We start from the raw sequence: 57,671 nt of genomic DNA, 5'->3' as shown, positions 1-57,671 counted from the left end.
GTTTGTTGTCAGTCTTTATATGGTTATGCGGACCAGTGTTTCATTGAGTTATTATGTGATCGGAGCTCTACCGTTTTTACTACTTTCAGTGGTTGCGATTGCGAAATTTTCTGAACCGTTATCAAAAAAACAACAGAAAAATTTGGATAAGATCAATAGTATTTTACGTGAAAATCTTTCAGGATTACGTGTTATCCGGGCATTCGTTAATGAAAAATTTGAAGAAAAACGATTTGCGAAAGTTAATGATAACTATACAAAAAGCTCGAAAAGCTTGTTTCGTTTAATGGCTGTTGCACAGCCTGGATTCTACTTCCTGTTTAACATTGTAATGGTCTTGATTATTTGGAGCGGAGCGGTTCAAATCGATGCTGGTTCTCTTCAAGTGGGGGATCTGATTGCATTTATTGAATATATTTTCCATGCATTATTCTCCTTCATGCTGTTTGCAAGTGTCTTTATGATGTATCCACGGGCAGCTGTTTCAGCAGGGCGTATCCAAGAAGCATTAGATGCCTCACCGTCGATCAAAGAAGATCCAAATGGTGTATCTGAAACAAAAACCAAAGGATATATTGAGTTTAAGAATGTGACATTTGCTTACCCTGGACATTCACAAGAACCCGTGATCCGTAATGTGAGTTTTACTGCTTCGCCAGGAGAGACAGTCGCATTCATCGGTAGTACAGGTAGCGGGAAGTCAACGTTGATTCAATTGATTCCTCGATTTTACGATGTAAGTGATGGGGAAATCCTTATTGATGGCGTAGATGTCAGGGACTATCGCTTGAGTAAATTAAGAGATAAAATTGGCTTTATTCCTCAAAAAGCATTGTTATTTACTGGGACGATCGCAGATAATTTAAGATATGGAAAAGAAGATGCTACGCAAGAGGAGATGGAGCGAGCAGCTGAAATCGCACAAGCAACGGACTTCATTTCGAAGAAAACGGATGGGTATGATGAACTTCTTTCCGAAGGTGGAGCTAATTTCTCTGGAGGACAAAAGCAGCGTTTAGCGATTGCCAGAGCTATTATTCGACGTCCGGAAATCTATATTTTTGATGACAGCTTCTCGGCACTTGATTATCAAACGGATGCAAAACTTCGGGCTCGCTTGAAAAAAGAAACGACCGAATCAACGGTGTTAATCGTGGCGCAGCGAGTGGGTACGATCATGCATGCTGATAAAATCATCGTCTTGAATGAGGGAGAAGTCGTAGGTATCGGGACACACCGTGAATTATTAGAAAACTGTCCAATCTATTATGATATCGCAGCTTCGCAATTATCGAAGGAGGAATTAGCATGAAACAAACATTATCTTCCTTAAAACGATTAGCTCGATACATCAAACCTTATCAGTTAACATTTTTCTTTGTGCTGTTGTTTACTGTTTTGACGGTGATTTTCAACGTTGCTTTACCCTACGTTGTCGGATTGCCAACTACTGAGATCAGTCACAATATTGCAAACAACGAAGCGATTAATTTTTCTTATATTTTCAATTGTTTGATTTGGATCACGATCGTGGGCGTTGGTTATTGTGTTTCGCAATTACTTTCAGGTGTTTTGATGACGAATGTCGTGCAAAGTGCAATGCAAGATTTGCGAAGAGATATTGAAGAAAAAATCAATCGATTGCCTGTTTCTTATTTTGATAAAAATCAACAAGGAAATATCTTATCTCGGGTGACGAATGACGTAGACGCAGTCAGTGGAGCGTTACAGCAAGCGTTTATCGGTGTGGTGAATGCTATTTTAGGGATCACACTGGCAGCAGCGATGATGTTTTATATCCAGCCATTGATGGCGTTGATCTCGATGATCATGATTCCTGCATCTATCTGGATTTCAAAACGTGTGATCAATGCTTCGCAAAAATATTTCCAAGAAATGCAAAATTCGTTAGGGGATTTAAATGGTTATGTCCAAGAAAATATGACTGGTTTTAGTGTGTTAAAAGTTTATGGACGTGAGAAAAAAACGTTTGAAGGATTCAAACAAGTCAATCATCGATTGAAACATTATGGATTTAGAGCAGCCTTTATATCTGGATTGATGATGCCCTTAGTTCAGTTGACCGCATATGCTACTTATATCGGTATGGCTGTATTGGGAAGTTTTTACGTCATTACGGGTGTCATCGTTGTGGGGCAATTACAAGCATTTATCCAATATATTTGGCAAATCAGCCAGCCAATGGGGAATATCACACAGTTATCTTCTGTATTGCAAAGTGCATCTGCGGCTACCAGACGTGTCTTTGAGATTTTAGATGAACCAGAAGAAAAAGAAAATAAAGTGGATGTCACTTTACCAGAAACAGTAGCAGGAAATGTTTCATTTGAACATGTTGATTTTGCTTATGACCCTAAAAAACCGTTGATTCAAGATTTGAACTTTGAAGTAAAAGCTGGTCAAACAGTTGCGGTAGTCGGACCAACCGGTGCAGGGAAAACCACTCTGATTAATTTATTGATGCGTTTTTATGATGTGAGTCATGGGGCAATAAAAATCGATGGTATTGATACTAAAACGATGAGTCGTAGTGATGTCCGCTCATTATTTGGGATGGTTCTTCAAGATGCTTGGCTCTATGAAGGGACAATCGCTGATAATATTCGTTTTGGTAAATTAGATGCGACGGATTATGAAGTCGTTGATGCAGCAAAAACAGCTAACGTTGATCATTTTATTCGGACAATGCCTGATGGGTACGAAATGGAAATCAACGCTGAAGGTGACAATGTTTCGTTAGGGCAAAAGCAATTATTGACTATTGCCAGAGCCGTGGTTTCTGATCCTAAAATCTTGATACTTGATGAAGCTACTAGTTCTGTCGATACTCGTTTAGAAGCATTGATCCAAAAAGCAATGGATCGTGTAATGGAAGGACGAACAAGTTTTGTTATTGCTCATCGCCTTTCAACGATTCGTGATGCGGATTTGATCTTAGTGATGGATCAAGGACAAATTATCGAAAAAGGAACGCATGAAGGGCTGTTAGCTCAAGGCGGATTCTATGAAAAACTGTACAATAGCCAATTTGCTGAAGATGTTGCTGATGCTTGATACCGATTAAAACAAGAGGTTGTGAAAGAAGCGGGTAGCTCCGATGACAATAAGAAAGAATTTTAGAATAGAGAGACTGAGGAAAAACTTTCCTCAGTCTCTTTTAGTATCTCTAAAAATCGAATAAACAGTGAGATAAAAGTAGCATCAAGAAATAAGAAGCACCAAGTAGGTAACGATCAACAGCAAAAAACGAGTGTTTATGCTTCTTGTTAGTTTTCAGAAATCCCTTCTTATTTATTAAAGCTAAACATTTTTGTCTCACCTCTTTTTTTATTTGTTGGACTACTATACAAAATAAAAATAATAGGATCTGAGCGTTACGATAATTTTGTAGTAGAAAAAAGATCAAGGGAGGCGAAATAGCATTCAAAAATGCTTCTACTACTGGATGCTTGCTAGTAAATGAATTTTACGCGTAATTGTTTACTAAAAGAATGAAAAGAGATGGTGAAATGCAGATAAAACGGAAAAGGATAGTGTATAAAAAATAACTATATAAATGGGAGTGTTATTTATTATGAACAAAAAGACCTTTTATAAAAAAGTATGTGCAGGAACTATTGGATTAATTGGGGTAAGTGTTGTTGGATTGTCAGTAAATGCAGAAACTAGTAATGTTTTAGTCAATAAAAATATTGCTATCTCCCAAAATGTGGATCAAAATAATTTTGATTTGAAAGACATCGTCGCATTTAATGGAAGTGCCGTCCAACTTGATTCCCATACAGCTCGTCTTACTCAATCGAAACAATTTCAAAAAGGAACAATATCTGGAATCGTCTCCCTTGATATGAACTATGATTTCTTGTTGGATATGGATGTCAATTTAGGTGATAATGTAAATGGTGCTGATGGGGTAGGTGTGGCTTTCCACCAAGGAGCAATTGGCGACATTGGAGCTAATGGTGGTGGTCTAGGTATCAGAGGCCTGAAAAAGGGAATTGGATTTGAATTGGATACCTATTCTAAAGCGCCAGATAGAGATGATGCGGATACTTCTTTCAACCATGCTCAAATGGTTGGTGCTCATGGAGGCTTTGTTTCAACAGATGCCAACAGCGGATTTTTAACCGCTTTAGCTCCTATGCAACAAATTAAATTCACGCCAAATACTTTTAAAAAATTAACGTTAAAATGGAATAGCAAGCAACAACTTATTACTGCAGATTATGATGGGCAACATTGGGAATTGAAAAATCCAAACATCGATAAATCAAAGAAATATACTTTTACGATTGGAGCTGCAACAGGAGAACACTTCAATACGCATACTGTCAGAATCAATCAATTTGCAGCAGTTTTTGAAAAACCAGAGTTACATGCAAATGATATTGAAATTTTGCACGATGAGTTATTTGATCCATTTGACAAACGAATCAATCTAAGTGCTTATGATCGTGTTGACGGAGACATCACAGACAAAATCAAAGTGGTAGAAAACAACGTTGACTCCTCTATTCCTGGAAAATACCAAGTCACTTATGAAGTGAAAAATAGTGTAAATGAAGTGGCTAGAAAAACGATTAATGTAACGGTGAAAATCAATGATAATTGGCCTGACGGACAAACTGCTGGATGGAAAATGTTCTCAGGAGATGACATTGAACTAGTGAAAGACCCTGTGAATGCTTTAGTTGGTGACTATACTTTCTTCGCTGATCAGCATGCTAGTGTATATAAAATCTTTAACGGTAGTGAAGCTTTAGAAGAAAATGCTACTTATCGGGTAACTGTTTATGTGAAACCAGTGGTCGATATGTTGAGTGACCATTATGTAAAAGTGGCATTGAAGGAAGATACTTCGTCTAAAGATAGTCGTGAACTCCTTAACACCACATTGATGAGAGATGGGGTTTTAGAAGAAAAAGGATACTATCGACTTACAACTACTTTTAAAGTAAATAAAGGAGAAACAAGCCCACTAATCAATGTGGAAAACTATAAAGCTGGCTATATCGGCTCAATTAATATTTCTAAAGTAAATGGATAAAATTTAGCTACCAGTTTAGATAGCATATAGATAAAAGGAAAGAGCTTGGAACACGAAAGATTGTTCTGAGCTCTTTAGTTGTGTAAAAACGAGAGGTTGAGACAAAAGTGTTCAGCATCAAGAAATAAGAAGGAATTTCCGAAAATTGACAAGAAACACAAAAACTCGTTTTTGATGTTGATTGTTACCTACTTGGTGATTCTCAAATTTTTGGTAAATTTCGGCAAATTTTCCGAAGATGCTACTTTTGTATCACCGTGAATCAGAGGTCGTGAAAACATCGGGTAGCTCTGATGACAATAAGAAAGAATTTTTTGAAACAGCTTCTCATGTTTTGAAAAAATTCAGGCTTATTGTTGAGGAGTTGCTTCTTGAACGCCGTTTATTCGTTTTTAGAGATACTAGAAGAGACTGAGACAACTTTTGTCTCAGTCCCTAGAGAGTAGGCGTGCTTGAAGGGACTATGAAATAATAGCTGCCAGTCTTTTTGAAGGAGAAATCCATCTTCTGCTATAATTGGAAATAAGCCAAAAAAGGAGATGTGTAAAAATGAGTCAAAAATTTATTGCACCGAATGCAACTGTTGTTGGCGATGTAGAGCTCGCAGAATCGGTCACAGTTTGGTATCAAGCGGTGATTCGTGGGGATAGCAATACGGTTAAAGTTGGAGCAAGAACGAATATTCAAGATGGTACTGTTATTCATGTGGACCATGATGCACCAGTTGAAATTGCTGAAAATGTAACGGTAGGACATCAATGTATGCTTCATGGTTGCACCATCGAAAAGGGCGCGTTGATTGGTATGGGATCAACTATTTTGAACCATGCAGTGATCGGTGAAAATAGTTTGATTGGTGCTGGTTCTTTAGTGACCGAAGGCAAGGTCATTCCGCCCAACGTATTAGCGTTTGGTCGGCCAGCTAAAGTCATTCGTCCTTTAACGGAAGAAGAGATTGAAAAGAATCGCCAAAATATTCAACATTACGTTGAACTTGGAGAACAATATAACGAAGGAAAGTTTAAAGAACAGCATTGAAAAAACGAGCTTTCGTTCCAACTGAAAAAAGGACGATGAGCCGCTCAATCGAGCAGTCCCATCGTCCTTTTAGTTTACAAATGATATTAGTTTAATCCAGCACTGTTTTCCATCACTTCATCAATCAAACCGTATGCTTTTGCTTGTTCAGCAGTCATGTAATTATCACGGTCGGTATCTTTTTCGATCACTTCAAGAGGTTGACCAGTACGTTCTGCTAAAATTTTGTTCAAGCGTTCTCGTGTTTGTAAAATGTGACGAGCTGCGATTTCGATTTCTGTCGCTTGACCTTGTGCGCCGCCAAGTGGTTGATGGATCATGATTTCAGCATTTGGTAAAGCAAAACGTTTGCCTTTTTTACCTGCTGTCAGTAAGAAACTACCCATAGAAGCAGCCATACCCATCACAATGGTTTGGACATCTGCTTTAACAAAATTCATCGTATCATAAATCGCCATTCCAGCAGTAACAGAACCGCCAGGAGAGTTGATATAAAGATAAATGTCTTTTTCAGAATCTTGTGCATCTAGGAAAAGCAATTGGGCAATGATCGAGTTTGCAAGATCATCTGTCACTTGACCACTTAACATGATAATGCGGTCTTTTAATAAGCGTGAATAAATATCATAAGCTCGTTCGCCACGAGAGGATTGTTCAATAACTGTAGGGATTAAATTCATAATTTGGTTCCTCCTTAAGTTCTTTACAAATAGTGTAACACAAATTCATTTCTTCTACCTAAAAAGTAGTATACATTCTTGGTCAATAAAGGTCAAATAAAAAAATTTTAGAAAATAGTCTGTGCTTGCACGTTTATGTTATGATGAAATAGAAGAATACAGCAAGGAGGAACACTAATTGGTAGTTGGCATCGTAGGCTTAATTGGCGTTTTATTAGGAGCTATTTTAGTATATATCGGGATGGTTGTTCAGATGCGCCATCTTGAAAACAAAGAGCAACGAAGACGGGAGTTAGAATTAAAAGTCAAAGAGATTGAGACTTTGAATCAACTAAATAAAAAAATCAATGAAATCTTGCAAAAAAGAGCAACACTGTTAGATGAATATGTCAGCTTTGATGCATTTGATGATTGTTATATCACTATTGATGATTTTGCTTATTTACAGTCATTTGCTGCACAAAATAATTTTTATCTTCCAAATTACATCTTAGAGGAGTTGTTTAAAAACATTGCGCACCGTAAAGTCGTTCTTTCTCCTGACGAAACGATGAAAATAGGCGGTTATGCTTATAAAGGTGGACGTGTGATCTTAGAAAACTTCACGGATAACCTGACGGAAATGATCAATGAAAAAAAAGCGCAATTAAAAAGTGTCACGCGACAACCCATTGGCTTTTTCTCAAATGATAATGTGTGGAGCTAATTGTTTTTTGAGTTGAGATCGAAGAGGATCAAAAAACTTTTATAATTTGTAAAGGCAAGGTTGTGACAGAATTGTCTAGCTTTTAGAAATAAGCCGAAGAATCCAAAAGTAGTTCCTTATATTTTTGGTTTTTTCGGCTTATTTTCGATAGAGGGAACACTATGAATGAGAGAGGACTTTTTTATAGCTTTTCATATTTTAGAAAATCATCGCTTATTGCTGAGGAGTTCTTTATTGAATACCGTTTACTCATTTTTTAGAATGACAAGTCAACCTCATTCTTAGACATTCGAAGTATTACGACTTTTTCACAGCCTTTTTCCTATGGTACAATCAAAGAGACTGAAAGTGGTGATGAAATGGTTCAGATTTTTGCGCATCGTGGAAGTAGTGATACCCATCCAGAGAATACATTGCCTGCGTTTGCCGAAGCGGTTCGAATAGGTGCAGATGGGATTGAACTAGATGTTCATTTGACGAAAGATGAGCAGATCGTGGTGATTCATGATGAGGAAGTGGATCGGACGACGGATGGCAAAGGATTGGTACGGGAAAAAACATTAGCAGAGATAAAAAAGTTGAATGCAGGAAAGTGGTTCAATACAGAGTTTCAGGCAACAAAAGTGCCAACTTTGAAAGAGGTCTTGCATCTTTTTTGGGAAATGAATTATCGTGGAACGGTAATGATCGAGATCAAAACAGATAAATATGAGTATGCTGGCATCGAAGAAAAAGTAGTTCAACAATTAAAAGCAGTGGAATGGCCTTTTCGACATGCGTACTGCAGTTTTAACTTTCATACATTGGAACGAGTAGTAAAAATTGATCCTCAGGCACATCTGGATCTTCTTTTAAGTACGTCACAAAAGAAAGTACAGTTAGCTGAAGATACTCCTTGGATAGAAGGGATTCATCCTAGAGGTGACTGGTACTTGGAGCATTTGCCATCCATGGAGATATTCCCCAAATCGATCAGATGCTGGACCATCAACGACGACCAGCAGATGACACGATGTTTCGATCAACAACTAGATGCAATAATCACAGACTTTCCCCAAAAAGCATTTTGGATAAAACAAACAATGAAAAAGTAGGATGATAATGGAAAAAGTATTAGTAATCGTTGGACCTACAGCGGTAGGGAAAACAGCGCTTAGCGTGGAATTGGCTAAAAAATTTAACGGTGAAATTATTAGTGGAGATTCACTGCAAGTTTACAAGAAATTAGATATCGGAACAGCTAAAATAAAGACGTCAGAAATGGAAGGTATTCCCCATCATTTGATTGATGTCATCGAACCGAATGAAACTTATTCCGTAGCAGATTTTCAAAAAGCTGGACGAAAATTGATCACAGAAATCACAGAACGTGGTCGTTTGCCGATGATCGTTGGCGGAACAGGGTTGTATATTCAATCTTTACTTTATGATTTTCAATTGGGTGCAAAAGAGGAAAGCGTCACAGCGGTACGAAAAAAATATGAAGAATTAGCTGAAACACTCAGTAAAAAAGAACTTTGGGAGTATTTGAAAACAAAAGATCCGCTAGCAGCGGAAAAAATTCATTGGAACAACCAACGAAAAGTGATTCGAGCTTTAGAAGTATTTGAAGTGACTGGCTACAGTATCACAACACCGCAAGAGGAACCCGCACGTCTTTATGATTATTGTATGATTGGTCTTAATACCGAGAGAGCCTTGTTATACCAGCGCATCAATCAACGTGTAGATAGTATGTTAGAGGAAGGCTTATTAGAAGAAGCACGTTTTGTGTATGAACTTGGTGAAGTCCAAGCGAGTCAAGGTATTGGATACAAAGAATTTTATCCGTATTTTAAGGGAGAAGAATCTTTAGAAAACGTTGTGGAGCAGTTGAAGATGAACTCGAGACGGTATGCAAAGCGACAATTAACATGGTTTCGTAATCGTCTTGATGCACATTGGTTTGACTTATTAGCAGAGTCCAGTAGTATGGAGCAAATTGATCAATTGATCAGAACGTGGTTGGAGGAAAAAGATGACAAATAAAAAAGAAAAAGTGATCATCGTAGGCGTTGAGACAGAACAGAATCAACGATACTTCACAGAGTCGATGGCAGAATTAAGCAAGCTGACCAATACAGCTTCTGGGGAAGTTGTATTTACATTGACGCAAAAACGACCGCAAGTCGATCGTCAAACCATTATCGGTAAAGGTAAATTACAAGAATTGATCCAACAAGCGGATGCTCATGAAGCGGATCTGATTATCTTTAACCATGAAATGACCCCTCGGCAGAGTCAGCTAGTCTCAGAAGCAGTAGGAATCCCTATCATTGACCGAGTCCAGTTGATTTTAGATATTTTTGCCATGAGAGCCCGTTCGAAAGAAGGAAAGTTGCAAGTAGAGCTAGCTCAATTAGAATACCTTTTACCACGCTTAGCTGGACAAGGAAAGTCATTGTCTCGATTAGGTGGTGGAATCGGAACGAGAGGACCTGGGGAAACCAAGTTGGAAACGGATCGACGTCATATCCGTAATAAAATATTAGGGGTAAAACGTGAGTTGAAGGCTGTAGAAGCGCATCGAGCGAGAAACCGCCAAAAAAGACAGTCTAGTGAAATCTTTCAAATTGGTTTGATTGGGTATACCAATGCGGGGAAGTCAACCATTCTTAATTTGCTTACGCAAGCGGATACGTATTCTAAAGATCAGTTATTTGCTACTTTGGATCCCTTAACAAAGAAATGGCGATTTGCAGAAGGATTTGAGATTACTGTTACTGATACGGTTGGATTTATTCAAGATCTTCCGACACAATTAATTGATGCGTTCCATTCAACATTGGAAGAAAGTCAATCCATGGATCTATTGTTACATGTAGTTGATGCAAGTTCGCCAGATCGTATTTTGCAGGAGCAGACTGTATTACAGTTGATGGCGGAACTAAAGATGGAAGAGATGCCTGTATTAACAGTCTATAACAAAGCGGATCAAATTGATCCAGCCTTATTTACTCCCTCACTCTTTCCGAATGTATTGATATCGGCGCAAAGTACCGATGGGAAAGAAAAGCTAGTACAAGCGATCAAACAGCAGTTGTTGGAATTGATGGGGCCATACACGCTCTTTGTACCCAGTCAGGATGGGCAAACGTTAAGTGCTTTACGAAGACAAACCCTCGTTTTGAAAGAGCATTTTGTAGAAGAAAAAAATGGATATGAAGTAAAAGGATTTGCAAAGTCAACTTCTAAATGGCTGAATAGTTAAATGGTCGTTGTCTCTTTCTTATCAGAGTGACCTATGTATTTTCTCTTTTTTTAAAAGTTAGAAAACTTGAGCAATGAATCGTTGCTCAAGTTTTTTTGTAAAAAAACCAACTCTCATGTTAGAAAACCTGACATAAGCGGTTGACAGTAGTTTTTTTGATTGGTATACTTTACCCAACTTGTTAAACGAAAGGGGACGTCTGATGGGAGAAAAGGAATTGCGCCGTTCAATGTCTGTATTTCCAATTGGTACAGTAATGAAACTGACTGATTTATCCGCACGACAAATTCGTTATTATGAAGAACAAGATTTTGTTCATCCTGAAAGAAGCGAAGGAAATCGTCGAATGTATTCATTAAACGATATTGACTTGTTGTTAGAGATCAAAGATTATCTTTCTGATGGATTAAATATGGCTGGTATCAAACGAGTTTACGAAATGGCTCAAGCCAAAAAACAGGAAGAAAAGAGCAAAAAACCGCTAACTGATCATGACGTTCGACAAATTTTTCGTGATGAGATATTGGCGCAAGGTGGGCTAAGTAAAACTGGGCATTATCAGTCGCAAGGAATGCAACGACAATTCTTTGACTGAATAATATAAAGAAAAAGAAAGAGGGATACCATGGTAAAGAAACAAATAACTGGTGATGAAATTAAACGAATCATTGAAGAAGAGAACGTTCGATTTTTAAGATTAATGTTCACAGATATCTTAGGAACGATCAAAAATGTCGAAGTACCCGTTAGTCAAATCGATAAAGTACTTGAAAACAAAATGATGTTTGATGGTTCTTCGATCGAAGGTTTTGTTCGGATTGAAGAAAGCGATATGTATTTGTATCCTGATCTTTCAACATGGATGATCTTCCCTTGGGAAAGTGATCATGGCAAAGTAGCTCGTTTGATTTGTGATATCTATAACCCAGATGGCACACCTTTTGCAGGTGATCCACGCGGGAATTTGAAACGTGCATTAAAAGATATGCGCAACCTTGGATTTACCTCTTTCAACTTAGGTCCAGAACCAGAATTCTTCTTATTTAAGTTAGATGAAGATGGTGGAATCACGACCACGTTAAACGATAAAGGTGGATATTTTGATTTTGCACCAACAGATTTAGGTGAGAACTGTCGTCGTGATATTGTTTTAGAATTAGAAAGCCTTGGGTTTGAAGTAGAAGCTTCTCACCACGAAGTAGCTCCTGGGCAACATGAGATTGATTTTAAATATGCAGACGTTGTGGATGCTTGTGACAATATTCAAACATTCAAACTAGTCGTTAAAACAATTGCTCGTAAACATGGGTTACACGCAACGTTCATGCCTAAACCATTATTCGGGATCAATGGTTCGGGGATGCACTGTAATATGTCCTTGTTCAATGATGAAGGAAATGTCTTTTATGACAAAGATGGCGATTTAGAACTTAGCCAAACAGCGTATCATTTCCTAGGTGGGCTATTGAAACATGCTCGTGCCTATACAGCGGTTTGCAATCCGACCGTCAACTCATATAAACGTTTAGTTCCTGGCTATGAAGCACCAGTATATGTGGCATGGAGCGGTCGCAATCGTTCACCATTAGTCCGTGTTCCAGAATCACGTGGCTTATCCACACGTTTGGAATTGCGTTCAGTTGATCCATCTGCTAACCCATATTTAGCAATGGCTGTTTTATTACAAGCTGGATTAGATGGTGTCCGTAATGAAATCACACCACCAGCAGCGGTGGACCGAAATATTTATGTGATGAACGAAGAAGAACGAGAAGAAGCCCACATTCAAGATCTTCCTTCAACGATCCATAATGCAATCAAAGAATTAAGAAAAGACAAAGTAATGATCGATGCATTGGGACAACATATCTTTTCGAACTTTGTCGAAGCAAAACGCTTAGAATGGGCAGCCTTTAGACAAACTGTTTCAGAATGGGAAAGAGAACAATACTTGGAATTATATTGATTATCGCTTCCCCATTAGAATACGAATAATTGGAGTTGAAGATATCAATCTCACTTCACTTTAAAAACGAGTGAATGGTTTTTAAGCATTAGCTCCTTGAAGTAAGTCTGAATTTTTCAAAACATGAGAATCTGTTTCGAGGGTTTCATCCTTAATACTCAGGGCAAACCGCTCTTTTCACAGCCTTCTTTTGCATGATAACAGGACAATAAGCCAAAATTTTACGAAAAATAAGTACGACTGAAGAGAAAGTTAGTTTGTTTCACTGATTTCTTAGTCGCTGAAGACTTATTTTAGGAAATTTTGGCTTATTTTGTTCGCGCATTGTTTGGTGAGTAACTTATGTGGTGGGACAACAAAAAACTCCTGAAGAATACACTTCAGGAGTACGAGAATGAGAAACGGATGATGTTAAGTTATTCTGAATCACAAATAACTGGTTGGATTGTGTAACGAAATCATTCTCTACGAGTAGTATACAGCTATTTCTGATTGAAATTTTTTTTAAAATTTTAATGGAAAAAAAATTATTTGCAAAATATGAATAACACACCTATTCTATAGTATAAAAAAATTTTTTTCATTTTTTTTGTGTAGAATTTTTCTAAGAATATTCTTGTTTTACAGTGATTATTGCACTCCTGGTTGATACGCACAAGTAAAAAATGAGTTCATTGAAGATTGTATATGATGATAAATAATTGAATTTTTTTAATTTGAGCATACCTATTTCTTCTGGGGGGAAAATTAGGTATGCTAAAATTAAAGTTATTGCCTTATTATTATATTATAAAGGAGGCATAAATTTATGAATAAAGTTGAATTAGATCAAATAATCAAAGATATGAATGAAGGATTAGAGGAAGATGAAGAAGAAATATTTTTATTAGACCTACGTACTTATTCTAAAGATGAAATCAATTACGTAGTAGATCGTCTTAATCTGGATGATCATACTCGTGAACAGGTTAGAACATCACAAATTAATTCAATGAAAAAACATCAAGTGCGAAAAAAAAATTTATTAAGAGACGAAAAACTTAGAGCTGTTCATAAAAATTTAAACAAACAAAGTGAGGAAGTCAATTCATTCTCTGATCGCTCAAAGATGATAGATACAGTTGTTGCATCTATCAATCAATTGATTCATGATCCGGAAATTAATGTTATTCAACCAATAGACGATATTGATATAAGTGAGGCATTAGACGTCTTCTTTGAAAAAACCTATTTTACACCAGATGAAATAAATTCTACTATTGATAAGCTAGAACTAGCAAATAAAGAAAATCTTCGTGAAACAATTAGAAAAAGGGAGATTGAAGAAGAACCTCGACGTAAAATCAAGTTTTTAAAAGAAGAACGAATACAAAAAATTAACGAAATGGTGCAACAGTCGATGACATCAAGGACGTTCACAGAGGTTGCAGAGAGTCTTAAAAAAATGTATTCAGAGTTACCTTACAAAGTTAATGAGGCTGATTTAAGTGAGGATATAGAATTTGTAATAGAAAATTTTAAGATGAAACCTAATGATATTGGTTCTTTCGTGGACTTGTTTGACCTCAGTCCTGATACTCGTAATAAAATTAAAGAATCACAAAAGAAAAGAATTGAGGAGATGAAGGCAATAAGGGATACTGAACTTTCAATAAAAATAGAAAGGTTGAGAATGCGCCGTCCTTTTACCCTGATACAGGATATCACTTCAGTACTTCGTGAGCAAATGAATGACCCAGTTATTCCACTTGCACAACACGAGGTTGTATCTATATTAGAAGAGAATTTAGATATACCACATAGTACAACAATAGAAGGTACTTCAAGACGTGTTTTGCCTCTTAGGCAGAATGAATATAGGGAAATTATACATAATCTTGGTTTGAGCGTGGAAAACGTAAATGAACGTTGGCAATTTAACCGCCATGCTGTAGAACTGCTGACTAACTATGCTGAATTCAATATGTTACAGTATCCACAAACAGATCTTGTGCATGGCAATCCACAGGAACTTTCAAACCTTGAATTATATAAAAGAGAATTTAGAGAGTTGGTTAATGAAAGTGTAGGCAAGGTGGGAACTAAAGCTGAAGATAAATTAGGTTTTCAAGCTGAATTTTCTAATTTGACCCCCGGACAACAGGAACAGGTAATGAAAAAAGTGGAGGATTTTAAGAAAAGAAGACAAGAAAACTGGAAACAATTAGATGTAGAAAAATTGTCACCGTTAAAAAATAGGACAGAAAAATTCAATGCTGCAGGAACGAGAAGTACAAACACATCTGAAAAACAAGGACAAAAATCTTCTAGAGATCATCAAAGATAGTCTAGTGAATGAGTAAAGAAGTCGTATGGCTAATCGTTCTTACTAAAAGAATGAGTGTACTATTTTTCGTGCAGTTTTTTATTAGAGAGTGAACTACCTGTTTTCATTTATCAATGACGTTGGATTATTCTTATGACTAACGACATCTGCAACGTTAAATTAGAGGCTTGACTTTCTTCAAATTTGCTTGTAGTATACTCATTGGGCACCCTTTTAAAGGGTCAGAAGTTCACAGAAATTTTGCTCCCTATTCTAACTAGAATAGGGAGCTTTGTTCATTTTCTGGGACTTTTCCTGCAGATAAAAGAAGAAGGAGTTTTTGAACTTATGACAAAATACATTTTTGTAACGGGCGGCGTAGTTTCATCGATTGGTAAAGGAATCGTTGCAGCTTCTTTAGGTCGTTTGTTGAAAAATCGTGGCTTAAAAGTAACCATCCAAAAATTTGATCCCTACATCAACGTAGACCCGGGAACGATGAGTCCGTACCAACACGGAGAAGTTTTTGTAACAGACGACGGAGCAGAAACTGATTTGGATCTAGGCCATTATGAACGTTTTATCGATATCAATTTGAACAAATACTCCAATGTTACTACAGGGAAAATTTATTCAGAAGTACTTCGTAAAGAACGAAAAGGGGAATACTTAGGAGCAACTGTTCAAGTCATCCCTCATATCACAAATGAAATCAAAGAGAAAATCATGCGTGCAGCAAAAATGACTGATTCAGACGTGATCATCACTGAAGTTGGCGGAACAGTCGGCGATATCGAATCTTTACCATTTTTAGAAGCACTACGCCAAATGAAGGCGGATGTTGGTGCTGATAACGTGATGTATATCCACACAACATTGATTCCTTATCTAAAAGCTGCGGGAGAAATGAAAACTAAACCAACTCAACATAGTGTAAAAGAATTACGTGGTTTAGGAATCCAACCTAATATCTTGGTGGTTCGAACAGAGCAACCTGTTTCACAAAATGTGAAAAATAAATTAGCACAATTTTGTGACGTAGAACCCGAAGCGGTCATTGAATCACCAGATGTGGACACTCTTTACTCTATTCCGTTGCTTTTACAAAAACAAGGCATGGATCGCATCGTTTGTGAACATTTGAAACTAGAAACGCCAGAAGCTGATATGGAAGAATGGAAACAATTAGAAGAAAAAGTATTGAATCTGAAGAAAAAAGTCCGAATTGCTTTAGTAGGTAAATATGTAGAATTACCAGATGCTTATATCTCAGTTGTTGAAGCGTTGAAACATTCAGGCTTTGCTTTTGATGCGGATATCGAACTTGACTGGATCAAGGCTCAAGATTTAACTAAAGAAAATGTTGCAGAATATTTGAAAGATGCAGATGGCATCTTAGTACCTGGTGGTTTTGGCGATCGTGGGGTCGAAGGAAAAATCGAAGCCATCCGTTACGCTCGTGAAAATGATGTGCCTTTCTTAGGTATTTGTTTAGGCATGCAAATGGCGTGTGTGGAGTTTGCTCGTAATGTGGTTGGTTTGGAAGATGCTGCTTCAGCAGAAACTACACCAGAAACAACGAACAATATCATTGATTTGATGGCAGACCAAGAAAATATCGAAAACTTAGGTGGAACGTTACGTCTAGGTCTTTACCCATGTAAAATTAAAAAAGGAACGAAAACAGCCGAAGCTTATGACGGAGCCGATGTAGTACAAGAACGTCACCGTCATCGTTATGAATTCAACAATAAATACCGTCAATTATTTGAAGAAAAAGGATTAGTATTCTCAGGTGTTTCTCCTGATAATCGTTTAGTGGAAATCGTGGAATTAACAGAGAAAAAATTCTTTGTTGGTTGTCAATTCCATCCAGAATTGATCTCAAGACCAAATCGCCCACAAAAATTGATCAAAGGATTTGTCGGAGCTGCTTTGTCTGAACGTGAAGGAAAATAAGCGGGACAAATACGCTTTTAATGTTTCAGATGAATTTAGAGAAAACAGTTATAAATAAATTGTTATTGTTTGAACAATAAAAAACGATAAACTAGCCATTTTTGACTAAATCAGCCAACTGAAAACCTTATTTTTTGCAAAAAAGTTCTTGAAAATTTTCATTTTCATTGATTTTAGTAGAAAACTCTGAAAATGTTTGGTAAAATAGGTTCGTTGGTTAAGGATAGTCTTAACAAATTTAGTTTTACAAAACTTAGGAGGAATTTATTATGCCAGTAGTATCAGGAGCTGAATTTTTAAAAGCTGCTCGTAAAGGCGGTTACGCTGTCGGCGGATTCAATACAAATAACTTAGAATGGACTCAAGCAATCCTTGAAGCAGCTGAAGCAAAACAAGCACCAGTACTTATCCAAACTTCAATGGGTGCGGCTAAATACATGGGCGGCTACAAAGTTGCTAAAGATATTATTTGTGACTTAGTTGAATCAATGAACATCACTGTTCCTGTTGCCATCCACTTAGACCATGGTGACTATGATGCAGCTATGGAATGTATCGAAGTAGGCTATACTTCAGTTATGTTTGACGGTTCTCACTTACCATTTGAAGAAAACTTGAAATTAGCGAAAGAAGTTGTAGAAAAAGCTCACGCTAAAGGAATTTCTGTTGAATGTGAAGTTGGTTCAATCGGCGGAGAAGAAGATGGAATCATCGGTAACGGTGAATTAGCAGATATCGAAGAATGCAAACAAATGGTTGCTACAGGAATCGACTACCTAGCATGTGGTATCGGTAACATCCATGGTCAATATCCAGAAAACTGGAATGGTTTAGCATTTGATCATTTACAAGCAATCGCTGATGCTGTAGGTCCAGATATGCCTTTAGTATTACATGGTGGATCAGGTATTCCTCAAGAACAAATCCAAAAAGCAATTTCAATGGGTGTTTCTAAAGTAAACGTAAATACTGAATTCCAATTATCATTTGCTAAAGCTACTCGTGAATATATCGAAGCTGGTAAAGATAAAGAAGGAAAAGGTTTTGACCCTCGTAAATTGTTAGCACCAGGTAAAGCTGCAATCATTAAAGATGCAGAAGAACACATTGATTGGTTCGGTTCAGCTAACAAAGCTTAATTAATCGATTAAGAATGCCGTGAAACAGGTTCAACCTGTTTTGCGGTTTTTTTTTCGCAAATTGATAATCGTTCACTTTGATAAACATTTGTCCATCTTTTTTCAGAATAGACCTTTGATTTTTGAGGAAATAAAAAAGAATGGGAACTCGTTTCTTTATTTCATCTATGATAAAATACAAGCATGTGTAATAAAATTGAACAATAACAAGGTGGAAATCAATGAAAAAAATCATAATTGAAGGAAATCGTCCGTTAACTGGTGAAGTAACGATCAGTGGGGCTAAAAATAGTGCAGTGGCTTTGATTCCTGCAGCGATTTTAGCAGATTCTCCGGTTATTTTAGAAGGCGTACCTGATATTCAGGATGTTCATTCACTAATCGAAATTTTAGAAATCATGGGAGCAAAAATCCATTTTTCACAAAATATTTTAGAAATTGATCCCCGCGGTATCGTCTCTGTGCCCATGCCAAGTGGTAAGATCAATAGTCTACGGGCTTCCTATTATTTTATGGGGGCACTGCTTGGAAAATTTGGTGAGGCAGTGGTTGGTTTGCCAGGTGGTTGCTACTTAGGACCACGACCAATTGATTTACATGTCAAGGGTTTCGAAGCATTAGGTGCTTCAGTCAATAATGAACATGGTGCAATGTATTTACGGACCGACCAACAGGGATTACAGGGAAATCGGATTTTCATGGATGTCGTTTCAGTCGGTGCAACGATCAATGTGATGCTGGCTGCTATTAAAGCGAAAGGTCAGACAGTAATCGAAAATGCCGCTCGTGAACCAGAGATCATCGATGTTGCTACTTTGTTAAATAATATGGGTGCCAAAGTGCGAGGAGCAGGGACGGATGTGATCCGGATCGAAGGTGTAGACAAACTCCATGGTTGTCGCCATTTCATGATCCCTGATCGAATCGAAGCAGGGACTTATCTAGCGCTTGCTGCAGCAGCAGGAAATGGTGTTAAGATCAAAAATGTGATTTACGAACATTTAGAAAGTTTTATTGCTAAACTTCAAGAAATGGGCGTAAACATGACGATTAGAGAAGATGAGATTGAAGTGTTTCCGTCTAAAGAGTTAAAAGCGGTGAATGTGATGACTTATCCATATCCTGGGTTTGCAACAGACTTACAACAACCATTGACTCCCCTCTTATTAATGACCAAAGGAACAGCTGAAATCACAGATACGATCTATGCTAAACGTGTGAATCATGTGCCTGAATTAGCACGTATGGGTGCTGATATATCAGTGGAAGGGAATTTGATCATTACAAATGGACCAAATAAACTTCATGGAACAGAGGTAGTCGCTTCTGACCTTCGAGCAGGTGCTTGTTTAGTTATTGCAGGTCTCATGGCTGAAGGAACAACTACTATTTATAACGTAGAATATATTTTACGTGGTTATGATCATATTATTGAAAAATTGACGGCATTAGGTGCTGAAATCCAAATGGTGGAGGAAGTGGAAGCTGAATGAGTGATTATTTAACGATGGCGGAACTGGAAAATAAGACATTAAAAGAGGTCTACAGTTACGCAAAAGAATTTAAGATTCCTTATTATAGCAAAATGAATAAAAAAGAATTATCTTTAGCTGTGATTCGGGCGCAAGCAGAAAAACAAGGGTTTTATTATATGGAAGGAATCTTAGATATCGTTGGACAAGATGGGTATGGTTTTTTACGACCAATCAATTATGGGCCAAGTGTAGAAGATATCTATATCTCTGCTTCACAAATAAGACGGTTTAGTTTGCGAAATGGAGATAAAGTAGCAGGAAAGGCTCGCCCACCTAAAGAGTCAGAACGTTATTATGGGTTGATGCACGTGGAAAGTGTAAATGGAAAAGACCCAGAAGAAGCAAAAGAACGTCCGCATTTTCCAGCATTGACACCTCTGTATCCTCAAGAACAGCTTAGGTTAGAAACAACCTCTCAAAGACTAGCAACAAGAATGATCGATATCTTCTCACCAGTAGGTTTTGGTCAACGTGGCTTGATCGTAGCACCTCCTAAAGCCGGAAAAACTTCTGTGTTAAAGGAAATCGCCAATGGAATCACTGAAAATCATCCAGAAGTAGAACTGATCGTTCTTCTGATCGATGAACGCCCAGAAGAAGTCACGGATTTGGAACGAAGCGTCAAAGGTGATGTCGTTTCATCTACTTTCGATTTACAACCACAAAATCATACAAGGGTATCTGAGTTGGTCCTGGAAAGAGCGATGCGTTTAGTCGAAGATAAACGAGATGTCGTGATCTTGATGGACAGTATTACCCGATTAGCTAGAGCTTACAATTTAGTCGTACCGCCAAGTGGTCGTACATTGAGTGGGGGAATCGATCCAGCCGCACTATATAAACCAAAAAAATTCTTCGGAGCAGCTAGAAATATCGAAGAAGGTGGAAGCTTGACGATCTTAGCAACTGCCTTAGTCGATACGGGTAGCCGAATGGATGATGTGATCTATGAAGAGTTTAAAGGAACAGGGAATTTAGAACTTCAACTGTCTCGTGAACTATCTGAGCGTCGTATCTTCCCTGCCATTGATATCAAGAAATCTGGTACGAGAAAAGAAGAGCTTCTAATGCCAGAAGATCAATTAGAAGAAATTTGGAAGTTACGAAAGAATATGGTCGGCGATTCATTGGAATACACCGAACAATTGATCCGTTTTTTAAGAAAAACCAAAAACAATCAACAATTTTTCAAAGAATTCCAAGATGTCTCGTTCGGTAAAAAAAATCAGACAAGAAATCTAAAAAGATAATTGCAACGTTGTTAGAAACATGTTAAGATGTTACTGTTGTATATCGACAAATCAACTCTGGTTCAGCAAATGGGTCAGGGCAAAGGAGCGAAAACGCATGAAAGAAAACATCCATCCAGATTACCATCCAGTAGTGTTCTTGGATTCAACAACTGGCTTTAAATTCTTGTCAGGTTCAACAAAAACTTCACAAGAAACAGTTGAATGGGAAGACGGTAATACATACCCAGTCATCCGTGTCGAAGTTACTTCTGACTCACATCCATTCTATACTGGACGTCAAAAATTCACACAAGCAGACGGACGTGTGGACCGTTTCAACAAAAAATACGGTCTCAAAGACGCAAACGCTGCAGAATAATCAAAACATTGTTCATACGATGTTTAGCAGACTATCTGATAAGGGTAGTCTGTTTTTTTTGTGTTTTCTGTTTCTGATAATCAAAAAATGGTCACTAAAAATTTATCATACCATATTATTTAAAAGTCTGATTTTCATTATTTCCTTCTGTTGGAAAAAAACGACAACATTTATAAAATAATGCATGTTAATGTTATATTATAAATAAAAAATAACATTAAGGGGTGCTGATATGAGTAAGAAAAAAGCAATGATCTTGGGGTCTTTACTGTTCAGTATGGTTATTTTATCAAATGACCTAAATGTTGAGGCAACAGTAAATGAACCGACTATTGGGACGGAAGTCGTTCTTTCAGAGCGAAGTAATGAAAACGTTTCAACGGTTTTGAATGCTTATCAAAGTGAGGATGTTGAGAGTTATCGGGAAGAAATCGGTAATTGGTTTGGTCCTAGTAGCAATCAATCTACAGGGATCTATAAACGTAAAAATGATACGATCGAAATTTATGTAGATGAAACGGCGCAACAACTACCGACGTATACGATTACCAGGGCTAGTCTGAAAGATTATCTCGAAGGGGCAACGAAAGGGAAACGACTAAATAGAGGAAGAAACGTCATTTCCGGTACCCAAGAAGGTGTGATCCATATCCAAAATGAATCCACTCGCATCACGCAACAAAAAACGAGAATTGAAATACGTGGTGGTATTACAATTCCACGTTTTATTCTAGGAAAAATGACCAATAAAGATTGGCAGAATGAAGTAAGAAATCATCCAAATGCACCTGCCTATGAATTGGTCAGTGATCGAGTTTTGGTTACAGGATCCCACAAAACAATTAATTATGTGAAGGACCCAACTAAAATTTTAACAACGAAAGAAAAAGTAATTGATCTTCACGATCAAACAGCCGGACTAGATAATAGCGCTACAATCCATCGTCAACCAACTGGCTTAGTTCAACATATGCGTGAAACGAGTGCCAGAGAAGATTATATGTACGCGTATGAACAACATACTGGTTTTAATTATGCAGATGGAATGAGAGTCTTGTTAGATCCAGACGGTTCCTCACAGTGGGGGATTTGGCATGAATTAGGTCATACCTATCAAATTGATGATATGGGTTGGGAGGATATGACCGAAGTGACCGTGAATATCTTTTCGATGCGGGTACAAAAAGCATTAGGACAGCGTAGTCGTTTAGAAGAAGATCGCGTATATACGGATATTTTCAATTATTTGAATCGAAGTCAATCGAAAAATTTTGATAAACAAGATGAATTTGTTCGACTAGGAATGTTTTGACAGTTGGAATTAGCATTTGGCAGCGACTTCTATCCTAAACTACATCAGTTATACCGTGAAGAAAGTCCACAGCTATGGACAGAACAAGACAAGCGACAACATTTTATCTTATCTGCTTCAAAGATCAGTAACAAAAATCTAACGCCATTTTTTGAAAAATGGGCTATCGAAGTTACTGCTGATACTAAAAAAAAATTAGCAAGACTACCAAAATTAACGAAGAAAATCTGGGAATATCGTGATGAAATGAAAGGTGATGTAGGAAATATTACCGATGATGATAATAACAATGGCAACACGGAAGATCCTTCAATTGAAACTTGGGATAAAGATAAAGTGTATGTTGCTGGGGATATTGTCATGTATAAAGGTGTAAAATATCGTGCAAAATGGTGGAATACCGATAAAGTTCCTGGAGAAACGATTGACTGGGAAAGAATTGATTGATCATCAATAAACACAACGTATTTTGATTGTAACGGTCAAAATACGTTGTGTTTTTTTATATAAGTAAGGTCTGAAACACATGAACCTCTTATTTTGATGATCACTATCGATCATTTTTTTGACTGATTTTTTAAAATTTTGATCCATTTTTCGTTATTCGTTCAAAGCATTGAATGGCTGAATTAGGGATGCTATACTTGCCACAGTTATTAGAAAGCGTTAACAAATAGTGAAAGGAGGCTATATGGAGTGGAGATTAGTCAACTGATTTCAGAAGAATTGATTCTTTTCGATGACTCAATTCGATCAAAAAAATCATTATTTGAATGTATCGGTACTACACTTGAAACCACACATAGAGTAAAAAGTGCAAAAAAAATAATCAAAGCATTATTCAAAAGAGAAGAGGAAGTGCCTACAGGGATTGAAGCTGGATTTGGTATCCCACATGCTAAAAGCAAGGCTGTCATTACACCAACCATTTGTTTTGTTCGTAGCAGCCAGATTACAGAATATCTTGGCTTAGATGGGGAGCCAATTGCATATACTTTTGCAATCGTGGTTCCTGCAAACGCTGCTGACAGTCATCTTGAGATTCTCAGTGCGTTGTCAAGGCGATTAATTGATCCAAACTTTAGAAAACAAATCAAAGAAGCAAATTCAGCCTCAGAAATTATGACCGTTTTAAAAAATGAAGAAAAAGCAATCCGTTAAATGAATCATCGAATAATGTCACACGCATCAACTGAGACCGTTATTGAATAAGCAGATAGGGGAGAATAACGATGAAAATAATTGGTGTTACCGCATGTCCTACGGGAATTGCGCATACGTATATGTCCGCTGAGAAATTAGAAGGGACTGCTAAAAAACTAGGCCATGATGCAAAGTTTGAAACGCAAGGAATCAAAACGGAAAATAGGTTAACTACAAAAGAGATTGCTGAAGCAGATGCGATTATTCTAGCAATTGATAAAGAAATTGATATGCAACGTTTTACGGGTAAAAGAATCAAAAAAGTTTCAACGAGTCGAGCAATTAAAGAACCAGAATTGGTAATTGATGAAGCATTAAAAGGGATCAATACGTTAGAAATTGCTCAATCAGTTGAACAAACAAAAGCCACGAAACAAAAAGCCACACTTTATAACCATTTTATGAGTGGTGTGAACTATATGTTACCGTTTGTGATTGCGGGCGGAATTATTATCGCATTAAGTTTTGCTTTTGGGATCACTGCAGCGGATCCTGAATCAGCTGACTATAATGTCCTAGCTGCCGCATTTTCTAGAATTGGCGGAGACACCGCTTTTGCTATGATGGTGCCAGCTTTAGGGGCAGGGATTGCGACCTCTATTGCGGGGAAAGCTGGCTTTGCACCTGGGATCGTGGCAGGGCTACTGGCATCTACTGGTGGTTCTGGATTTCTTGGGGGGATGATTGGGGGGCTGTTAGCAGGGTATGTGACAGATTTTCTGGCAAATAAAATTCCTGTAAAAAAAGGTATCTTAGCGATGTATCAATTGATCGTCGTTCCGTTAATATCTATCTTGATCATTGGTTTAGCAATGGTTTTTGTAATCGAACAACCCATTTCGTGGTTATTAGAAGTATTAACCAATTGGTTGAATAGTTTAGGTAATACTTCCGGATTAATGTTTGGCTTGATCATCGGCGTGATGATGGCAGCTGATATGGGAGGGCCGATCAATAAATCGATCTCAACTTTTTCCATTGGTTTGATGTCTGCCGGAGTCAATGCACCGATCGCAGCATGTATGGCAGCTGGAATGACCCCACCGCTGGGGATCGCTTTAGCCACACTGTTGTTCAAGAAAAAATTTACGAAAGAAGAACGGACTTCTGGTCAATCTTGTTGGGTGCTTGGTGCTTCTTATATTACAGAAGGAGCGATTCCCTTCGCAGTTTCAGATCCGATTCGAGTCATTCCGAGCTTGATTCTCGGCTCTGCTACTGCAGCGGGTATCTCAATGGCTGCCGGTGTCACATCCATTGCTCCTCATGGTGGGATTTGGGTCATGCTGATACCTAACGTGATCAATCACCTACCCATGTATTTGCTAGCGATTGGTGCTGGGACAGTAGTTACGGCTCTTTCACTTGGATTATTAAAGAAATCAAGCGAAGAACAAGTCGGAAATGAAGAAAAAATAGTGAAGCAAGAAAAAATAATAAATGAGGTGGAAGTATAATGTTATATACAATGAAAGAGTTATTGAAAGTAGCTAAAGACAATCAATTTGCTGTTCCTGCTTTTAATATTTGTAGTTATGATATGTTAAAGGCAATCATGGAAGAAGTAGAACGGTTAAATGCACCAGTGATTTTAGAGATCCATCCCGATGAGATTGCTTACTTGAATGATGAATTTGTTGCTGCTGTTCGAGCTTATGCGCATAAAAGTAAAGTACCTGTAGTCATCCATCTTGACCATGGCGGTAAAGTAAGTGATGTGTTACGTGCCATCCGCAATGGCTATACCTCGGTCATGATTGATGCCTCCTTACAATCGTTTGATGAAAATATAAAGATAACTAAAGAAGTGGTGGCTCTAGCTCACGAGGTAGATGTGTCAGTCGAAGCAGAAATTGGTACGATTGGGAATAATGGGTCAGCAGAAGGTGGGGCAGCTAATATTATTTACACAGATCCTGAACAAGCAAAACAGTTTGTTGAAGAAACGAATATTGATACATTAGCTATCGCTATTGGAACAGCACATGGCTTATATCCTAAAGATAAAACACCAAAACTGAATATCGAGTTATTGAAAGAATTGAATGAGACCATCGATTTGCCGTTTGTTTTGCATGGTGGTTCAGGAAATCCGGATAAAGAAGTAAGCGAAGCAGTTAAATATGGTGTAGCTAAGGTCAACCTTAGTTCGGATCTTAAAAGTGTCTTTTTCGATGCTTTAAGAGAAATCTTAAATGAAAACCCGGAAATGTATGAACCGAATATGATCTACCCTTATGCGAATCAAAAAGTACAGGAAGTAGTGAAACATAAAATGACGATCTTAAACACGATCGATCAAGCCAAGTGTTATAAATAAGACGAATTTCTCACCGTTTATTCGTTTTAGAGATACTAGAAGAGACCGAGACAAGTTTTGGCTCAGTCTCCAATGAAATCGAAATCGAGTGGTCATGAAAAAATGCTCAGTATTTCTAGGAATAAGCCAATGAATCGCTAACTTTAGTTGTTTCGGCTGATGTCCTATAGCGAAGCATTTTCATTCTAACCGCTCGATTCTGTTTTTGGATGTAGGTGGAGGCATCTTTGTTTATGGTAAAATAAAGCGAATGAGAAAGGAGTGGGGAAGATGTTAAGTGACGTAGAAGAGCGACAACAAACGATTGTCAATCATTTGAAAATCAACCAATTTGCCAGGATTACTGAATTGATCGATTTAGTAAATTACAGTGAAGCGACAGTGAAACGAGATCTTGTTGTCTTAGAACAAAGTGGTCTGATCCGAAGAGTCCGTGGTGGGGCTATGTTAGTAGATAATCAGAAAATCGATGTACCATATATGATGAAAATCACCCATTTAGAGGAAGAAAGTGAAAAACGTTATATTGCGGATATTGCAGCTAATTTGATCAAAGATGATATGGTTTTATTTTTAGACTCTAGTACAACTAGTTTGCATTTAGTTCGAAATTTAGGTCGATTTGAGGGGCTGCAAATCATTACGAATGGGGTCATTACTGCTGCGATGCTAAGTGAATTTACTTCAGCAAAAGTATCGATCGTCGGTGGTAAAATCGTTCAAAAACGAGCAACGATCAACGGAGCAAAAGCGTATAATGATATTTTGACTTATGCTGCTGACCTTGCAATCATCAGCTGTCGAGGATTTGATTTTAATCAAGGCGTGACGGAAACGCATGAAGGAGAAGCGTTAGTAAAAAGAGCGTTTCGTAAACAAGCCAATCATTTGATGGTGTTAGCTACACAGGATAAATTAGAACAACGCTTCATTCATCAAGCAATTGCTAGTCATGAAATCGATTATTTAGTGACCAGTCAGAAATTAACGAACGAACAATTGAAAAAAATCCATGAACACCACACAGAGTGTTTTTATTAATCAGAAAGACCAATAAAAGTGTATGTTCTCATAAAATTCATTCATTGATAACACCTATAATTTGTATCAAGAAAGCTATAGTTTGTTCATGTACACCCTTTTTGGTAAGCGCTATCATAAATTGTGGGAGATAATAATTGAGAAAGGAGTAACGAGTGAACAGTTGCAGCAAGCGATTAGATAAGATCAAATCATAGGAGGAAGTAATGAAGAAGTTAGAAGGTACTTTAGCTGGATTGTTGGTAACGGTGATGATGGGAATTGCACTGAAAGAACCGGTCGTTTATGCACAAGTAGATGCCACAAATCCCGAGGTAAGGGTTTCGATGGATAATCAACCGGAGTCCTCTTACTGGTTCCCTGATGAATTGCTTAAATGGACGTTTGATCAGGATGCAGATGCGAAATACAATGTTAGTGTTGAGCCTTTAGCCACACGAGTGGAGAAATCGCACTTATTAAAATCGAATACTACCCAAAACGAAAAGATGAAGGTTGTCGCACTTTCGATCATGAATAATAGCACTAGTGAAAATGCACCAAGAGGGAGCAATCAGTTTGATGCAAATGTTTTTTCGAATTGGCAATATATTGATCAATTGGTTTATTGGGGAGGCTCAGCTGGCGAAGGTATCATTGTTCCGCCAAGCCCAGATGTTACCGATGCGGCGCATAAAAATGGTGTGCCTGTTTTAGGCACGATCTTTTTTCCACAAGGGGCCCATGGCGGAAAAATCGAATGGTTGAATACCTTTTTAGAAAAAGATGCTCAAGGTCATTTTCCAATCGTGGACAAGATGATCGAAGTCGCACAAAGATATGGGTTTGATGGATGGTTCATCAATCAAGAGACAGAAACCAATCTAACGAAAAAACACGCTGATTTAATGAAAGAACTGATTGTGGAATTTAAACAAAAATCAGCTGGTACGTTAGAGGTTATGTGGTACGATTCCATGACGAATGACGGGAAAATGGATTGGCAGAATGCGTTAACTGATCAAAACCAAGATTATTTAGTGGATGCTAATTTGAATCCAGTAGCAGATAGCATGTTTTTGAATTTTTGGTGGAATACCTCTAGCTTAGCAGGCCAAGATCTATTGCGTAAATCAAAAGAAAAAGCAGAAAGTTTAGCCATTGATCCCTATGATTTATTTGCGGGAATCGATGTCCAAGAAAAAGGGTACGATACACGGGTCAGATGGGATTTGTTTACGGATAAGAAGGGAATACCCTATACTTCACTAGGGCTTTACGTCCCAAGTTGGACCTATTCTTCTTCCAATGACCCAATGGACTACCAACAAAAAGAAGAAAAATTCTGGATCAATGAACAAGGGGATCCTACTAAAAGTACACTACCAACCGGCACAAGTTGGCCTGGAATCTCTACTTTTTCGGTTGAACAAACCGCTATTACGCAATGGCCTTTTATCACCAATTTCAATGTCGGAAATGGTTACAGCTATTTTAGCAATGGGCAACAAGTTTCAACAAATGAATGGAATAATCGAAGTCTCCAAGATATCATGCCGACTTACCGCTATATTATCGAAGAAGGAGCTGGCAATAAATTAGCTGGTAGTGTAGACTATACTACTGCTTTTAATGGTGGGAGTTCCTTGGCTTTTAAAGGAAAACTTGCGGAAAAAGTAACAAGTAAGATCAAACTGTATCAAACAAAAGTCAAAGTCGAGAAAAACATGTCATTTACGACGACAGCCAAAGCATCTGATCGAACCACGTTGAAACTAGTGTTAGGTTTTGCTGATGGTACATTTGAAACGTTTAATGGCAATAAAAAAATAGGGAATGACTGGACAACGGTTTCTTATCCTTTGAATAAAGCAACTGGAAAAGAAGTAACGTCGATTGCCTATGAGGTAACCTCAGCAAAAGCAAATGAGAATTATGAGTTATTCTTAGGTCAAATTTCTGCAACACCTAAAAAAGTGCTGAGTCCAACAGCAGTCAATGATGTTACGTTCGATGATTTGTCATTTGACGAAGAAGCAATGTTTGCCGGGATCAGACTATCTTGGACTAGTCCACAAGCAGATCGCATCAAACACTATGAAATTTACCGAGTTCTAGACGATGGAACACGTGTCTTTATCGGAGCCACACCTGCTGATAATTATTTTATCAATGGCTTAGAACGTCAAAATGCAACAGCTACAGCTATCGAAGTTGTGCCAGTTGATATCTATGGCAACAAGGGTGAACCTTCCAGACCAAACAGTTTTGACTGGCCACCTGTTCAGTTACCACGTGCTTCCTTTACTGTCTCAAAAACTTTGGTAGCGCCAGGAGAACCGATCACTTTCACGAACACCTCTTCACGAAATACCCAAAGCTTAAAGTGGACATTCAAAGGTGCTGATGTAGAGTCAAGTACAGAGCAACAGCCTCGTGTCACTTATTCAAAAGAAGGAAGCTACGATGTAGAATTGACAGCGATCAATGAAGCAGGAGAAACGACAACTGAAATGAAAGGGATCGTTACGGTTACCAAGAATGCCCAAGCTGGTCTGAGTTTATTATCTAAAGGTGCCAAAGCAGAAGCCTCTTCATATGTGAATGAATCAGAGGCACCAAAGTTTGCTGTCGATGGTGATCTTGGAACAAAATGGTGTGCTGTAGGGAGTGCGCCACATACCATCACGGTTGATTTAGGAACAGCTAAATTGATCAGTGAAGTGCGCATGGCCCACGCTTCTGCAGGAGGAGAAAGTGTAGGGATGAATACCAAAGCTTATACTATAGAAGTGAGTGCAGACGGAGAAAATTTCCAAGAAGTTTCGCGAACAACTAATAATACGCAAGGTTCAACGCTAAATACCTTTGCAGCAACGACTGCCCGATTTGTGAGAGTCATCATCGATCAACCAACTCAAGGCGCAGATACAGCTGTCCGTCTTTATGAACTAGAAGTTTATGGGTTAGCAGAATAAAAGTTGAGTGATTGTTTCTAAACAAAAAGGAGTTTTGACAGAAGTATCTAATCATGAAAATAAGCCGAAGAATCCAAAAATAGTTTCTTCTATCTTTGGATTCTTCGGCCAATGTTTTGCTAGAGGTGAATACTTCAACACCTTTTATTCGTTTCTTGAATCAGTTTCAGATCATCACTAATTCCATTCAAGTTTTGCTGAGTGGCTCTTTTTTTTATTATAAACGATATAGAGAACTGTACAGATCAAAGGAATGATACCAGAAACAATGTATAATCCTCTAAATGACGTATAAGATTTCAATATTCCCATCAAGTAGGGACCAACACCTAGACCTAGATCTAATCCGATGAAGTAAGTTGAAAGAGCGATACTGATACGGTGTTCTTTGACGATTTTCAAACAAACTGCTTGTCCGTTTGACATGAAAGTCCCGTAACCTAAACCAACGAGTGCGCCTGAAATAAGTAAGGTGATGCTGTTCGTTGTCGCACTTAGTAGAAACAAGCCAGCAGTCAAGAACAAATAGCTAGGATACATGACATACTGTTCGCCTTTAGCATCAAAAATACGTCCCGTCAATGGGCGAGTGAAGGTGATAACTAACGCATAGACCACAAAGAAAAAGGAGCCTGCAGCGACTAAATGAATGACTTTCGTATAAGAAGACAAGAAGGACAAAACACTTGAATAAGAAAGACCCATTAAAAAGGCGATTCCTGTAATGAACAATGCTTTTTTCTCAATGAATCCATGGATACTCCAAGATTGTAGTGATTTTCTTTGAGTATCAGATAAATCAATGTTTTTGACTGGGAACATCAGACAGGCAATCGTTACAAGAAAAACTAAAACGATAGAAAACCAAATAATAAAATGAAAATCAGTCAGATTAAGCAAGATCATTCCTAAAAAGGGTCCGATAGCAGCGGCTAAACTAGTACTTAAACCATAATAATTAATCCCTTCTCCTTTTTTTGATTCAGGAATATAGGCAGTGACGATCGCATTGGTTGCTGTCGAAACGGTCCCGTAGCCAAACCCATTTAAAAAACGTACCAGATATAATACGCCGATCGTTGGGGTGAAAAGATAGGCTAAAGTAGAGAGTAAATAAAAAATCGCTCCACCACGCAAAGTAAACTTGCGCCCAAATAATTCAAGTTGTTTACCCATAAATAAACGAGCCAATAGTGTACCTATGATGTAGATACCAGAAGCAAAACCTGCTTGGCTCATACTAGCATGTAAATCATCTTGAGCAATAACGGCAATAATGACCATCAGTAAATAATAAATTAAATAGACAATGAAATTAATAAGAGTGATTCCGATAAAATGTTTATTGAATAATTTTTTTTCCATTTGCTTTGTGTTTACCCCTTAATCTGAATAAGCTTTTAATTTTTGGATTTGTACTTCAACATCGTGGTAATTTGATGGATAGCGATCGACCAATTGACGAATGAACAAGTCTCGAGTCGTCATAAATAATTCTAAAAATTCTTCTAATTCATTCGATGGTTTTTCATCGACTGCTTTGATCAATTCAATCGAATTTTGGTAAGCATCATTTAAGAAAACCAAAGAAGCTTTCATGTCAAATCTTGTTTGATAAGCTGTTTCAAGTCGATTAATAATTGTTTTCATCCAGTAGTTCATATTTTTTTCCTCAATTCTTTCATTTTTTTTTACATTCGCAGTATAACGAAACGAAAAGAAGAAAAAAATCACAGACATAATTTAAAATGGTACTTAACAAATGTTAATATCATTAGTAAAATACCTTTGGGCTTTAAAATACTTAGAAATCTTGTATTATTTTTTTAGATAAATGTTTGGATGGGGGAGCATGATTGGACAGCAGAGTGCTAAAGGAATATTTAGAGAAAAATCAATTTCCAATTGTACGAAAAAGATATCATAAGTATCTAACTTTTGAAGGAGTGGAGGATTGTTACACGTATATTTTAAAAGAAGGCACGGTCAAAGCAAGTGTCATCTCGAATGATGGTCGTGAGTTCAACTTGAGGTATATTAAAGATCTAGAGATTGTTTCACTTTTAAAAGATGAATATTCGCAGTTTATTGATTCGCCGTACAATATTCGGATTGAATCTGAATATGCAGAATTTTATCGAATCAATCGAGTGAAATTTTGGGAACATATCAACGAAGATCCAAAGATGCAACACTATGTAAAAGAGTATTATCGGTATCGTTTGCTGTATTCCATGAAAAAAATGCAACAAATGCTTTTAAATGGGAAATTAGGTGCCGTATGTACGCAACTTTACGAGTTATATGATTTATTTGGGGTTCGGACCGAAGAAGGCATGATGATCGATTTTGTGATCACTAATGAAGAAATCGCCAAGTTTTGCGGAATCTCTACCGCTAGTAGTGTGAGTAGGATCTTAAAACAACTGAAGGAAAATGGGATAATCACCGTTAAAGATCATCGGATCATTATCACCAATATGGATTTATTGGAAGACAATATTATCTTTTAAACAGGATCAGTGGAAAACATAAGATGCTTCCTTCATGTAGTTGTATCAGCTTTAGCTGACGACAATGCATGAAGGAAGCATCTTAATTTATGGATGATTGTTCCTATTGTGGTGCTTTAAAAGCTTCGACCACCACCACCGAAAGTCCCACCACCGCTGGAATGAGTCGTACTTCCGCCACCGCCGCTGCCAGGAGGTGGGCTTTTTGGAATCCTGCGTGTAGTGACAAAGGAGTTGGTTAAGCGATCTGTTTTATCCGTTAATTTTACGTTTGATTTTTCTCTAAATGGGTATTTATAAGTTCCTGATTTCAACTGATACCTCGAAACTGTTACAAAGTAGAATACGAGGCTCAATGCCAGGGCTAAGATGATAGAAATCACTATTTCAGTCGTCGTCAACACTTTATACCGCGTGATCTTACCAGTCTCTTCATCAATTTGATAATGTCCTCCAGGAACTCCAGCTTCTACATATTCTGAAGTTTTAGTCAAATAGGCTTGAGCTGCTGCAAAATAAGCCGAATTCGTCATTTGGTCGTAGACATCATCTAACGTGTCATTGATCCGAGCATCATCAAGATAATCGATCATATTACCAGAAGTTGAAATGTAAATCTCACGTTGTCCCATATCTAACAACAGAACAGCCCCATTTTGATCATTACCGATCGCATTTCTTAAGTAATCATCTGCAAACGTTCGAGGTTCTTCTGAGTTGGAAGTCGTCGTTACGATAAAGATTTGTCCTTTGATCTTCTCATTGATAGGCTGGATTTGTTGCTCTAAAGATTGGATCTGCTCTTGCGTGAACAAACCAGCTTCATCGTTCACTGCAGGTGTAGCAGCGTCAACGGAAGAACTCCAAAAGAAACCGAATAGGACTAGAAAGAAAAGTAAAATTCTTTTTTTCATATCAAGTATCCTCCAATCATAAAGAGGATCGCCAATACAGCAAAGATTCCAAAAGCCGTCAAGCCCAGTTTTTTATGACTGATGGGTAAAACACCGCTGACTTTACCTGTTTGACCATTCATGGCGTAATAATAGACTTTCTTATTGGCATCACTACTGCGATAAGTGACTAACCATACCGGTAAAAGAACATATTCATTATTCTCACTAGTGATATCTGTCGAAGTCCGAACATTGGTCAATGTGGTATAACCATTTGCGGTGTCACGTAACAATTTCTCGGAGTAATCTTGCAGTTCATCTTGCACTTGTGATTTGATTGCTTCATATTCGATATCTCGTTTTTCTGCTTGAAACCCTGCCAGATACTGACTTTTGAAGTCAATTGCCTTGTTCAAAGGAAACGGTTGGACTGCTTCCACCATTTTTTGTTGGGTATTCTTGGACAATGCATTTTTTACTAGTTCTTTAAAGGAAAGTGAGCCTTCTCGATGAACAGCAAACTGTTTGGTTTCTGTATACTCGATGTCACCCACTCGCCAAATACGAATCACTGTTCCGGTCGCTTGCATAGAGCCGTCAACGGTTGCATCCGTTGTCCAATAAGGAAAATAAACGCCAGTTAGTTTGTCGATTTGGTCTTTATTGAAAAATTCTTTGGGTACAAACCATTTTTTCTTTGTCCAAGCTAAGAATTTTTCGACCGCCTCTTCTTTTTCGACTGCAAATGGTAAGACTTTATTTGGCAGTAATTTTCCACTTAACCGTCCGGATAAAACAACTGGATTGTGACAATAGTAGCAGTAAGTAGCAGCCGTTGTTGCATCGGTCACGATCTCTGCTCCACAGCTTGGACAAAGAAATAGTTCCATCGTTGCTCCTGTTTCTTCTTCCACTGATTCAGCTGGTGTTGCTTGATCGCTAGGATCAGAAAAACCACCAGCTTCTTCAAACGCTTTTCGTTCTGCTTCATCCATCTGCTCCAACTGTTCATCTGCAGTAAAAGTAAAATCTTTTTCAGAATCTTGTTGGGAAGGCGGTTGATCTTCTGAGTGAATCCCTCGGGCTGCTTTTTGTTCTTGTTCGTACTGACTGACTTCTTCCTCAGTGTAAACATTTAAACAATAGTCACAGTGGAATTTTTGATCTTTTGGATCAAATGTGAGAGGACCCCCACAGTTTGGGCATTTATGTGTAAGAACGTCCATTCTATCCACACCTTTCTAAAACTTAGTCGAGTGGGATTCCTTTGAATGGTTTTCCACAATTTGGACAAAACTTAGGGATACCATTTGAAAGATCGACCACTTCGTTACATTCACTACATTTCATTTGTAACTTTGGTTGGACATTTGCAACTGGCTTGGCTGCCCCACAGTTAGAACAGAATTTTCCCGTATTTTCAGTTCCGCAGACTGGACATGTCCAAGTATCATTGCTCCCTTGAGCAGTTTGTTGGTTTTGTTTTTCAGCTTGTTGTTTGATTTGTTCCTGGTTATTTTGTGCTGCTTGTGAAAGGTAAGAACCATTAGCATTCATTCCCATTCCCATGCCCATAAAGCCAGTCATCGCGCCGGCATCATTTTTACCAGCTGCTTCCATCCCACGAGCAATCGAACCTTGAACATAGCCTTCACGAACACTTGGATCTCCCAACATCGCACCTTCATTACGCATATTGATCAATTTCACTGAATCATCTGTGTAAGAAATACTTGCTACTGCGACAGAAACGATTTCCATACCACGTAATTCATTCCAAGATTCATCTAAAACATTGCCCATGTATTTACTTAATTCTAAGCTTTTTGATGGAACATAAGAAATGCGCTGACCATCAGCAGACATTTGGTTGATCGCAGCTTGAAGAGCTGTTAAAAATTCTGCCAGATACTGCTCATTAATATCTGAGATTTCTACTTGCGTTTTGTTTTTAGGAATAGCGTTGGTATAAAACAAAATTGGATCAGTAATATGGATCGAATAAGTACCATGAGCTCGTAAGAACAATTCAGCATTGTAAAAATTGTCAAAATAGTTTAGCGGCGCACTGGTACCAAACTTGATTCCTTTGATTTCTTGAAGATTGATATAAAAGACTTGTTGCTTTTGAGGTGTCACGCCACCTAATTTAAAACGTTCAAAAGTTTCTGCGATCGCACCTTTCAATGAACCATTGAACATGGAAGGAGCAGAGTCATTTTTGATCGTATAGTAGCCTTCTTCGGCAGTATAATCAATGATTTTACCACCATCTACAAGGAGCATCATCATATTCGGATAGACATGGACAACGGTTCCGTCAGTTAGAACATCCTCTGTTCCTTTACGATTGGAGCCACGTTTATCATCTTTACGTACTTTCACACCTTTTGTCATAACTGTTGTATCGCTCATATCCGCTGGTTCGATTACTTCGATCCATTGATCTGCTAATCCACCGCCGATCATGCTTGTTGCTGCTTTGATAAGACCCATAAAAAATTCCTCCCTTTATGAATGTTGATTGTTAAATGAATGACTCTATTATACCATAGGAGCAATGAAAAACTCTCAGGCGGAAGATGGATATTAGCTGTTTAGCTGATTTTCTTTCAGTTGCAAAAAACAAGGAAGATCGAGAAAGCTGTTTGTGAGTGTTTATTTGAAAGAATCGGGGAATACACAAGTAACTACAAACGACAAATCATGATTCTTCTCATAACTATAGTAGTTTTTTTTAGTAAAATCACGTATAATAAAAGATAGTGAATTTTTCAAAAAAGGGGGATCTTCATGGCATATCAAGCACTCTATCGTGTCTGGCGTTCACAGCGTTTCGAAGACATTGTCGGGCAAAAAGCGGTGACACAGACGTTGAAAAATGCTATCGTTTCCCATAAAACTTCTCATGCTTATCTATTTACAGGACCACGAGGAACTGGTAAAACGAGTGCAGCTAAAATTTTTGCAAAAGCTATCAACTGTCCGAATAGTCAAGATGGAGAACCTTGTAATCATTGTGAAATGTGTCAGTCGATTACAGCGGGAACACAAGAAGACGTGATTGAAATCGACGCAGCAAGTAATAACGGAGTCGAAGAAATACGTTTTATTCGAGATCGAGCGAACTACGCACCGACAAAAGCAACTTATAAAATCTATATCATAGATGAAGTGCATATGCTTTCTACCGGAGCGTTCAATGCATTGTTGAAAACTTTAGAAGAACCTAAAGAAAATGTTATTTTTATTTTAGCAACAACCGAGCCACATAAGATACCAGCAACGATCATTTCCAGAACACAACGCTTTGATTTCAAACGAATCAATGCAGCAGATATCGTTGAGCATTTGGCATACATTTTAAAGCAATCAGACGTACAATATGAAGAACCAGCACTAGGGGTTATTGCTCGAGCAGCAGAAGGCGGGATGCGTGATGCGCTAAGTATCATGGACCAAGCGATTTCTTTTAGTAATGGGATCGTAACTGTGGATGATGCGATGCAAGTTACCGGTAGTCTAACCAACGAGATGATGGATGAATTTTTAGGCGCTTGTGTGAATAATGAAGTGCCCAAAGCGTTAGAATCATTAACAGATATCTTAGCTGCTGGTAAGGAAGCACGGCGCTTTTTAGAAGATCTTTTACAGTATTGTCGTGACTTACTGATGTACCAACAAGCACCAAATCTCGTAGCAGAACGAACAACTTCACTTCGAGAACCATTTGTCGAACTAGCAAAAGAAGTACCTGCACCTCGACTTTTTCAGATGATCCATATTTTGAGTGAAACACAAAATGAGATTCGTTTTACTAATAGTGCTACGATCTATCTGGAAGTAGCAACCGTCAAGCTAGCTCAAGCTTCTGGTTCAGCTGCTCCTTCAAGTAGTAACCAAGCAAGTGAAGTAGACAGTCAGTTAATTAATCAGCTACAAGCAGAGATCAAAGAGCTGAAAAAAGCGATCAACGAGATCAAAACGAATGGGGGAACCCCTTCAACTACTGCCAAGCAAACACAAGCTCCTGTTCAAAAGAAACAAGCAAGTACGTATCGGATACCAACTGAACGAGTGTATCAGGTTCTAAGAGAAGCGACCAGAAAGCATTTGAATGAAGTCAAAGAAGTCTGGGACGATTTGTTGATGAGTTTGTCTGTGACACAACGAGCGATGCTTAAAGCAAGTGAACCAGTTGCGGCTAGTCCTACTGGGTTAGTCATTGCGTTTGATTACGAGATCGTTTGTCAACGAGCTGCTAACGACGAAGAATTACAGTTGGCGATCCATAATAATTTAAGTCGAATGATCAAAGACTATGCACCAGATTCAGTCTATATCACGAGAGAAAGCTGGCCAACGATCCGCAAAGACTATTTAGTCCAAGCAAAAGACGGGAGTAATGATGATTCTTTTGCTCCGGAAGATTCAGATGAAGAGATCGAACTGATCCCTCAACAAGCACCAAGTGAAGAAACGATCGTCACGAAAGCCGAAGAAATCTTTGGCACAGATGTTGTGACAATCATTGATGATTAAATAAAAAAAGGAGAATGATCAATTATGATGCGCGGAATGGGAAACATGCAAGGGATGATGAAACAAGTCCAAAAAATGCAAAAAGAGATGGTTCAAGCACAAGAACAATTGAACGAAACAGAATTTACTGGTGTAGCAACCAATGAGTTAGTGAAAGTTATTTTTACAGGTGATCGTCGGATGAAAGACATCCAAATCAGTGAAGGTGTCGTGGATCCTGAAGATACAGAAATGTTGCAAGACCTGTTGATGATGGCTGTCAATGATGCTTTGACAAAAATCGATGCAGAATCTGAAAAAACAATGGGAAAATACACTAAGGGGTTACCCTTCTAATTTTTCCTAAAGGGGTAATGAAAATGCAATATCCAGAACCAATTGCTAAATTGATCGATAGTTACATGAGACTGCCAGGGATCGGTCAGAAAACAGCCACAAGATTAGCTTTCTACACGATCGATATGAAAGATGAAATCGTGAATGAATTTGCTAAATCGTTGTTAAGTGTCAAGCGAGATCTTCATTTTTGTAGTGTTTGTGGCAACATCACAGAAGAAGACCCATGTGAGATTTGTAAAGATCCTTCAAGAGACCGGGGGGTTATCTTAGTTGTCGAAGAACCAAAAGACGTGATGGCGTTAGAAAAAATGCGGGAATATCGTGGGCTTTATCATGTTCTACATGGGGTTCTTTCTCCAATGGAAGGGACTGGACCTGAAGATATCAACATTTCTTCGTTACTTGAACGCCTACATGATGATCAAGTGAAAGAAGTGATCATTGCAACAAATGCAACCACTGAAGGAGAAGCTACTGCCATGTATCTTTCACGATTGATCAAACCGGCTGGTATCAAAGTCACTCGATTGGCCCACGGCTTATCCGTTGGTTCGGATATCGAATATGCTGATGAAGTGACCCTGTTAAAAGCGGTAGAAGGCAGACGCGAGTTATAAATTTTCTATAAAAAAGAATTTCGGCTACAATAAAGAAGTAACGCAAGAGATGGGGGCAAAAATGTGAACGGACTATTTATTACGATCGAGGGACCAGATGGAGCTGGGAAAACCAGTATTCTAAATGAGTTATTCCCTCTTTTGAAAAAAGTAGCAAAAACAAAGATCATTCAAACAAGAGAACCAGGTGGGATCCCGATTGCCGAAGAGATTCGGGCAGTTATCCTTGATCCTAAAAATGATCGGATGGATGAACGGACAGAAGCTTTGCTATATGCTGCGGCTAGAAGACAGCATTTGGTCGAGAAAGTCCTACCTGCTTTATCAGAAGGAAGCATTGTTTTATGTGATCGATTTGTAGACAGCTCATTGGCTTATCAAGGGGCGGGACGTAGAATTGGTGTTTCTGAGATTGCCCGCTTGAATGAATTTGCTACAGAAGGTACGACACCTGACTTTACCCTTTATCTCGATATTGATTCAGATACTGGATTGCATCGCATTAAAGAGAACCGAAGAGGTCAAATCGATCGATTAGATTCAGAAGGATTGGAATTTCATCAACGAGTACGTCATGCGTATTTAAAAATAGCTGAAGAGAATCCTGAACGTATTTATAAAATTGATGCAAGAAAGAGCTTTGAAGAGGTACTTCAAACAAGTTACAGAGCCATTGTTGAACAATACCCACAATTTTTTGAAAACTAGGAAGGTGACTGTATATGAAAATTATTTTAGCAATTATTCAAGACAAAGACAGTAATCGTTTATCCAATGAATTGATTGATGCCAATATCCGTGCAACAAAATTATCTTCAACTGGTGGCTTTTTGAAAGCTGGCAACAGTACATTTATTGTTGGGATTGAAGACGAACGTGTAGAAGAAGCATTAGAAATCATCAAAAAAACTTGTGAATCAAGAAAACAATTTGTTTCAACACCTGTCACGTTGGATATCTCTATGGACGGTGGAGTTCCTTATCCAGTAGAAGTTGAAGTCGGTGGAGCAACCGTCTTTGTGTTACCAGTTGAAGGATTTCATCAATTTTAGGAGGCGCCATGGATCAAGAATTTACGCTGGATCAAATGCAACCTATCGTGTATCAACAGCTTCAACGAAGTTTTGAGCATGGGCGCCTCGCTCATGCTTATCTTTTTGAAGGCGAAAAAGGAACGGGAAAACACGAAATGGGGATTTGGTTAGCACAACACCTGTTTTGTACGAATCTGCAGGAACAACTTCCTTGTGGAGTATGCAATAATTGTCAACGAATCCAAAACCAAGAACATCCAGACGTTTTAACGATCGTACCAGAAGGGCAAACGATCAAAGTCGATCAAATTAGACGTTTGCAAACCGAATTTAGTCGTAGTGGTTATGAATCTCGGAAGAAAGTTTTCCTTATTCAAGAAGCAGAAAAGATGAATGCAAGTGCAGCAAATAGTTTGCTTAAGTTTTTAGAAGAACCACCAGGCGATTTTCTAGCGATCTTAGAAACAGATTCGATTGGGCGAATCCTACCAACGATTCAATCACGCTGCCAAATCTTGCATTTTCAGGAGCTGGCTAAAGATGCGTTGATTTATAAATTACAACAAGCACAGATTCCTTTAGAAAAAGCGAAACTTTTGACTTTCTTGACGAACAGTTTCACAAAAGCAGTTGAAATATCGCAAAATGAATGGTTTAATGATGCTAAGGATTCGATTCAACAGTGGTTTGTGTATTTGCAAAAAAATGATACACAAGCATTCATTTATGTTCAAAAAAAGTTAATAAAGACTTTTAAAGAAAAATCGCAACAATTTACTGGTTTATCGATCTTAATGTTTTATTATCAAGAAGCTTTACAACAAGCTTTAATAGCAGAAAATCTTAGAAAAGTAACACGTATTAATCAGACGATTGAGCGTATTTTATTAGCGGAACAGAAATTAAGAAGCAATGTCAGCTTCCAAGCAGTAGCGGAACAGTTTGTTTTACAAACAATTACTGGCTGAGACAGCAGGAAAAATGAGGGTCAAGGGGGATGGAAATGGTCGAAGTAGTAGGTGTCCGTTATAAAGAAGCAGGTACTATCTATTATTTTAAACCTGGTCAATTAACGTATGAATACAACGAGAAAGTAATCGTTGAAACTCAAAAAAACTTACATATTGCAACTGTCGCCATTCCTAAAGCAGAACTTGATCCGGAAGAATTGCCTGAGCAAATCAGTTCAATTTTGCATAAAGCGACACAAGCAGAACTCGAAAAAGAACAAAAAAATAAAGAAGATGCAGAACAAGCTAGGCTGATTGCGAAAGAAAAAGTCAAAAAACATGGGTTAGAAATGAAGATCATTCATGTAGAATATACGTTAGATCGTAGTAAACTCATCTTTTCATTCACAGCAGATGGACGAATTGATTTTCGGGAATTAGTCAAAGACTTAGCTGCCGTGTTTCGTACTAGGATTGAACTTCAACAAATCGGAGTACGAGATGAAGCAAAATTGCTAGGTGGAATTGGCCCATGTGGACGGCCTTTATGCTGTGCTTCTTTTTTAGGAGATTTTGTCCCAGTTTCAATCAAAATGGCAAAAAATCAAAATTTGTCCTTAAACCCGACTAAGATATCTGGGTTGTGTGGACGTTTGATGTGTTGCTTGCAATATGAAAATGAAGAATATGAATTAGCAAAAAAAGCACTTCCAGATTTTGGAACAGTGGTTAACACTCCTGATGGTAAAGGGAAAGTTGTCGGCTTGAACTTACTTAATCGACTAGTAAATGTTCGATTAACAGGTCGGGAAAATCCAATCGAATATGAATGGGATGAATTGAAAAACTTCATCCAGGTAGGTGAGATAAATGGATAAGAGATCATTATATGATGGCTTGAACCAATTAGAATCAGAGCTAAGAAATACATTAACTGAATTGGTGGAAATGAAGCAAGCATTACATGAGATCGTTGAAAAAAATACAACGTTGGAAATGGAAAATCAACGTTTAAGAGAGCATTTACGGGAATTAAATCAAGTACAAACACCAGCAGATAATGTGAAACAAGAACTTTCAAAATCTCGTATGAACTTAGAAAAGATTTATGAAGAAGGCTTTCATGTTTGTTATGATCTCTATGGCTCAAGACGTGAGAATGACGAACCTTGTGCCTTTTGTTTAGAAGTCATCTATCGAGAAAGCGGACGGTAAACAAAGAGATTTAAAACAAGCCTGATATTGCTTATTTTTAGCGATCAATAAACGGCACTCACAGTATCACTTCTACGGAATTAAGTCCGAAAATAAAAAATAAGAAATGCTATTTTTCAATGTTTCGCCCTTAATTCTTAAAGGAGGCCGTGTTGTTCACGACCTCTTATATGGCGTTCAAACATCAGCTCCTTGAAATAAGCCTGAATTTTTCAAAACATGAGAAGCTGTTTCAAAAAATTCTTTCTTATTGTCATCGGAGCTACCCGATGTTTTCACGACCTTTACACGGCGTTCAAAGAGCTGACCTTTGATACTAGTTCAAAAAACTGCAAAATATGAGAAGCTATTTTTCAGTTTTCTTCACTATTTCTCTGGTCAAACCGCTCTTTTCACGACCTTATCCACGGCGTTCAAACATCAGCTCCTTGAAATAAGCCTGAATTTTTCAAAACATGAGAAGCTGTTTCAAAAAATTCTTTCTTATTGTCATCGGAGCTACCCGATGTTTTCACGACCTCTTACACAGGAGAATAAATCATGCTTAATCAAAAAAGTTTTAAAGGACATCATGAAACTGGCTCGCTTTATTTAGTACCGACTCCGATTGGCAATTTAGAAGATATGACTTATCGTAGTGTACGGATGTTACAAGAAGTAGACTTGATTGCCAGTGAGGATACACGAAATACCCAAAAATTACTGAATCATTTTGAGATTCAGACACCGCAAAAAAGTTTACATGAACACAACTATAAGGAACGAATTCCGCAATTGATCGCTGAGTTGATGTCTGGTCGCTCGATTGCACAGGTAAGTGATGCTGGGATGCCTTCTATTAGCGATCCAGGACATGAGCTGGTACTTGCTTGCATCCAAGCGGGGATTCCAGTAGTCGCTATTCCAGGACCAACTGCTGGGATGACTGCGTTGATTGCTTCAGGCTTGTTACCTCAGCCATTTTTATTTTATGGTTTTTTAGGAAGAAAGAAAAAAGAACAACAAACAACGTTAGAAACATTGAAAGAATACACAGCTACATTGATTTTTTACGAATCTCCTTATCGGATCAGTGCAACTTTAACGAATATGTTGACTGTTTTTGGTAACCGTCAAGTTGTTTTGTGTCGAGAATTAACAAAAATCCATGAAGAATATTTACGTGGAAGTATTGAAGAGTTATTAGACTACATTGAAGAACACCCTGTAAAGGGAGAATGCTGTTTATTGGTTGAAGGAAATACTGGAAGTGAAGAGCCACAAACACAAATTGAAGGATCATTGAAAGAACAAGTCGAACAGTTGATTGCTCTTGGGGAAAAAACAAATGCAGCTATTAAAGCTGTTGCTGTAAAAAATGGACTCAAAAAGCAAGAAGTATATCGACAATTTCACGACTTGGACTAGTTGTATCGAAAAAGATATTTTTTGAAGGAAAGTTATGTCCGAATTGCATAGGAAAGAACGTTTCTTTCTTGGTAATGACCATTTGATTTCAATGAAAATTTAACTGATTTGAGACTTTTTCTAACGATTATCGAGGTGATCAATGTGAAAACATATGTAGGTTTACTTGATAAGATCAGAGTGATAAAGACGCAACCATTGCTAGTTCGGTTTACATTGGAAACCATTCATCAGCCACTTAATTGTATTGTTGCAAATGTCGAGATTGCGGATAAGTTGATGATGATGGAAGAAAGAAAATATAACATTGCTGTTACAGGACACTTGAATCGACGTAATCAGCTAGTTGTTGAGAGTTTGCAAGTGAGAAATCCAGATCAATATACACGAAATCTCAAAATCTAGAGCGAGTGCGAGAAGTACTATGAAATTAGTGCGGTGCAATGTTACCCGCAGATTTCAAATAATAAAACACCATGGAGATTGAATGAAGTTCAACCTCTATGGTGTTTTTACGTAATGTCAACTACATAGCTAAATAAACCATAGTGAAAAAAATACTAGAACGAATTTCCAAAATTTCGCCCATAGTAAGATGAAGGTAACTTAAGCAAACCTAAGTAAACCTAAGAAGTATTTTATCCTATCTAAAGGTTAGCGCGCATTAATTGTCTTCATATAGCTATAGTATAGGTTAAGACAACGATTACTGAAACAATTCTTCATAGCTGATCGTTTCATCAGAGTTATTTAACTGATCCAGCAGCGTTTCTAGTTTCGCAAAATTGATAAAGCGTGCTTGTCGTTCGACTTCTTTATTTTTATGGTAGATCAAAATAACAGGAGCAGTCAATATTTGAAAGGCACTAGCTACTTCAGGTGTTTCCACAGCATCTAAATGAAAACTAGGAAAATCATACTGATCCAATAATTTCTTCAAACGAGGAAGAACAGCATGACACACGCTGCAATTTGGCATAGATAAGTAAAGAACTACCGTTTCATCTTGTGCTAATGACTGATGTACTTCTGATAGATTCGTGGTTTTTTTCATATAAAAAACGTCCTTCCTAATCAAAACAGCGAGAATGGGACAAAACTTGTCTCAGTCTCTTCTAGTCTCTCTAAAAACGGATAAACGGTGTTCAAAGAGCTGACCTTCGGCGATAAGTCAAAAAATCTCAAAACATGGGGAGCTGTTTCGAGATTTTCATCCTTAACGCTCAGGTCAAAACACTCTTTTCACGACCTCTTGTTCACGGTGAGACAAAAGTAGCATCTTCGGAAATAAGCCGAAATTTACCAAAAATTTGAGAAGCACCAAGTAGGTAACAATTAACATCAAAAACTAGTTTTTGTGTTTCTTGTCAATTTTCGGAAATTCCTTCTTATTTCTTGATGCTAAACACTTTTGTCTCAACCTAATTTCGTGAACCAATTTAATCACAATAAGAAAAAAAGTCAACTAACTTGTCTTATTTTTATCAAATAAAAGATAAGAGTTAGGTAAGAAATAGAAGTAACCTTGTTTTTTTTTAGCGAAAAGCGTATATTATTCTGGCAAATGATGTTTATAGTAAGGAGCGAAAAAATGTTTTCTTTTATACCAAATTCGGTATTGCAGATGAGTACGATTTTTCTATCAATCGTTATTGAAGCTTTACCATTTGTTCTATTAGGCTGTCTCATCTCTGGGGCACTACAAGTCTTTTTAACACCTGAGCGAGTCAAACGCTGGTTACCAGATAATCGCTTTTTATCCATTTTGACTGGTTCTGTTTTAGGATTTTTCTTTCCATCCTGTGAATGTGGGATCGTACCGATCGTTCATCAGTTTGTCAAAAAAGGAGTTCCTGTGCATACCGCTTTTGCATTTATGTTAACAGCACCTATTATCAATCCAATCGTCATTTTTTCTACTTTTATTGCATTTGGGAACTCTTGGGAAATGGCCGGTTGGCGAATGGTTGGAAGCTTTGTGGTAGCGTTGATCATTGGTATCTGGCTCGCTTATTTTCAAAAAGAAAGTGTATTGAAAACGAAGATCCAACAAACAATCGATCATAACCATCATCACAACCATCATCATGACCACACCCATGGTACCAATAAACACGAGGAGGTCAAAATTGGGAGAATCAAGCAACTTAGTCATCAAACAGGTCATGTCCTCACACATTCAATCGATGAATTTTTTGATACGGGTCGTTATCTGATTGTCGGTGGTCTGATTGCCGCTAGTATGCAAACTTACTTGCCAACTCGTGTCATGTTGACACTGGGCTCAACCAAACTACTAGCAATTATTATCATGCTTCTTCTAGCTTTTACGATGTCCCTATGCTCGGAAGCAGATGCGTTCATCGGGTCATCCTTACTCAGCCTTTTTGGTACAGCTCCTGTGGTGGCATTCTTAGTATTTGGACCAATGGTGGATATCAAAAACCTTTTGATGATGAAACGCTATTTTAATGGTCGCTTTATTTTGATGCTCATTGGTTTGATAGCCGTTAGTGTGATTGGTTTTACATTATTTATCTAGGAGGAGCAGTATGATACGATTTTTGATATTATCTGGTTATTTTGAGCTAATGATGTATTTACAAGTATCTGGGAAATTAGATCAGTACATCAATGTTCATTATCGTTATTTGGCTATTTTATCGATGATTTTATCTGCTTTACTTGCATTGGTCCAATTGTATATTTGGGTCAAGAGTGATTCAGTAAAAGGGAAAAAACAGGGAGATGAAGAAGTACACCATCACCACGATCATGATCATGATCACGATCACGGGTTAACCAAACCCTCACAACGAGTGATCGCTTATGTTCTGTTGGCTTTACCTGTTATTGTCGGTACTTTATTTCCAACAGTCAGTTTAGATACGACGATTGTGGAAGCAAAAGGATTCAATTTTCCAATAAGTAAGGAGTCGGTTGGAGACCCTGAAATGCAGACACAATATTTAAAGCCTGATACGAGCATTTATTTTAACAAGTCTGACTATTTGGATCAGATGAAAAAATTAAAAGAAAAATATGATGACAAACAGCTTATTAAGATCACTGATGAGAATTACTTGGAAGTCATGGAATTGATATATAATTACCCAAGTGAATTTATTGGGAAAAAAATCTCTTATGAAGGCTTTGTGTATAAAACGCCAGATGGGGAAAAAGAAGATAATTTCTTATTCCGTTTTGGAATCATCCATTGCGTTGCTGACTCAGGTGTATTCGGTCTATTAACACATATGCCGGAAGGAACGAATGTCAAAAACGATGAGTGGTATAAAGTCGAAGGCACCATCCAATCTGACTACTATGAACCCTTCAAACGGGACATTCCAGTTGTAGAGGTCAATACTCTAACCAAAATCGAGGCGCCCAAAAATCAATATGTGTATCGGTCATTTTAAAGCAAAGACTAAAATTATTAGTGACAAAAATAACTGATGTGACAATAAAAAACCAAAGTACTTGAAAATAGCTTGTAGCTTGCCTATTTTCTAGATACTTTGGCTTTTTATTCATGGCACGATTATTTTCGCCGTTACTTTTTCATTTATGAATGTTTTTAGATGTTCTTTTTTTTCGTTTCAAAAAAATGGCTTCTCGTTTTAATTTGAAGTTTCGGATATTGTGGTTGAAGACCTCTGATAAAACGAGTCCTAAAGCAATAGCACCAGCAATCATGATCGCTTGAACTGTATAACTTGCAGCTGCCTGATACGAGCCAGTTACTAGATTTCTCACTGCTTGATAAGCCAGACCTCCAGGAACTAGTGGTACCATGCCAGGGATATTAAAGATGGTTACAGGCATTTTTAATCGTTTAGAAAAAAGATCACTGATAAATGCAACACCTAAAGAACCCAGTAACGAACCAAAAGCCGGCGTACCACCTAAGTCCACACATACCCAATAGATCATCCAGCCAAAGGCACCAGAGAGCCCGCAACAAATCAAGGCACGTCTAGGAACGTTGGTGATGATCGCAAAAGCTGCTGTGGCTAAAAAGCTAAAAGAAAATTGAATAAATAGATTCCACATCATCATGTTCCTTTCTCAATAAAAAAGTTGGAAGATAAAGGCAATGGCAAATCCGATCATTGTGGCAGTCATCATGGCTTCTGTACCACGAGAAACTCCAGAAACATAGTGTCCAGCTAGTAAATCCCGAATAGCATTTGTAATCTGTACTCCAGGAACAAGGGGCATGACACAACCGATGATGATCAAATCCTGATTGGCACCTAATCCGACACGAACGCTGAGAATAGCTGTAAGACCAATTAACAAGGAAGATAAGAACTCTGACAAAAATTTGATCCGAAAAAATTTTAAACTATATAAGTAAATCGCATAGCCGATACCGCCGATCATCAAAGTGATTGGTAGATCACTCATTTCTCCACCAAATAATACCATGATCGTTCCGCTAATCACCGCAGCACTTAAAATTTGAAGCCATACTGGGAAAAATGACCGATCTTTTTCAATGGCTTGTAAGGCAATGTAGAGATCATTCAAAGTTAACTCACCAGCAACATATTTTCTAGAAAGATTATTGACATTGACAACTTTTTCCAGATTAATGGAGCGATTGGTGATTTGTTCCATTCTAATGGTTGACGTACGGTCAAGACCAATAAACAAACCCGTTTGAGTAACATAGCTGACCAGGCGATAATTGCCAGAAGCAAGAGCGATTCGGCTCATTGTGTCTTCTACTCGGTACATCTCAGCATTGCTTTCCATCATGATTTTGCCAGCTAATAAACAAGTATCAAGTAATAAATCCAACTCTTTTTCTGTCATAATATTTTCTCCAATAGTTCATTTGTTGCTTTTATTTTACTACAAATGACTAAATAAAAGAGAAATAAATAAATACTTGAGTATGAAATGAAAGAGGCGTATACTGATTTTTGTAAGATGCGGGTGTAGTTTAGTGGTAAAATCCCAGCTTCCCAAGCTGATGTCGCGGGTTCGATTCCCGTCACCCGCTTAAACGAACGATAGGAATGAAGAGAAACAGTATTGATCACATGTTGTTTGATCAATACTGTTTTTTGTTTTTGAGTCACAAGGTATTTTTTGCTTGATTAAGTGAAAACATACTGTTTTAAGATCAATGATTTTTTATGACGTATTCTTTTTAAGAAAAGATCAATTTTTACTTAGTATAGAGAATTAAAGGTAGAAATAAATGGAATAAAATAAGTTTAAATATTTTAAAAAAGGGGAACGTATGTTAAAGTTTAGAATAGTTGTTTAGAAAAGGAGTAAAGAAATGCAGAAAAAATCAACAAAAGCCATTATGGGTGTGGTTGTTGCTGTTTTAGCAGGGGCACTAGGACTATCAACACAAAAAAATTCAGATATTGTCCAACAAATTACTGGGTTATTTGACTCAACCCCACAAGCGTCAAAAGTAGCAGACGTACCAGAATATGATGGGAAGCATCAAGAAATTGAGATCAATCAGAATCGTCCGGATTTCACTGAAGAAGATTTGAGCTTAGCTAAAGGAACATGGCAAAGCTATTCAAATATTGATCGATTGAACCGTGTAGGTGCGGCCAACGCGTTATTGGGAAAAGACCTTTTTCCCACAGAAAAACGCGAGCCGTTGTATATTGATCCAACTGGTTGGAAACAAAAAAAATTAAGCGATGGCCAATGGCTTTATAATCGTAGCCATTTGATTGGTTATCAATTGACTGGACAAAACAACAACATCAAAAATTTGATGACAGGTACTCGTTCATTAAATGCGCCGTATATGCTAGTCCATGAAAATGATATTGCCGCTTATATCAAAGAAACCAATCATCACGTTCGTTATCGTGTCACTCCACATTTTAAGGGGAATGAATTAGTTGCCAGAGGAGTGCAATTAGAAGCAGAAAGTATTGAAGATAAAAAAATAAAATTTAATGTGTTTATTTATAACGTTCAAGAGGGTTATGAAATCAACTATGATACCGGACAGGCGAGAAAAAAATAGCTAATGACATTCGATAGTATACGAAAAAAGTATGAACTTTTTGAAGAATTATCGAAAAAGCTTATATTTATTTAAATATAGCGTATACTTTGGTTAAGATACGATCAAGTAACTGAACATTTGATCACAAATATGTTAAAGTAATGAGAAGTCTGTTTATTAATTTAACCGGAAGTTTTTTAAGATTTATTTGTAGTTTTAAGGTAATTCGAGTAAAATAAAAGTGTAGAAGGTAAATGAATACCTTGCGGGAAAGAGGTGTAGAATCATGGGTTTTACAGATGAAACCGTACGTTTTGGTTTTGACGATAGTCGTAAAAAAGAAGTAAGTGAGACATTAGCGATCGTTTATCGGGCTTTAGAAGAAAAAGGCTACAATCCAATTAATCAGATTGTTGGCTACTTGCTTTCTGGAGACCCGGCCTACATTCCTCGTTATCGTGATGCAAGAAACTTGATACGCCGTCACGAACGCGATGAAATCATGGAAGTAATTGTTAAAGATTATCTAACAAACCATGGGGTAAGTATATGAGAGTAATGGGCTTAGATGTGGGCTCAAAAACAGTTGGTATTGCTGTTAGCGATCCATTTGGTTGGACCGCTCAAGGAGTAGAGATCATTCGTATTGATGAAGAGGCGGAAGAGTTTGGCTTTGACCGTTTGAAAGAACTAGTCGATCAATACGAAGTAGACCGATTTGTCGTAGGCTTACCTAAAAATATGAATAATACAATTGGACCAAGAGCAGAAAGCTCAATGGCTTATGGAGAAAAAATTAAAGAATTATTCTCGTTACCAGTTGAATATCAAGATGAACGACTAACCACAGTTCAAGCTGAACGAATGTTAGTTGAGCAAGCCAATACATCAAGAGCTAAAAGAAAAAAAGTGATTGATAAATTAGCTGCTGTCATGATTTTACAAAATTATTTAGACGGTTCAGGAAAAAAATTATTTTAATTTCAATGAAAAGAGGGAGACTTATGACAGAACATAACCACACACATGACCACGATCACGAAGGGCACGAGCATATCACCTTAGTAGATGATCAAGGAAACGAAACGTTATATGAAATTTTATTAACAGTTGATGGACAAGAAGAATTTGGCCGTAACTACGTATTGCTTTATCCAGCTGGTGTACCAGAAGATGAAGATGTTGAGTTGCAAGCCTATGCTTATGTCGAAAATGAAGATGGCACAGAAGGCGAACTAGAACAAATCGAAACTGATGCAGAATGGGACATGATCGAAGAAGTATTCAACACGTTCATGGCTGAAGAAGAAGAATAGTCTTAAAATGACGGCTGAACCCTTGATGGATAAGGGTTCAGTTTTTTTGTGTTTTGCTTTGACCAAGGTTATTAAAAATCGGCTCTTTGTCAAGAAGGACTGATGAGTGGAGTAAAATCAAATCTGAGTCTGAACAATCAACTCGGTTTCATCAGCCTCATAAATAATAGAGTCAAAATAATTAAGTGTATTTTGTTTTAAGGAATGATCAAGAATAAAGTATGCAGAAAATATCTGATTTCTAGATAGGAATATAAAACCCTTCGTAGGGTACGATATAATAATAAGAGGTTCTTTGTGATGAAGTATGTGACTTGTCATTGTTTCTAAGAATGAAATGACAGATAAAGTGAATATTCTTGTCCACTTTTTCAGATGTTCAAGCGTTGTATAGATGAAAGGAGAAAATGAAATGAAACAGGAGGGAACATTTGAAGAAGTATTACTTTTATTAGGGCAAGAAGTAATCAGAGTGCTAATAGAAAAGGGGAGTACGTTGGAAGACGCAGAAGATGCTGTTTCTAAAACCTATGATACTATATTTTCTTCTCTTATCTATATGACACAGGATAATTTACGTCCTTGGTTTTTTAGAGTTTCTTTCAATAACTATATTGATCTATTCAGGAAAAAGAAGCGTGAAAAAGAGCTTATTTTTCGCTATGTTGACTCGCAGTCGAATGGAACTAATGAATCAGAAAATTTATGGATGATTATCGACTTGCTAAAAAGGCAAGAACAAGAATTACTGATTTTTAAGTATTATTATCGACTATCGTATGAGGACATCGCGAGTATGTTAAATCAAAAAGTAGAAACCGTGAAAAAGCAATTATACAGAGCACGAAAAAAATTAAAGGCAAACTGGGAGGATGAGTGATGGATTTGAATAGGAGTATCAAAAAAGCCAAAAGAAAGCAGATAATAATGGTCAGTTGTGTTTCAATCATAATTTTTCTTACGATGTCGGGTATCTTGGCTTTTATATTAGATATAGTCGCTACGAAAAATTATCATGAGCTAGATCAGTCGTTATTTGCTTACCAAACAATTGCGTCACCAAATACACAAATTGACTCACAAGTGATTGCTAACAGCTCAATTTTGGGCGGGGAGGTCGTAACTAACCAATCGAAAAACATTGATGGCTACATTGTACCCTGGAGTAGTTTACATAGTAAGTACAATGTTTTTGGCAACGAAGTGGACAATAATGAACGGATGACATCTTGGTATCATTCCCTTAAAAATTCATATGAATATAATCGTCAAACCAAACAAAAAGTCGCCACATTCTACAATCCGACGATTGAAAACTATTATGGTGGGGTGAAAAATGAATTAGCGGATTTAAAAAACACGGATGATTTACTTGCAGAAGTAGCTATTTCCTTTGATCGGCCCTATCGCTATAGTGAAGTGAAAAAAATGTTTCCGGAAAATGTCAATGTTGTCTGGTTGTATTTGTTTTCTGAAGAGAGAGACGAAAGCAAAGGACGTTCCGGTATACCAACGTATGGTTTTCAGTTAAGTTTTGATGAAAAGAATCAGCTGATTGATGCAGAAGCAGATAAAGATTATTTTTTCAGCTCATTTGAATCACACGTTTCTTCTGTGAATAATAAAGCAATGGTTAATTTTCTAAAGGAAAACGAAAATAAGAAAGTAGATGACCTAGAAGTCTTAGGAGTAATGATTACAGGACAAGCAAAGAATTTAGCAGAACTAAAAGACAAACCCTTTGTTAGAGGCAGTTCTGTTGGTGTAACAGTACCGATTGTTCCATACATTGAACCAGAAAAATAGTAAGCTATCCTAAACAAGGAAATTGATTTAGTTCGTTTTAAAATAAGAGCTAAGAAAATCCCCAATTATTTTAAATAGAAATTCAAGGAGACCAGTTATGAAAACTAGAGTGCTTATAAAAACCTGTGAATTTCAGCTCTTAATATTAAGTCTATTTTTAGCTGTAAAACATTACATTTTGCTGTTTCCAAAAAAATTAAAAATTCTTTTATGTCTCATCAAAAAGGACTATTACTTCCCTTATGGATGGAAAACACTATCGATTTAGTAGTAACAGTGATCGTGTTACGGTTGCGTCAAGAATTATGTGTAAATGGAAAAGCCCATTCTGTTGATTAAGTTAAAACATTGATTCTAATGTATCATGTATTTCTTTAAAACCTTTATGAACTCGGCATAGAAACTTTTGATTATAGTTGTTGAATTGAGATACTAGAAATCTCTCCAGAGATTCTTCATTAGGAAATTGCTCTTTTCTTTTGGTATATTTCTTTAATTGTTTGTTAAAACCTTCAATCAAATTAGTTGAATAAATAGTTCTTCTGATTGACGGAGGGAAATTATAAAAGGTTAATATAGCAGGATTCATGAGCAATTTAACCACTCGTGGATACTGCTTTTTCCATTTATCTATCATAAACCTTATTTGATTATTTGCTTCTTCTTTTGAACTTGCTTGATAAACTAATTTGAAATCGCTACAGATTTCTTGTCGATCACTAACACGAACCTTATGAGCGATATTTCTAGATATATGGACACAACATTGTTGAAATTGAGCATTTGGATAAACACTATGAATACTATCGTTAATGCCACTTAAACCATCAGTTACGACTAATAAAACCTCTTTTAAACCACGGTCTTTTAGGTCTTGAAGAATCTCTTTCCAAACATAAGCAGATTCAGTTGGAGCAAGACTAAACCCAAGAACCTCTTTGGTTCCATCTAATCGAATGCCAATTACAATATAAACTGCTTCTTTTGAAACAGTTTGTCTTTTTAAAGGAATATAAGTAGCATCCATGAAAATAGCGACATACTTATCATTTAGAGTTCTAACTTTAAATGCATTTACTTCTTCAGTCAGCACTTTAGTCATGTTGGACATGGTTTGGGGCGTGTAGTGATGCCCATACATTTTCTCAATCAAGTCTGCGATTTCCGACATGGTAATACCTTTTCGGAAGAGGTGAATGACGGTCTCCTCTAAGGTATCATTCGTCCGTCTATAAGCAGGAACAGTCTGTTGCTTGAACTCGCCGTTGCGGTCGCGCGGAATCTGGAGATGAAGTTCCCCGTACTCGGTCTTGACCGTACGGTCATAGGAGCCGTTACGAGAATTACCCGTGTTAAAACCAATGCGATCGTACTTTTCGTAATCGAGGAAAGCCGTTAACTCCGTTTTGAGAAGCGTATTGACAGCTTTTTCCAAATGGACACGGAATAATTCATTCAAATCGCCTTTGTTCGCTAGAGTCTTTAGAATTTCTGTAGTAAAATCGTTCATATGGAAGTCCTCTTTTCTGTGAATGTGTTGTGGTAACTCTATTCTACAGAAGGGACTTCCTTTTTTCTATTTACACAAAATATTTTACACTCTCCGTGTTACTCTTGATAATCGTACTTTCATGATATAGATAAGTACTTACCTTAATTTATAAAACATGCTGACTGATAAAATAGGATCAGCAGACGGGGGCAAAAATCTTGAATTTTTGTCCCTTTTTGTCTTTCCTTTTTAGTGGGTGCCACATTTGTAATGTTGACACGTGGCTCTATGGGAATCATTTCTCTATATAACATTGCGCTACAAAATTTTATTCAAAATTTGGTGTGACAAATACTAAGAAAAATTTTTGCCATGTATAAAGAAAAGTTACAACTAGATTTTTCAATGATTATATAGTGTCTATTTAGGGCACGCTTTAAATAGACGTTTTATTTTATAGATGATTCGGGGGACAACTATAGATAATCTACATTAGGTATAGAAAGAGTAAGTTGTGCTACATATATAGTATTAATTACATATTCATAGGGAAAATACTATTGGAAAATATTAAAACAAAAAAGGTGTTTATTTCGTATAGTTGGTCAAATGAAGAACACAAGGAAAGGGTAATACGATTAGCTGAAGAGTTAGTGAATCTTGGTTCCTTGTCAGATATTATTGAGGGAGAGCCTATAAAAAATGTTGGTGAACTTCACCAACATCAAAACGTATAAAGCCATTCTATATAGAGCATTCCTTAACTGAAAAACTGTTTTATTTCTAGTGATATTTTGGAGTGACAGCTTTCAATATTTAGTCAGTTGGCAAACATAGTAATCAAATGTACTTTTCTTTTCAAAGCCCATGTTTACATATAAATCATATGCAATTTGATTGGTTTCATCGACTTCTAAATAAATTTCTTTTTCTTCTTTGATTAATAATTCTTGGATCAAACGGTTCAAGCAAAGTTTACCTAATCCTTGACCACGAAAATCCGGTGCTGCGACTAAGCCGTAGATACCATAGGAAGATAGATCCTCTTCGATTCGGGCACAAGCAATCAGTTGATTTTCTTTATGAAAAACAACTGTTTTCTCTAAATCTTCAGATGACAATGGAGGAACCGTTGCCCCAATTTCTCCTAATTGGAGTTGGGCAATTAGGGAAGATTCCTTTAGAGTAGCTTTTTGTGGTCGATAAGGAGAATCTAGCTGTTTAAATTTGTTTGGCTGAAGAATCAACCGATACTCAGTAAACTGTTTGTTCAATTCTTTTTTCGACTCAAAGTAATTTTTCAAAAAAAGGTCACGTGGATCAGTGATGTAAAGAATCGTTGTTCGACCGATGGTTTGAGCGAATCGCATTATTTCATCAAGTAGTTGTTGTAAACAAGCCAAATTTTCATGCACGATCATTGTCACTTCTAGTTCGCTCTCATCATAAAAACTTAAAAAAGCATAGGCAATAAGTGTCTCTTCTTTAAAACAAAGGACATGGCGGATCTGGTCGTTCGTTTGTTCAGCAAAATCAGGAGCTAGTTTAAACTGGCAGTGACGCTGCTGTTCGATCTGTTCTTTCAATTCACGGATCGTTTGCTTGGTATCAGGTTGTAGCTGTCTTGTGATAGATGCTTTCATTTGTTTTCCCCAATCAAAAGATTTTTCTCATCTTATCTTATTTTTTTAACCAACACAATAAGAAAGTGAATCGCGGTAGTTGGTCGTTCCTTCATTTGGTCATGAAGCCAGAAAGCGAGTCATTGTATTCAACGAGAGTGTCATACAAATGTAATGCTCATAAAAATATAGTTTATAAGGAAAAGTGACATATAAATAAAATTTATGGTAGGTATTAGTTTTGACTATATTCTTTTCTCACGCCTATACTTCCCTTGTTACTAAAACCTAGGAGGAATTAGCTATGTTGACAGGATTAAACTTATTAAATAATCCATTTTTAAATAAAGGAACAGCTTTTACGAAAGAAGAACGTGCTAAATATGGGATTACAGGTATGTTACCAAGCACAGTCCAAACGTTAGAGGAACAATCGATTCAAGCATACGGACAATATTTGAGTAAACAAAGTGATCTTGAAAAACGGATCTTTTTAATGAATTTATTCAATACAAATCGGACACTCTTCTATAAATTAATGGGACAACATTTAGTTGAGTTTATGCCAGTTGTTTATGATCCAGTCGTTGCGGATTCAATCGAACAATACAATGAAATTTTCTTAAAACCGCAAGATGCTGCGTTTCTTTCAATTGATGAACCAGAAAATATCAAAGCAAGTTTACAAAATGCTGCGGACGGTCGAGACATTCGCTTGATTGTGGTGACTGATGCAGAAGGAATCTTAGGTATGGGTGACTGGGGAGTCAATGGTGTAGATATTGCGATCGGTAAATTGATGGTTTATACAGCAGCTGCTGGAATCAACCCTGCCCAAGTATTACCTGTATCGATTGATGCAGGAACAAATAATGAAGAATTACTAAATAATCCATTATATTTAGGAAATCGCCATCATCGTGTGACAGGACAAAAATATTATGAATTTATCGATCAATTCGTTGATGCAGCAACGGATCTTTTCCCAGAACTATTACTACATTGGGAAGATTTTGGACGAGGAAATGCTGCAACGATCTTAGAAAAATATGAAGATAAAATCACTACTTTCAATGATGATATCCAAGGAACAGGGATTGTTGTTCTTGCTGGTGTACTAGGTGGACTGAATATTTCTGGAGAATCATTGAAAGACCAAACTATTTTGACTTTTGGAGCCGGTACTGCGGGCGTAGGTATTGCCAATATTCTATTAGACGAAATGATTCGTCAAGGTGTATCAGAAGAAGAAGCTCGAAAACACTTTTATCAAGTAGACAAACAAGGGTTATTATTTGAAGATACAGAAGGTTTGACTCCAGGACAAATTCCTTTTGCTCGAAAACGATCTGAATTTACTAATTCTGCTGAATTAACAACTTTAGAAGCGGTCGTAAAAGAAATTCATCCAACAATCATGATTGGAACATCGACTCAACCAGGTGCGTTTACGGAAGAAATCGTTAAGGAAATGGCAAGCCATACACCACGTCCAATCATCATGCCATTGTCTAATCCAACGAAATTAGCGGAAGCGAAAGCCAAAGATTTAATTGAATGGACTGATGGGAAAGCATTAGTAGGAACTGGGATTCCGGCAGCAGACGTGGAATATCAAGGAGTAACTTATCAAATCGGACAAGCAAACAATGCGTTGATGTATCCAGGGTTAGGACTTGGTTTGATTGCTTCAACGGCTACACGTGTGAATGCTGAGATCATTTCTCAAGCAAGTCGTGCATTAGGTGGAATCGTTGATGTTACACAACCAGGCGCAGCAATTTTACCTCCAGTTGCGAAAATCACTGAATTTTCTCAAACAATTGCAGAAACA

General features: G+C 37.4%; 55 protein-coding genes, 1 tRNA gene and 1 pseudogene (2 of these 57 only partly in view). 46 read left to right on the top strand and 11 right to left on the bottom strand.

Annotated elements, in window-relative coordinates; translation table 11 throughout:
- The 4 genes from efrA to IGL30_RS09830 form a co-directional block, all read left to right on the top strand.
- Positions 1–1,312 carry the 3' portion of a multidrug efflux ABC transporter subunit EfrA gene (gene efrA, locus IGL30_RS09845; protein WP_010738063.1) on the top strand. The gene continues 419 nt to the left of window position 1, outside the view, so 1,312 of the gene's 1,731 nt are visible here — the last part of the coding sequence; its start codon lies beyond the left edge, outside the window; its stop codon occupies positions 1,310–1,312.
- Positions 1,309–3,075, top strand: a complete 1,767-nt coding sequence (efrB, locus tag IGL30_RS09840) for a multidrug efflux ABC transporter subunit EfrB (protein ID WP_088745435.1) — start codon at positions 1,309–1,311, stop codon at positions 3,073–3,075. Before efrA ends, efrB begins: the two co-directional genes overlap by 4 nt.
- Before the next feature lie 520 nt (positions 3,076–3,595).
- Positions 3,596–5,068: a lectin-like domain-containing protein gene (locus IGL30_RS09835; RefSeq protein ID WP_088745434.1), complete on the top strand. Its 1,473-nt coding sequence runs from the start codon at positions 3,596–3,598 to the stop codon at positions 5,066–5,068.
- A 549-nt stretch (positions 5,069–5,617) separates the two neighbouring features.
- Complete coding sequence (locus IGL30_RS09830; protein WP_010718718.1) at positions 5,618–6,106, top strand: gamma carbonic anhydrase family protein; 489 nt, start codon at positions 5,618–5,620, stop codon at positions 6,104–6,106.
- An 86-nt stretch (positions 6,107–6,192) separates the two neighbouring features.
- On the opposite strand, the gene clpP is transcribed toward IGL30_RS09830, so the two are convergent.
- Entirely contained in the window at positions 6,193–6,786 is a 594-nt protein-coding gene (gene clpP, locus IGL30_RS09825; protein WP_010718717.1) for an ATP-dependent Clp endopeptidase proteolytic subunit ClpP, read from the bottom strand.
- Between the two features lie 178 nt (positions 6,787–6,964).
- Here clpP and IGL30_RS09820 point away from each other — a divergent pair, with 178 nt between their 5' ends.
- From IGL30_RS09820 to IGL30_RS09730, 19 genes and pseudogenes are all read left to right on the top strand, one after another.
- A complete protein-coding gene (locus IGL30_RS09820; RefSeq protein ID WP_010718716.1) occupies positions 6,965–7,492 on the top strand; it encodes a hypothetical protein in 528 nt (175 codons plus the stop codon).
- 359 nt (positions 7,493–7,851) lie between these two features.
- Positions 7,852–8,586, top strand: coding sequence for a glycerophosphodiester phosphodiesterase (locus IGL30_RS09815; protein WP_123875149.1), 735 nt, complete (start codon positions 7,852–7,854; stop codon positions 8,584–8,586).
- 7 nt (positions 8,587–8,593) lie between these two features.
- Positions 8,594–9,520 carry a tRNA (adenosine(37)-N6)-dimethylallyltransferase MiaA gene (gene miaA, locus IGL30_RS09810; protein ID WP_053765741.1) on the top strand — a complete coding sequence of 309 codons (927 nt, stop codon included), beginning with the start codon at positions 8,594–8,596 and terminating at the stop codon, positions 9,518–9,520.
- Entirely contained in the window at positions 9,510–10,742 is a 1,233-nt protein-coding gene (gene hflX / locus IGL30_RS09805; RefSeq protein ID WP_430618205.1) for a GTPase HflX, read from the top strand. The genes miaA and hflX overlap by 11 nt, the downstream gene beginning before the upstream one ends.
- Before the next feature lie 202 nt (positions 10,743–10,944).
- Complete coding sequence (locus IGL30_RS09800) at positions 10,945–11,337, top strand: MerR family transcriptional regulator (protein WP_010718712.1); 393 nt, start codon at positions 10,945–10,947, stop codon at positions 11,335–11,337.
- Between the two features lie 30 nt (positions 11,338–11,367).
- Complete coding sequence (gene glnA, locus IGL30_RS09795) at positions 11,368–12,708, top strand: type I glutamate--ammonia ligase (RefSeq protein WP_010718711.1); 1,341 nt, start codon at positions 11,368–11,370, stop codon at positions 12,706–12,708.
- Positions 12,709–13,516: 808 nt separating this feature from the next.
- Positions 13,517–15,034 (top strand): hypothetical protein, encoded by a 1,518-nt coding sequence (locus IGL30_RS09790; RefSeq protein ID WP_226062498.1) that lies wholly within the window; start codon positions 13,517–13,519, stop codon positions 15,032–15,034.
- 327 nt (positions 15,035–15,361) lie between these two features.
- Positions 15,362–16,972, top strand: a complete 1,611-nt coding sequence (locus tag IGL30_RS09785) for a CTP synthase (protein ID WP_010718709.1) — start codon at positions 15,362–15,364, stop codon at positions 16,970–16,972.
- 269 nt (positions 16,973–17,241) lie between these two features.
- A complete protein-coding gene (locus tag IGL30_RS09780; RefSeq protein ID WP_010718708.1) occupies positions 17,242–18,111 on the top strand; it encodes a class II fructose-bisphosphate aldolase in 870 nt (289 codons plus the stop codon).
- 221 nt (positions 18,112–18,332) lie between these two features.
- Positions 18,333–19,604 (top strand): UDP-N-acetylglucosamine 1-carboxyvinyltransferase, encoded by a 1,272-nt coding sequence (locus IGL30_RS09775; RefSeq protein WP_010718707.1) that lies wholly within the window; start codon positions 18,333–18,335, stop codon positions 19,602–19,604.
- Positions 19,601–20,896, top strand: a complete 1,296-nt coding sequence (gene rho, locus IGL30_RS09770) for a transcription termination factor Rho (protein WP_010718706.1) — start codon at positions 19,601–19,603, stop codon at positions 20,894–20,896. The genes IGL30_RS09775 and rho overlap by 4 nt, the downstream gene beginning before the upstream one ends.
- 97 nt (positions 20,897–20,993) lie before the next feature.
- Positions 20,994–21,257 (top strand): type B 50S ribosomal protein L31, encoded by a 264-nt coding sequence (locus IGL30_RS09765; RefSeq protein ID WP_010718705.1) that lies wholly within the window; start codon positions 20,994–20,996, stop codon positions 21,255–21,257.
- Between the two features lie 232 nt (positions 21,258–21,489).
- Positions 21,490–22,719 (top strand): annotated as a pseudogene (locus IGL30_RS09760) (M60 family metallopeptidase); the annotation flags it as partial.
- Positions 22,720–22,815: 96 nt separating this feature from the next.
- Positions 22,816–23,016, top strand: a complete 201-nt coding sequence (locus IGL30_RS09755) for a carbohydrate-binding protein (protein ID WP_325813097.1) — start codon at positions 22,816–22,818, stop codon at positions 23,014–23,016.
- Between the two features lie 249 nt (positions 23,017–23,265).
- Positions 23,266–23,730, top strand: coding sequence for a PTS sugar transporter subunit IIA (locus IGL30_RS09750; RefSeq protein WP_053765737.1), 465 nt, complete (start codon positions 23,266–23,268; stop codon positions 23,728–23,730).
- Positions 23,731–23,801: 71 nt separating this feature from the next.
- Positions 23,802–25,229: a PTS fructose transporter subunit IIC gene (locus tag IGL30_RS09745; RefSeq protein WP_123875151.1), complete on the top strand. Its 1,428-nt coding sequence runs from the start codon at positions 23,802–23,804 to the stop codon at positions 25,227–25,229.
- On the top strand, positions 25,229–26,092 hold the full coding sequence (locus IGL30_RS09740) for a ketose-bisphosphate aldolase (RefSeq protein ID WP_088745430.1): 864 nt from the start codon (positions 25,229–25,231) through the stop codon (positions 26,090–26,092). The genes IGL30_RS09745 and IGL30_RS09740 overlap by 1 nt, the downstream gene beginning before the upstream one ends.
- Before the next feature lie 270 nt (positions 26,093–26,362).
- Positions 26,363–27,133, top strand: a complete 771-nt coding sequence (locus IGL30_RS09735) for a DeoR/GlpR family DNA-binding transcription regulator (RefSeq protein WP_010718700.1) — start codon at positions 26,363–26,365, stop codon at positions 27,131–27,133.
- A 206-nt stretch (positions 27,134–27,339) separates the two neighbouring features.
- Positions 27,340–30,090, top strand: a complete 2,751-nt coding sequence (locus IGL30_RS09730; RefSeq protein WP_430618200.1) for an endo-beta-N-acetylglucosaminidase — start codon at positions 27,340–27,342, stop codon at positions 30,088–30,090.
- A 177-nt stretch (positions 30,091–30,267) separates the two neighbouring features.
- Here the strand turns inward: IGL30_RS09730 and IGL30_RS09725 are convergent, their stop codons facing one another.
- Both IGL30_RS09725 and IGL30_RS09720 read right to left on the bottom strand, forming a co-directional pair.
- Entirely contained in the window at positions 30,268–31,455 is a 1,188-nt protein-coding gene (locus IGL30_RS09725) for an MFS transporter (RefSeq protein ID WP_010738045.1), read from the bottom strand.
- A gap of 18 nt (positions 31,456–31,473) precedes the next feature.
- Positions 31,474–31,752, bottom strand: coding sequence for a hypothetical protein (locus IGL30_RS09720; RefSeq protein ID WP_010718697.1), 279 nt, complete (start codon positions 31,750–31,752; stop codon positions 31,474–31,476).
- A gap of 194 nt (positions 31,753–31,946) precedes the next feature.
- Between IGL30_RS09720 and IGL30_RS09715 the strand changes: the two genes are divergently transcribed.
- Positions 31,947–32,603, top strand: coding sequence for a Crp/Fnr family transcriptional regulator (locus tag IGL30_RS09715; protein WP_010738044.1), 657 nt, complete (start codon positions 31,947–31,949; stop codon positions 32,601–32,603).
- A 116-nt stretch (positions 32,604–32,719) separates the two neighbouring features.
- Here IGL30_RS09715 and IGL30_RS09710 read toward each other — a convergent pair whose 3' ends face one another.
- From IGL30_RS09710 to IGL30_RS09700, 3 genes are read right to left on the bottom strand one after another with little or no spacing between them, the layout of a single operon-like run.
- Positions 32,720–33,517: a TPM domain-containing protein gene (locus IGL30_RS09710; protein ID WP_010738043.1), complete on the bottom strand. Its 798-nt coding sequence runs from the start codon at positions 33,515–33,517 to the stop codon at positions 32,720–32,722.
- Positions 33,514–34,725, bottom strand: a complete 1,212-nt coding sequence (locus tag IGL30_RS09705; RefSeq protein WP_088745427.1) for an ATP-binding protein — start codon at positions 34,723–34,725, stop codon at positions 33,514–33,516. Before IGL30_RS09705 ends, IGL30_RS09710 begins: the two co-directional genes overlap by 4 nt.
- Before the next feature lie 22 nt (positions 34,726–34,747).
- A complete protein-coding gene (locus IGL30_RS09700) occupies positions 34,748–35,995 on the bottom strand; it encodes an SPFH domain-containing protein (RefSeq protein WP_088745426.1) in 1,248 nt (415 codons plus the stop codon).
- Positions 35,996–36,292: 297 nt separating this feature from the next.
- On the opposite strand from IGL30_RS09700, the gene dnaX reads away from it, so the two are divergent.
- The 10 genes from dnaX (at position 36,293) to IGL30_RS09650 (ending at position 44,008) form a co-directional block, all read left to right on the top strand.
- A complete protein-coding gene (gene dnaX / locus IGL30_RS09695; protein ID WP_034699015.1) occupies positions 36,293–38,041 on the top strand; it encodes a DNA polymerase III subunit gamma/tau in 1,749 nt (582 codons plus the stop codon).
- Between the two features lie 24 nt (positions 38,042–38,065).
- Positions 38,066–38,377 (top strand): YbaB/EbfC family nucleoid-associated protein, encoded by a 312-nt coding sequence (locus tag IGL30_RS09690; protein WP_010718691.1) that lies wholly within the window; start codon positions 38,066–38,068, stop codon positions 38,375–38,377.
- 23 nt (positions 38,378–38,400) lie between these two features.
- Positions 38,401–38,997 carry a recombination mediator RecR gene (gene recR / locus IGL30_RS09685; RefSeq protein ID WP_010718690.1) on the top strand — a complete coding sequence of 199 codons (597 nt, stop codon included), beginning with the start codon at positions 38,401–38,403 and terminating at the stop codon, positions 38,995–38,997.
- Positions 38,998–39,060: 63 nt separating this feature from the next.
- Positions 39,061–39,705 carry a dTMP kinase gene (tmk, locus tag IGL30_RS09680; RefSeq protein ID WP_010718689.1) on the top strand — a complete coding sequence of 215 codons (645 nt, stop codon included), beginning with the start codon at positions 39,061–39,063 and terminating at the stop codon, positions 39,703–39,705.
- Positions 39,706–39,719: 14 nt separating this feature from the next.
- On the top strand, positions 39,720–40,049 hold the full coding sequence (locus tag IGL30_RS09675; RefSeq protein ID WP_010718688.1) for a cyclic-di-AMP receptor: 330 nt from the start codon (positions 39,720–39,722) through the stop codon (positions 40,047–40,049).
- Positions 40,050–40,057: 8 nt separating this feature from the next.
- Complete coding sequence (gene holB / locus IGL30_RS09670) at positions 40,058–40,999, top strand: DNA polymerase III subunit delta' (RefSeq protein WP_010718687.1); 942 nt, start codon at positions 40,058–40,060, stop codon at positions 40,997–40,999.
- Positions 41,000–41,034: 35 nt separating this feature from the next.
- Positions 41,035–41,859 (top strand): PSP1 domain-containing protein, encoded by an 825-nt coding sequence (locus IGL30_RS09665; RefSeq protein ID WP_088745425.1) that lies wholly within the window; start codon positions 41,035–41,037, stop codon positions 41,857–41,859.
- Entirely contained in the window at positions 41,852–42,196 is a 345-nt protein-coding gene (locus IGL30_RS09660) for a DNA replication initiation control protein YabA (RefSeq protein ID WP_010718685.1), read from the top strand. The genes IGL30_RS09665 and IGL30_RS09660 overlap by 8 nt, the downstream gene beginning before the upstream one ends.
- A 540-nt stretch (positions 42,197–42,736) precedes the next feature.
- Complete coding sequence (gene rsmI, locus IGL30_RS09655; protein WP_088745424.1) at positions 42,737–43,603, top strand: 16S rRNA (cytidine(1402)-2'-O)-methyltransferase; 867 nt, start codon at positions 42,737–42,739, stop codon at positions 43,601–43,603.
- Positions 43,604–43,747: 144 nt separating this feature from the next.
- Positions 43,748–44,008 (top strand): hypothetical protein, encoded by a 261-nt coding sequence (locus IGL30_RS09650; protein ID WP_002328071.1) that lies wholly within the window; start codon positions 43,748–43,750, stop codon positions 44,006–44,008.
- Positions 44,009–44,309: 301 nt separating this feature from the next.
- On the opposite strand, the gene IGL30_RS09645 is transcribed toward IGL30_RS09650, so the two are convergent.
- Positions 44,310–44,657, bottom strand: a complete 348-nt coding sequence (locus IGL30_RS09645; RefSeq protein WP_002328072.1) for a thioredoxin family protein — start codon at positions 44,655–44,657, stop codon at positions 44,310–44,312.
- Positions 44,658–45,194: 537 nt separating this feature from the next.
- On the opposite strand from IGL30_RS09645, the gene IGL30_RS09640 reads away from it, so the two are divergent.
- Positions 45,195–46,145 (top strand): permease, encoded by a 951-nt coding sequence (locus tag IGL30_RS09640; protein ID WP_123875153.1) that lies wholly within the window; start codon positions 45,195–45,197, stop codon positions 46,143–46,145.
- A gap of 10 nt (positions 46,146–46,155) precedes the next feature.
- Positions 46,156–47,025 carry a TIGR03943 family putative permease subunit gene (locus IGL30_RS09635; protein ID WP_123875154.1) on the top strand — a complete coding sequence of 290 codons (870 nt, stop codon included), beginning with the start codon at positions 46,156–46,158 and terminating at the stop codon, positions 47,023–47,025.
- A 142-nt stretch (positions 47,026–47,167) separates the two neighbouring features.
- Here IGL30_RS09635 and IGL30_RS09630 read toward each other — a convergent pair whose 3' ends face one another.
- Both IGL30_RS09630 and IGL30_RS09625 read right to left on the bottom strand, forming a co-directional pair.
- Positions 47,168–47,659, bottom strand: a complete 492-nt coding sequence (locus IGL30_RS09630) for a threonine/serine exporter family protein (RefSeq protein ID WP_123875157.1) — start codon at positions 47,657–47,659, stop codon at positions 47,168–47,170.
- Positions 47,660–47,674: 15 nt separating this feature from the next.
- Positions 47,675–48,427, bottom strand: a complete 753-nt coding sequence (locus tag IGL30_RS09625) for a threonine/serine exporter family protein (RefSeq protein WP_010718680.1) — start codon at positions 48,425–48,427, stop codon at positions 47,675–47,677.
- A 119-nt stretch (positions 48,428–48,546) separates the two neighbouring features.
- Here IGL30_RS09625 and IGL30_RS09620 point away from each other — a divergent pair.
- The 8 genes from IGL30_RS09620 to IGL30_RS09585 all read left to right on the top strand — a co-directional run bounded on the left by IGL30_RS09620 (position 48,547) and on the right by IGL30_RS09585 (position 53,062).
- Positions 48,547–48,617: transfer RNA gene (locus IGL30_RS09620), tRNA-Gly, on the top strand.
- Between the two features lie 285 nt (positions 48,618–48,902).
- Complete coding sequence (locus tag IGL30_RS09615) at positions 48,903–49,619, top strand: DNA/RNA non-specific endonuclease (protein WP_123875155.1); 717 nt, start codon at positions 48,903–48,905, stop codon at positions 49,617–49,619.
- Positions 49,620–49,887: 268 nt separating this feature from the next.
- Complete coding sequence (locus IGL30_RS09610) at positions 49,888–50,154, top strand: IreB family regulatory phosphoprotein (RefSeq protein WP_010718678.1); 267 nt, start codon at positions 49,888–49,890, stop codon at positions 50,152–50,154.
- Positions 50,151–50,582 (top strand): Holliday junction resolvase RuvX, encoded by a 432-nt coding sequence (ruvX, locus tag IGL30_RS09605; RefSeq protein WP_010718677.1) that lies wholly within the window; start codon positions 50,151–50,153, stop codon positions 50,580–50,582. The genes IGL30_RS09610 and ruvX overlap by 4 nt, the downstream gene beginning before the upstream one ends.
- Before the next feature lie 23 nt (positions 50,583–50,605).
- A complete protein-coding gene (locus IGL30_RS09600) occupies positions 50,606–50,917 on the top strand; it encodes a DUF1292 domain-containing protein (RefSeq protein WP_010718676.1) in 312 nt (103 codons plus the stop codon).
- A 394-nt stretch (positions 50,918–51,311) separates the two neighbouring features.
- Positions 51,312–51,797 carry an RNA polymerase sigma factor gene (locus tag IGL30_RS09595; RefSeq protein ID WP_249509822.1) on the top strand — a complete coding sequence of 162 codons (486 nt, stop codon included), beginning with the start codon at positions 51,312–51,314 and terminating at the stop codon, positions 51,795–51,797.
- Entirely contained in the window at positions 51,797–52,723 is a 927-nt protein-coding gene (locus tag IGL30_RS09590) for an anti sigma factor C-terminal domain-containing protein (RefSeq protein WP_088745798.1), read from the top strand. The genes IGL30_RS09595 and IGL30_RS09590 overlap by 1 nt, the downstream gene beginning before the upstream one ends.
- 210 nt (positions 52,724–52,933) lie before the next feature.
- Positions 52,934–53,062: a hypothetical protein gene (locus IGL30_RS09585; protein ID WP_260222116.1), complete on the top strand. Its 129-nt coding sequence runs from the start codon at positions 52,934–52,936 to the stop codon at positions 53,060–53,062.
- 1 nt (position 53,063) lies between these two features.
- On the opposite strand, the gene IGL30_RS09580 is transcribed toward IGL30_RS09585, so the two are convergent.
- Entirely contained in the window at positions 53,064–54,233 is a 1,170-nt protein-coding gene (locus tag IGL30_RS09580; protein ID WP_010721693.1) for an IS256 family transposase, read from the bottom strand.
- 542 nt (positions 54,234–54,775) lie between these two features.
- Between IGL30_RS09580 and IGL30_RS09575 the strand changes: the two genes are divergently transcribed.
- Positions 54,776–54,952 (top strand): SEFIR domain-containing protein, encoded by a 177-nt coding sequence (locus IGL30_RS09575; protein ID WP_202607841.1) that lies wholly within the window; start codon positions 54,776–54,778, stop codon positions 54,950–54,952.
- Positions 54,953–55,024: 72 nt separating this feature from the next.
- On the opposite strand, the gene IGL30_RS09570 is transcribed toward IGL30_RS09575, so the two are convergent.
- Positions 55,025–55,858 (bottom strand): GNAT family N-acetyltransferase, encoded by an 834-nt coding sequence (locus tag IGL30_RS09570; protein ID WP_088745796.1) that lies wholly within the window; start codon positions 55,856–55,858, stop codon positions 55,025–55,027.
- Positions 55,859–56,141: 283 nt separating this feature from the next.
- Here IGL30_RS09570 and IGL30_RS09565 point away from each other — a divergent pair, with 283 nt between their 5' ends.
- On the top strand, positions 56,142–57,671 hold the 5' portion of the coding sequence (locus tag IGL30_RS09565; protein WP_088745795.1) for a malolactic enzyme. The gene runs 111 nt beyond the window's last position; 1,530 of the gene's 1,641 nt are visible here — the first part of the coding sequence; it begins with the start codon at positions 56,142–56,144; its stop codon lies off the right edge, out of view.

The organism is Enterococcus sp. DIV1089c (genome assembly GCF_050530965.1).
Classification (GTDB): domain Bacteria; phylum Bacillota; class Bacilli; order Lactobacillales; family Enterococcaceae; genus Enterococcus_B; species Enterococcus_B hirae.
Note: the sequence above shows the minus strand (reverse complement) of the source record. Positions and strands in the feature narration are given on the sequence as shown.

Bases quoted from the DNA above. Each gene is read 5' to 3' on its own strand.
- efrB (WP_088745435.1), top strand. From the start codon at position 1,309: ATGAAACAAACATTATCTTCCTTAAAACGATTAGCTCGATACATCAAA.
- IGL30_RS09835 (WP_088745434.1), top strand. From the start codon at position 3,596: ATGAACAAAAAGACCTTTTATAAAAAAGTATGTGCAGGAACTATTGGA.
- IGL30_RS09830 (WP_010718718.1), top strand. From the start codon at position 5,618: ATGAGTCAAAAATTTATTGCACCGAATGCAACTGTTGTTGGCGATGTA.
- clpP (WP_010718717.1), bottom strand. From the start codon at position 6,786: ATGAATTTAATCCCTACAGTTATTGAACAATCCTCTCGTGGCGAACGA.
- IGL30_RS09815 (WP_123875149.1), top strand. From the start codon at position 7,852: ATGGTTCAGATTTTTGCGCATCGTGGAAGTAGTGATACCCATCCAGAG.
- miaA (WP_053765741.1), top strand. From the start codon at position 8,594: ATGGAAAAAGTATTAGTAATCGTTGGACCTACAGCGGTAGGGAAAACA.
- hflX (WP_430618205.1), top strand. From the start codon at position 9,510: ATGACAAATAAAAAAGAAAAAGTGATCATCGTAGGCGTTGAGACAGAA.
- IGL30_RS09800 (WP_010718712.1), top strand. From the start codon at position 10,945: ATGGGAGAAAAGGAATTGCGCCGTTCAATGTCTGTATTTCCAATTGGT.
- glnA (WP_010718711.1), top strand. From the start codon at position 11,368: ATGGTAAAGAAACAAATAACTGGTGATGAAATTAAACGAATCATTGAA.
- IGL30_RS09790 (WP_226062498.1), top strand. From the start codon at position 13,517: ATGAATAAAGTTGAATTAGATCAAATAATCAAAGATATGAATGAAGGA.
- IGL30_RS09785 (WP_010718709.1), top strand. From the start codon at position 15,362: ATGACAAAATACATTTTTGTAACGGGCGGCGTAGTTTCATCGATTGGT.
- IGL30_RS09780 (WP_010718708.1), top strand. From the start codon at position 17,242: ATGCCAGTAGTATCAGGAGCTGAATTTTTAAAAGCTGCTCGTAAAGGC.
- IGL30_RS09775 (WP_010718707.1), top strand. From the start codon at position 18,333: ATGAAAAAAATCATAATTGAAGGAAATCGTCCGTTAACTGGTGAAGTA.
- rho (WP_010718706.1), top strand. From the start codon at position 19,601: ATGAGTGATTATTTAACGATGGCGGAACTGGAAAATAAGACATTAAAA.
- IGL30_RS09765 (WP_010718705.1), top strand. From the start codon at position 20,994: ATGAAAGAAAACATCCATCCAGATTACCATCCAGTAGTGTTCTTGGAT.
- IGL30_RS09755 (WP_325813097.1), top strand. From the start codon at position 22,816: ATGAAAGGTGATGTAGGAAATATTACCGATGATGATAATAACAATGGC.
- IGL30_RS09745 (WP_123875151.1), top strand. From the start codon at position 23,802: ATGAAAATAATTGGTGTTACCGCATGTCCTACGGGAATTGCGCATACG.
- IGL30_RS09740 (WP_088745430.1), top strand. From the start codon at position 25,229: ATGTTATATACAATGAAAGAGTTATTGAAAGTAGCTAAAGACAATCAA.
- IGL30_RS09735 (WP_010718700.1), top strand. From the start codon at position 26,363: ATGTTAAGTGACGTAGAAGAGCGACAACAAACGATTGTCAATCATTTG.
- IGL30_RS09730 (WP_430618200.1), top strand. From the start codon at position 27,340: ATGAAGAAGTTAGAAGGTACTTTAGCTGGATTGTTGGTAACGGTGATG.
- IGL30_RS09725 (WP_010738045.1), bottom strand. From the start codon at position 31,455: ATGGAAAAAAAATTATTCAATAAACATTTTATCGGAATCACTCTTATT.
- IGL30_RS09720 (WP_010718697.1), bottom strand. From the start codon at position 31,752: ATGAACTACTGGATGAAAACAATTATTAATCGACTTGAAACAGCTTAT.
- IGL30_RS09710 (WP_010738043.1), bottom strand. From the start codon at position 33,517: ATGAAAAAAAGAATTTTACTTTTCTTTCTAGTCCTATTCGGTTTCTTT.
- IGL30_RS09705 (WP_088745427.1), bottom strand. From the start codon at position 34,725: ATGGACGTTCTTACACATAAATGCCCAAACTGTGGGGGTCCTCTCACA.
- IGL30_RS09700 (WP_088745426.1), bottom strand. From the start codon at position 35,995: ATGGGTCTTATCAAAGCAGCAACAAGCATGATCGGCGGTGGATTAGCA.
- dnaX (WP_034699015.1), top strand. From the start codon at position 36,293: ATGGCATATCAAGCACTCTATCGTGTCTGGCGTTCACAGCGTTTCGAA.
- IGL30_RS09690 (WP_010718691.1), top strand. From the start codon at position 38,066: ATGATGCGCGGAATGGGAAACATGCAAGGGATGATGAAACAAGTCCAA.
- recR (WP_010718690.1), top strand. From the start codon at position 38,401: ATGCAATATCCAGAACCAATTGCTAAATTGATCGATAGTTACATGAGA.
- IGL30_RS09675 (WP_010718688.1), top strand. From the start codon at position 39,720: ATGAAAATTATTTTAGCAATTATTCAAGACAAAGACAGTAATCGTTTA.
- holB (WP_010718687.1), top strand. From the start codon at position 40,058: ATGGATCAAGAATTTACGCTGGATCAAATGCAACCTATCGTGTATCAA.
- IGL30_RS09665 (WP_088745425.1), top strand. From the start codon at position 41,035: ATGGTCGAAGTAGTAGGTGTCCGTTATAAAGAAGCAGGTACTATCTAT.
- IGL30_RS09660 (WP_010718685.1), top strand. From the start codon at position 41,852: ATGGATAAGAGATCATTATATGATGGCTTGAACCAATTAGAATCAGAG.
- rsmI (WP_088745424.1), top strand. From the start codon at position 42,737: ATGCTTAATCAAAAAAGTTTTAAAGGACATCATGAAACTGGCTCGCTT.
- IGL30_RS09645 (WP_002328072.1), bottom strand. From the start codon at position 44,657: ATGAAAAAAACCACGAATCTATCAGAAGTACATCAGTCATTAGCACAA.
- IGL30_RS09640 (WP_123875153.1), top strand. From the start codon at position 45,195: ATGTTTTCTTTTATACCAAATTCGGTATTGCAGATGAGTACGATTTTT.
- IGL30_RS09635 (WP_123875154.1), top strand. From the start codon at position 46,156: ATGATACGATTTTTGATATTATCTGGTTATTTTGAGCTAATGATGTAT.
- IGL30_RS09630 (WP_123875157.1), bottom strand. From the start codon at position 47,659: ATGTGGAATCTATTTATTCAATTTTCTTTTAGCTTTTTAGCCACAGCA.
- IGL30_RS09625 (WP_010718680.1), bottom strand. From the start codon at position 48,427: ATGACAGAAAAAGAGTTGGATTTATTACTTGATACTTGTTTATTAGCT.
- IGL30_RS09615 (WP_123875155.1), top strand. From the start codon at position 48,903: ATGCAGAAAAAATCAACAAAAGCCATTATGGGTGTGGTTGTTGCTGTT.
- IGL30_RS09610 (WP_010718678.1), top strand. From the start codon at position 49,888: ATGGGTTTTACAGATGAAACCGTACGTTTTGGTTTTGACGATAGTCGT.
- ruvX (WP_010718677.1), top strand. From the start codon at position 50,151: ATGAGAGTAATGGGCTTAGATGTGGGCTCAAAAACAGTTGGTATTGCT.
- IGL30_RS09600 (WP_010718676.1), top strand. From the start codon at position 50,606: ATGACAGAACATAACCACACACATGACCACGATCACGAAGGGCACGAG.
- IGL30_RS09595 (WP_249509822.1), top strand. From the start codon at position 51,312: ATGAAAGGAGAAAATGAAATGAAACAGGAGGGAACATTTGAAGAAGTA.
- IGL30_RS09590 (WP_088745798.1), top strand. From the start codon at position 51,797: ATGGATTTGAATAGGAGTATCAAAAAAGCCAAAAGAAAGCAGATAATA.
- IGL30_RS09585 (WP_260222116.1), top strand. From the start codon at position 52,934: ATGTCTCATCAAAAAGGACTATTACTTCCCTTATGGATGGAAAACACT.
- IGL30_RS09580 (WP_010721693.1), bottom strand. From the start codon at position 54,233: ATGAACGATTTTACTACAGAAATTCTAAAGACTCTAGCGAACAAAGGC.
- IGL30_RS09570 (WP_088745796.1), bottom strand. From the start codon at position 55,858: ATGAAAGCATCTATCACAAGACAGCTACAACCTGATACCAAGCAAACG.